Below are 54,329 nucleotides of genomic sequence, written 5' to 3'. Positions count from 1 at the left end.
CGGCGAGGGCGCGGCTCTTGCTCGCCGCCGAAGCGCGAGAGATCGCTGCGCCAGTCGCTTTCGAGGAAGATCGGCTCGGCCGATGGCGGAGGTCCATCGGCCGGATGATGATCGCCCTTGCGGCGCATCGGTGTCGCCGGTGACGACGCGCGTCCCATCCTGTCTCCCCCGCGGTAGAGGGAGACGCTAGCAAGCGATGGATTAAGAAATGTCGAACCGAGCCGCCCGGTACGGGGGCGGCAACGGACGGCCGCCGGCGCGAGGAGGAGGCCCGGCGGCCGCCCGCGGCGGTCACGCCCGCTTGGCGCCCGGCGTGCCGCATCTCACGAACTTGCCGCCCGGCCGACAGCGGGCGGACGCGGCGGCGATCGGGAGCGAACGGGTCATCGACAGTCTCCCGGCCGGGAACGCGGCCGTGCGGCGGACTATCGGACGCGCGACATGGCGCCCGGGTGACGCGGTCATGAAAAAGCCGTCATGGGAAGAAGGCTGCCGTGGAGCGGGTAGCGGGAATCGAACCCGCGTATTCAGCTTGGAAGGCTGCTGCACTACCATTGTGCTATACCCGCCCACCGGCAGACGGCGGGAATTAGCTTGCGCGTCCGCCGGATTCAACCCGCAAGACCTTTGCATCGCACCGGGCGAGCGAATAGAGAGCGCGACCCATGGCGCGCGTCACCACTCCCAACCGCATCCGCGGCACCCAGGACATCTTCGGCGAGGACCAGCGGCGGTTCGCGCATGTGCTGGAGACGTTCGACCGCGTGCGGCGGCTCTATTGCTTCCAGCGTGTCGAGATTCCCATCTTCGAGGACACGCAGGTCTTCGCCCGCTCGATCGGCGAGACCACCGACGTCGTCTCGAAGGAGATGTACACCTTCGCCGACAAGGGCGGCGATTCGATCACGCTCCGCCCCGAGTTCACCGCCGGCATCTGCCGCGCCTACCTGACCGAGGGCTGGCAGCAGTACGCGCCGCTCAAGCTGGCCGCGTCGGGCCCGGTGTTCCGCTACGAGCGCCCGCAGAAGGGCCGCTATCGGCAGTTCCACCAGATCGACGCCGAGGTGATCGGCGCGGCCGAGCCGCAGGCCGACGTCGAGCTGCTCGCCCTCGCCGACCAGCTCCTCCATGACCTCGGCATCGCCGAGGGCGTGACCCTCCAGCTCAACACGCTGGGCGACGCCGAGACCCGCGACGCCTGGCGAGCGGCGCTGGTCGCGCATTTCGAGCAGCATCGCGGCGAGCTTTCCGACGACAGCCTCACCCGGCTCGACAAGAACCCGCTCCGCATCCTCGACTCCAAGGACCCGCGCGACCGCCCGATCGCGGACGCCGCGCCGGGGATCGACGAGTTCCTGACCAGCGAAGCCGGCGCCTTCTTCGAGAGCGTGACCAGGGGCCTCGACGCGGCCAGGGTGAAGTGGACCCGCAATGCCCGCCTGGTCCGCGGCCTCGACTATTACCGCCACACCGCCTTCGAGTTCGTCACCGACCGACTGGGCGCGCAGGGTACGGTGCTGGCGGGCGGGCGCTACGACGGACTGATCGAGAGCCTCGGCGGCCCGGCGACGCCGGGTGTGGGCTGGGCGGCGGGCGTCGAGCGGCTGGCGATGCTGATTGAGGAGCCGGCGGCGGAGCAGATCGATGTCGCGGTGATCCCCCTGGGCGAGGCGGCGGCGGAGCCCGCAGGCGGCGTACTGGCCGCGCTGCGCCGCGCCGGCGTGTCGGCCGACATGGCTTTCCGAGGCAATATGAAGCGCCGGCTTGCCAAGGCCGACGCGCAAGGTGCCCGCTTCGCGGTGATCCTCGGCGACGACGAGATCGCCAAGGGCGTTGCCGCAGTGAAGACGCTTGGCTCGGGCGAGCAGAAAGAAGTGGCGCTCGATCGACTAGCGGAGGCGTTGCGGTGAAACCCCTTCGTGCCCCGGCGAAGGCCGGGGCCCAGTCTCGGCCGGCTCGTAACTGGGCCCCGGCCTTCGCCGGGGCACGGGGAGCGTAATGCGCATCCCCGCCGACCGTATCGCGCAGATCGAGGCGCGGCGCGACGAGTTGCAGGCAATGATGGCGACCGGCGACCTGCCGTCGGACCGGTTCGTCCAGGTCTCGAAGGAATATGCCGAGCTCGAGCCGGTCGCCGCCGCCGCCGCCGCGGTGCGGCGCCTGCGCGCCGAGGCGGACAGCCTCGCCTTCATGGCGCAGGACGGCGACGACGAGCTGCGCGCGATGGCGGTCGAGGAGCTGCACCTCAACAAGGCCGCGCTGGAATCGGCCGAGCGCAACCTCGCCCTCGCCCTCCTCCCTCGCGACGCCGCCGACGAGCGCGCGGCGATGCTCGAGATCCGCGCCGGCACCGGCGGCGACGAGGCGGCGCTGTTCGCCGGCGACCTGCTGCGCATGTACCAGCGCTACGCCGACCGCCAGGGCTGGAAGGTCGAGCTGATCTCCGCCTCTCCCTCCGAAGCCGGCGGCTACAAGGAGGTAATCGCCTCGGTCGAAGGCAAGGGCGTGTTCGCCAAGCTGAAGTTCGAGAGCGGCGTCCACCGCGTCCAGCGCGTGCCGGTCACCGAGAGCGGCGGCCGCATCCACACCTCCGCCGCCACCGTCGCGGTGCTGCCAGAGGCCGAGGACGTCGACGTCCAGATCGACGACAAGGACCTGCGCGTCGACATCTACCGCTCGTCGGGTGCGGGCGGGCAACACGTCAACACCACCGACTCGGCGATCCGCATCACCCATATCCCGACCGGCATCGTCGTCATCCAGCAGGACGAGCGCAGCCAGCACAAGAACCGCGCCAAGGCGATGAAGGTGCTGCGCACCCGCCTCTACGAGGCCGAGCGCGAGCGACTCGCCGCCGAGCGCTCGGGCACGCGCCGGGCGATGGTCGGCTCGGGCGACCGCTCCGAGCGCATCCGCACCTACAACTTCCCCCAGGGCCGCGTCACCGACCACCGCATCAACCTGACGCTCCACCGCCTGCCCGAAATCCTGGAGGGCGAGATGGACGAGCTGATCGACGCCCTCGTCGCCGAGGACGAGGCCGAGCGGCTGGCGAGCCTCGATGCCTGAGACCCCGGATAAGCCCCTCCCCTTCAGGGGAGGGGTGGGGGTGGGGCAGTGCCCCGAGCCGGATCGCCTGCCGCACCGCCCCTCCCCCACCCCCTCCCCTGAAGGGGAGGGGCTTGCACGAGAGGCGATCGCCCGCGCCGCCGCACAGTTCACCTTCTCCGAAACCCCCCGACTCGATGCCGAGCTGCTGATGGCCCACGCCCTCGGCGTCAGCCGCGACGAGATGCTGCTCCGCGGCCTCGCCGACATCCCCACCCCGCTCACTTTCACCGAACTGGCCGCACGTCGCGCAGCCCATGAGCCGATCGCCTACGTCCTCGGCAAACGCGCCTTCCGGACCATCGAGCTCCAGGTCGGGCCCGGCGCCCTCGTCCCCCGCGCCGACAGCGAGACGCTGGTCGAGGCGGCCGTCGATCACTTCACGGGCACACCGGGGCCCGCACGCGTGCTCGATCTCGGCACCGGCCCCGGCACACTGCTGCTGGCGGCTCTCGCCGAATGGCCGCAGGCGACCGGCCTCGGCATCGATTCGTCCGCCCGCGCACTCGCCTGGGCGTGGCGCAACGTCGCCGCGCTCGGAATGAGCGGGCGCGCACGCTTCCTACTCGGCGACTGGGCGACGCGAATCGCGGACCGATTCGATCTGATCCTCGCCAATCCGCCCTATATCGGGACAGTCGAGCCGCTTCCCGCCGAGGTAGGGCAGTACGAGCCGCCATCCGCGCTCTATGCAGGCACCGACGGTCTCGATGCCTACCGCGCTATCATACCCGATATCCCGCGCCTGCTCGCTCCCGGCGGTGTCGCGATCCTCGAAATCGGCTGGACCCAAGCCGAGGCGGTCACCGCGCTCGTCGAGGCGCAAGGCCTCGCCGCAATGCTCCGCCGCGACCTCGCCGGTCATCCGCGGGCGATCCTTGCCGCTTGAATCCGTCGCACCGCGACCCAATATTCCGCTTGGCGATCGGTGTCGCAGCCGCTAAGGCATTTTGCGGGGCAGGCACCTTCGACCAAGCTTTTGAAAGCAGAGGCGCTCGCCCAATCAAGTCATGAAGCCGCTGCAGTCCGGCGGCCAATGGCGGGGCGCTGATCCGCCGGATCGTCCGGCGGCGCCCGGGGGGGTGTGTCATGCGCCCGCAATGCCCGTGGACGGGTCTGGCGGGGCCAGTTGCAAGGACAGGACAGACTAAATTGATCAATAATCGTCAGGCCGGCCGCCGTCGCGGCCGTGGCGGGCAACGCTCAGGCAACAACCCCGGGCGTCCGGACAACGGCAACCGCATCGACAACCGCGCGCGCGGCAACGCGGCGCAGCTGCTCGAGAAATACAAGAACCTCGCGCGCGACGCGCAGATGAGCGGCGACCGCGTCAACACCGAATATTACCTCCAGTTCGCGGACCATTATTTCCGCGTGCTCAACGAGAGCCGCGCGCGCTTCGAGGAGAACCGCCGCCAGCGCGGAGACAATGAGAGCGAGGAGGACGAGGAGTTCGGCTTCGAGGGCGAACCCGTAACGCCGGACGCCTATCAGAGCCAGGAACGCGACAATCGCGAGCGTGACAACCGCGAGCCGCGCGGTGACCGCGAGAACCGCGGACAGCGCGAGTTCAGTCGTGATCGCGACCGTGAGCCGCGCGAGCTACGCGAGCCGCGCAACGGCTATGCCAGCTATGGCAACGGCCACGCCAACGGCTTCGATGCGGCCGCCGACGATCAGGCGCCGGTCGCCGAAGCACGTCCCGCTCCTGACGCTGCTGCGGACGAGCCGCGCGACGAGGCTCTCGCTCCTGCCCCCGAGCGGCCGCGTCGCGGCCGTCCGCGCAAGGTGCCGGTCGAGGCCGAGGCGGTGGAGCCCAGCATGTTCGACGTCGACCGCCTGCCGCCGTCGCTGTCGACCGAGTCCACCGGCGCCGCCGAGGCAGCGGAGGAGCGGCCCCGCCGCACCCGCCGCCGTCGTACCAGCGACGAAGAGGTCACACCGCCGACGACGTGACCGCGACATCGCCAAGTCAAGAAGAAGGGCGGGATTCAGCCGAGTCCCGCCCTTTTCTGTACATCTGCCCGATGAGGCGAACTCGTGCTCCTGCGAAGGCAGGAGTCCTGGATCGTCGGGGTGTCGCTTATGGCCTGAACTCCTGCTTTCGCAGGAGCATCGACAGACATGTTTCATTCGACCGGGGAGCCGACACCAAATCCTCAAGCAGATTCGGCGCGTGACCTACTCCTCCCCGTCCTTCCACGCCTGCGCATCCTCGCCGAGGTCGGTACGCTCGACCTCCTCGTCATGCCCGGTGCCGGAGCTCAGGAACACCAAGCCCATCAGCGCCGCTGCCATCAGGATGGTGAAGCCCACTCCCAGCGCGGTCGCGATCGCGACATGGATCGGCAGCGGCCCGATCCACCACGACAGCACCGCCACCGCGACGCCGGCCGCCATCGCGGCGACCAGCGCCATCCAGCCGAGCAGCCGCCGGTACCGCGCCCAGGCGAACGCGGCATAGTCCGGATCGTCGAGGCCGCCGGAGGGTTTCTCCATCGCTTCCCATTGCGCGTGATTCGTGGGACACTCAAGCAGATAGGCTGATTGGGAGAGAAGGCGATGACGATCGCGGCAATCCTGGGCGGCAAGGGGCATGAGGTGGTATCGGTGACCGGCGACGCGCTGGTCTCCGACGTGGTGGCGCTGCTCGCCGAGCGACGGATCGGCGCCGTGCCGGTGACCGACGGCGGCGAGGTCGCCGGCATCTTCTCCGAACGCGACGTGATCCACGCGCTGGCGAGCGACGGCGCTGCCGCGCTCGACCGGCCGGTGCGCGAGCGGATGACCTCGCCCGCGCTGACGGTGCGGCCGGACGAACCGGTGCTCGGCGCGCTGTCGCTGATGACGCAGCGGCGCATCCGCCATCTGCCGGTGATCGACGGCGGCCGGATGATCGGCTTCGTCTCGATCGGCGATCTGGTCAAATACCGCATCGACCGCATCGAATCCGAAGCCAACGCGATGCGCGAGTATATCCAGACGGCGTGAGGGCATCCGGAAGACAGCCCCCTTCCCCGTTGCCCTGAGCGTGTCGAAGGGCCGTCCTTCTTCTTCGACCGGACAGGGAAAGACAGGACGGCCCTTCGACATGCTCAGGGCGAACGGGAAGATGGATCGGGGAAAAACCCTCACCGATAGTTGAAGCTGATGCTGATCCGGTCGTCCTTCGCCTGGTTCGGCATCACCTCGTGCCGGAGCCAGCTTTCCCACAGGAACACGCTGCCCGGTATGGGCTCGGCATAGACGAAGGTGCCGGGCCGCCCCGGCGCCGCCATCAGCATCGCCAGGCGCGGGTCCTCGAGCTTGAGCGCCCCCGATCCTGGCGGCACTGCGACATAGACGGTGCCCGAGACGACGCTGTGCGGGTGGATATGCCCCGAATGGGTGCCGCCCGGCTTCAGGACGTTGACCCACAGGCTGTCGAGCCTGAGCCGCTTGCTGCCGAGCTCGAACCCGCAATCCTTGGCGAAGGCCGCAACGTGACGGTTGAGCAGCCGCACCAGCTCGTCGAACCGCGGGTCGCGCTGCGGCAGGTCGTCGAGCGAGGCGTAGCTGGTGTAGCCGCGATAGCCGTGCTCCCTCGACCAGGCACGCCCGGCGCGGTCCTCCGCCGCCAGCTCGCGGCAGGCGTCGGCGAGCTCGGCCACCAGCGCATCGTCGCCGAGCGGGGCTTCGTAGAACTGCGTGGCGAAAAGGGCACGGCTCGGCATCGCCCTCGCTAAGCACGACGCACCGCCGAGGGCAATCGGCGCGAGATCGGTAGCATCAGCCGCGCACCTCCGTCACCCCGGCGAAGGCCGGGTCCACGGAGCCGCATACTCTGGGCCTGCCTCTTCTTGCTTCCCCCTTGCCGCCCGGTGGACCCCGGCCTTCGCCGGGGTGACGATCAAAGGCGGGCTGCCGGCGAGCTAATCGCTGCCCAGCCTCAGCGCGACATCGTTCACGAACCGCGCGTCGTCACCCTTCGCCAGCCATTCCGCCTCGGCGGCGATCGCGCCGAGCAGGTCGGAAAGCGGCTCGATCTCGGTCTTGTGATAGTTGCCGAGGACGTGGCCGGTCACCCGGTCCTTGTGCCCGGGATGGCCGATGCCGATGCGCACCCGCCGGAAATCCTCGCCGATATGCTGGATGGTCGAGCGGATGCCGTTATGCCCCGCCGCGCCGCCGCCGCGCTTCACTCTGACCTTCATCGGCGCAAGATCGAGCTCGTCGTAGAAGACGGTCACGTCTGCCGGCGCCAGCTTGTAGAAGTCGAGCGCCGCCCGGATCGACCGGCCGCTCTCGTTCATGAAGGTCGCGGGCTTCAGGAGGATGATCTTCTCCGTCCCGATCCGCCCTTCCTGCACCCAGCCCTGGAACTGCTTCCTCGGGCTGGAGAAGCCATGCACCTCGGCGATCGCGTCGGCCGCCATGAAGCCGATGTTGTGGCGGTGCATCGCATATGCGGGACCGGGATTGCCCAGGCCGGCCCAGAGCTGCATCGCTAAAGCCCTCTCTCCGCTGGGGAGAGGGTTGGGAGAGGGGCGGAGTCTCACCGAGACCGCCGCCTGCGGCACCCCCCTCTCCCAACCCTCTCCCCAGCGGGGAGAGGGCTAATGCGTTTACTCGCCCTCGGCCTCGCCATCGCCCTCTTCGGCGACCTCGGTCTGGGTGTCGCCCTCGCTCGACTTGAGCGCGGACGGCGCCACCACCGTGGCGATGGTGAAGTCGCGGTCGGTGATCGCGCTCTCCACGCCCTTGGGCAGCGTCACCGCCGAGATGTGGATCGAATCGCCGACCTCGACACCCTTCAGCGAGATATGGATCTCGTCAGGGATATGAGCCGCATCGCACACCAGCTCGAGCTCGTGGCGGACGATGTTGAGCACGCCGCCGCGCTTGATGCCGGGCGCCTCTTCCTCGTCGGTGAACACCACCGGCACCGCGACGGTGACCTTGGCGTGCTCGGAGATGCGCAGGAAGTCGACATGGAGCGGACGGTCGGTGACCGGATGGAAGGCAACGTCCTTCGGCAGCGTACGCTCGCCGCCGACCATCACCACCGAGTTCATGAAGTGCCCGGAGTTCAGCGCCTTGATGAGCTCGCGCTCGTTGAGGCTGATGCCGACGGGGTCCTGCTTGTTGCCGTAGATGACGGCGGGCACGCGGCCTTCGCGACGCAGCGCCCGGGAGGCTCCCTTGCCAGCCCGGTCACGCGTCTCGGCCGACAGGGTAAGCGTCTCGCTCATTGTCGTGTTCCGATCTGCGTTGAAAGTCTAAGGGTCTTCACCGGACAGGCCTCCAGGGATGACCCTGCCACGGCAAGCGCGCGCCTTTAGCGGAGACGGGAAGAAAGGGCAACCTCATTAAGCCCCTCCCCTTCAGGGGAGGGGTTGGGGGCTCGCCCCAAGCGACAGAGCCTGCCGCACTCCCCCACCCCCAACCCCTCCCCTGAAGGGGAGGGGCTTAGGAAGCTCAATACTCCACCCGCTCCGCCGTCAGGTGATGCGCCTTCAAGTCCGCGATCACGCTCCTGTCTCCCGCGAGATGCCCCGCCCCGACCGCGACGAACACCGTCCCCGGCTGCTTCATCCGCTCGGCGATCCAGCCGGCCCAGCGCGCGTTGCGGTCGTAGAGGATGGTCTTCGCCACCTCGGGCGAATCCTTGAGGTTGTCGTTGAGCAGCTTGGCGAGCGCATCGGGATCGCCCTTGGCCCAATCGTCGGCCATCTTGCCCATCAGCGGCACCATCTTGGGCAGTTCGTCGAGCGTCGAGGTGAGGAAGGTCATCTGCGCCCCCGGCGACAGCGCGTCGAAATAGCCGATCTGCTGCTCGGCGGTTTCCAGTCCGGTGACGGGTTTGCCCGCCGTCTTCGCCGCCTCCGCCAGCACGCCCTCCGGTCCGTTCTTGGGATCATAGCCCGCCTTCATCAGCGGCGTGAGCGACAGGTTGACCGCCGCGAACCACGGATCGAACCGGTCGAAGGCATTGGCCGGCGCGCCGATGCCGGTCACCGCCTTGATGTAGGCATCGCGCTTGTCCGCCGGAACGCGCTCGGTGAGCGTCGGTTCGCCCGCCGGCGTCATCGCCTTGGCCAGCACGATTCGCTGCATCTCCTCCGGCGCGGGCTGGACCAGCTCCAGCACCAGGCTGTCCGACGTGTCGAACGCCGACTTCACCGCCTCGTCGAACCAGCTAAGGCCCGGCTTCAGCACATGGACCGTGCCGAACAGGTAGATGGTCGTGTCCTCGTCCTTCACCACCCACAGCGCCGGATCGGCGTCGGCCGCGGCCGGTTGAGGGGCCGGAGCGGTCTGGCCGCAGGCGGGAAGCGATAGCAACACGGCCAACGCGGTGGCGCTGGAGGTCAGGAAGTTGAGGCTGCGCATGATCGTGGATGTCTCTCGATTAGGGGGTTCAACGGAATTTGCGGTAGGAATAGGCGAATGCTGCGATAGCGAACAGGCCGAGGAACAGCATCTCGTGCGTCGGTTCGGGCACCCATCCGCCCTTCGCCAGAAGATACCATATCGGATAGACCGTCATCAGCACCTTGGCGCCGACCGCGGCCGCCCAGTCGTTGTCGGCCCGTTCGACCTCGTCCATCCGGCGATGGATCAGCCAGGTGCCGCCGGCAAATGTCGCCGCCACGACCACGGCAGCCCCGAGCGCCGGCCAGGCCGGCAGCGGTTCGTGAAGGTGGCTTCCGGTCAGCGATATCGTGAAACCCACCGCGAACCCCACGAGCGCGATCCCCGTCAGGATCGACCAGAACCCCGCGGCGCGCCGCCGCTCCGCGGCTTCACCGGGTCCCGCCGCCTTCCGACGAAGCACCTCACGCCACATGAGCCCCAGCGCGACGCCGACGACGACGAACGCGGCGCCCCCCGCGACGATCAGGCTGGTTGTCTGCCGGCCACCCGCCGCAGCCCCCGAATAGCCGTCGATCACCCCCGCGACGAAGATCAGGCCGGTCACGACCAGAAGCGCCGTCGCCACCACCCGCCACGTTCGCCGGGATTGCACCGCTTCGCCCCTATCCATCGCGCTCCTCATCGTCGAAGATCTCCTCGATCGGCCTTTCGAACAGGCGGCTGATTCTGAAGGCGAGCGGCAGCGAGGGATCGTGCTTCCCCGTCTCGATCGCATTCACCGCCTGTCGTGATACGCCGAGCCGGCCGCCAAGCTCCGCCTGACTCCAGTCGCGTTCGGCACGCAGCACCTTCAGCCGGTTCTTCAAGTCACCCCTTCCTGACCATATGTCATCATTACCTGACACCGTTTAGCGTCGTCTCGCAACATATGTCAAGAAGATACGACATATTGTCCTGTTAACCTTACCAACGCCTCGCTTGACCCGCTCCGCCCCTTCCGCCACACGCGCCCGCGTGACCAACACACCGCTTTCCTTCCAGCGCATGATCCTGACGCTCCACGACTATTGGGCGGCGCGGGGCTGCGTGATCCTCCAGCCCTATGACATGCGCATGGGGGCCGGCACCTTCCATCCAGCGACGACGCTGCGCGCGCTCGGGCCCGATCCCTGGAACTGCGCCTTCGTCCAGCCCTGCCGCCGCCCGACCGACGGCCGCTACGGCGAGAACCCCAACCGACTCCAGCATTACTATCAGTATCAGGTGATACTGAAGCCGAGCCCGCCCGATCTCCAGGAGATGTACCTGGGCTCGCTCGCCGCGATCGGCATCGACTTCGCCCGCCACGACATCCGCTTCGTCGAGGACGACTGGGAATCGCCGACGCTCGGCGCGTGGGGGCTCGGCTGGGAAGTGTGGTGCGACGGGATGGAGGTGACCCAGTTCACCTATTTCCAGCAGATGGGCGGCTTCGACTGCAAGCCGGTCGCAGGCGAGCTCACCTACGGGCTCGAGCGGCTGGCGATGTACATCCAGGACAAGGATAACGTCTACGACCTCGCCTTCAACGATGCGGGCGTGAGCTACGGCGACGTCTTCCTCGAGAACGAGAAGCAGATGTCGAAGTGGAACTTCGAGATCGCCGACACCGACGCGCTGTTCGACCTGTTCCGCAAGGCCGCGGCCGAGTGCGAGAACTGCTTGGAGGCGAAGCTCCCCATCCCCGCTTACGAGCAGGCGATCGAGGCGAGCCACGTCTTCAACCTGCTGAACGCGCGCGGCGTGATCTCGGTCGCCGAGCGTCAGGCCTACATCGGCCGCGTCCGCGACCTGGCGAAGGGCAGCTGCGCCGCGTGGATGGAGAAGAACGGGTGGTCGGCGTGACCGACTTCCTCCTCGAACTCCGCTCGGAGGAAATCCCGGCGCGTATGCAGGAGAAGGCGCGCGAGGACATCGCTCGTCTGTTCGCCGCCGAGCTCGCGAAATCGGGTCTCGCCGCCGCCGAGACCGTCACCTACGCCACTCCGCGCCGCCTCGCTCTGATCGCACGCGGCCTGCCGGACGAGACCGCCGCCGTCTCCGAAGAAATCAAGGGCCCCCGCGCCAATGCCCCCGAGCAGGCACTCGAAGGCTTCCTGCGCAAGACCGGCCTCCGGCGCGACCAGCTCGTCGAGCGTGACGGCGTGCTCTTCGCCATCATCGACAAGCCCGGCCGCGCCACCGCGGAGGTGCTCGCCGAGGCGATCCCGGCGATCGTCCGCGCCTTCCCCTGGCCCAAGTCGATGCGCTGGGGCATTGCATCCCTCTCCACCGAGAGCCTGCGCTGGGTGCGCCCGCTCCAGGGCATCGTCGCGCTGCTCGGCGGCGAACTGGTGCCCTGCGAGGTCGCTGGCATCGCCAGCGGCGCAGCCACGGTCGGCCACCGCTTCCACCACCCGGGCGAAATCACGATCGGCTCGGCTGCCGATTACGTCGAGAAGCTCCGCACCGCCCATGTCATCGCCGATGGCGCCGAACGCCGCGCGATCATCGCCGAGGGCGCGCGCAAGGCGGCGGCGGCAGCGGGCCTGACGCTGATCGAGGACGAGGGCCTGCTCTACGAGAACGCCGGCCTCACCGAATGGCCGGTCCCCCTGCTCGGCCGCTTCGACGAGGACTTCCTGAGCGTGCCGCCTGAGGTGATCCAGCTCACCGCCCGTGTGAACCAGAAATATTTCGTGTGCCAGGATGCGGCCGGCAAGCTGGCGAACGCCTTCGTCTGCGTCGCCAATATCGACGCGACCGACGGCGGCGCCAAGATCGTCGAGGGCAACCGCAAGGTCCTGGCCGCCCGCCTGTCGGACGCGCGCTTCTTCTATGAGACGGACCTCAAGACCCCGCTCGAGGAGCAGGCGAAGAAGCTCGACAAGATCGTCTTCCACGAGAAGCTCGGCACCGTCGCCGACAAGGTCGACCGTGTGGCGAAGCTGGCAAGGTGGTTGGTGGAAGAGGGCATCGTCCGCGAAAAACCCTCTCCCCTCCGGGGAGAGGGTTTGGGAGAGGGGCGGAGTCTCATCGAGACCGCCGCTCGCGGCACTCCCCCTCTCCCAACCCTCTCCCCAGAGGGGAGAGGGCTAGCCGACATGGCCGAACGCGCTGCCCGCCTCGCGAAGGCGGACCTCGTCACCGGCATGGTCGGTGAGTTTCCCGAACTCCAGGGCCTGATCGGCGGCTACTACGCCGCCGCCCAAGGCGAGCCCCGCGAAGTCGCCGAGGCGATCCGCGACCATTACAAGCCGGTTGGCCAGGGCGACGATGTCCCGACTGCGCCGGTGACGGTGGCGGTATCGCTGGCGGATAAGCTGGATACGATTGCGAGCTTTTTCGCCATCGGGGAAAAACCCACCGGATCAAAAGACCCCTTCGCTTTGCGCCGCGCCGCATTGGGAATTGGCCAGCTTGTCATCGAAAACGGCATCAGATTGCGTCTGATCAAGGCGCTCACAGCGCAAGCCGGTATTACGGACGGGCAGGCTCAAACGCTGATCGAGAATGGGGTTATGCAAGCCATGCGACCTCATCTGCTGAAGACAGCGGATGCGATCGATGCCTTCGTCAGGGAATGGCCAGAGACCATCAAAGCGATCAGCAATTCAGCACAACTGTTTGCTGAAAACTGGACGAAAGCGATAACCGGAATGGCGGAGTCAGTGAACTTCTTCGCCGACCGCCTCAAGGTCCAGCAACGCGAGGCCGGCGTCCGCCACGACCTGATCGACGCCGTCTTCGCCCTAGGCGGCGAGGACGACCTCGTCCGCCTGCTCGCCCGCGTCCGCGCGCTCCAGTCCTTCATCGCCACCGAGGACGGCGCCAATCTCCTGACGGGCTACCGCCGCGCCGCGAACATCCTCAAGAAGGAGAGCTACGCGGGTCATGAGGAGAAACCCCTTTCCTACACCCCCGAACCGGCGGAAAAGGCGCTGATAGAAGCACTCGATTCGGCCGAGCCCAAGGCGAAGGCGGCGGTCGAGGGGGAGGATTTCGAGGGGGCGATGGCGGCACTGGCGACCCTGCGTGCGCCGATCGACGCATTCTTTGATTCGGTCACTGTCAACGATACCGACGAGGACAAGCGCGCCGCGCGCCTGGCTCTGCTCGCCCGGATGCGCGACGCGGTCCACGCTGTCGCCGACTTCTCCAGGATCGAGGGCTGACACGAGCGAAGCTTAAGTCAATTTAGTCAAGATTTTTGCCTCCCCAGGCGAGCCTGCCCGCGGAACATCTCGTCTCCGCAGGGCTTGAGACTCCCGATGGTGCAGCGCACCACGGACAAGAAACAGAGTTCCATCAAGGGGATCAGATGATGGCCACCGCCGCGACCGCCGCCAACGACCAGCGCTACGTCTACCGCTTCGGCGGCGGCGTCTCCGACGGAGGCAAGGGCGACCGCAACCTCCTCGGCGGCAAGGGCGCCAACCTGGCGGAAATGGCCGCGATCGGCCTGCCGGTCCCTCCGGGCTTCACGATCAGCACGGCGATGTGCACCCGCTACTATGACGAGGGCGGCCTCTTCCCCGACAGCCTCAAGGCCGAGGTCGCGCAGGGCCTCGCCCATATCGAGGCGGTGACGGGCAGGAAGTTCGGCAGCGCCAACGACCCGCTGCTGGTGTCGGTCCGCTCGGGCGCCCGCGCATCGATGCCGGGGATGATGGACACCGTTCTCAACCTCGGCCTCAACGATCTCACCGTCGAGGGCCTCGCCGCCGTGTCGGGCGACCAGCGCTTCGCCTGGGACAGCTACCGCCGCTTCATCCAGATGTATTCCGACGTGGTGCTGGAGCTCGACCACGCCCGCTTCGAGGAAGCGCTGGAGATCGCCAAGGAGGACCGCGGCTACACCCTCGACACCGAGATGACCGCCGCCGACTGGCAGGCGCTGGTCGCCGAGTACAAGGCGCTGGTCGAGGAGCTGTGGGAGAGGCCCTTCCCCCAGGACGTCCACGACCAGCTCTGGGGCGCGATCGGCGCGGTGTTCGGTTCCTGGCAGTCGGAGCGCGCCAAGGTCTACCGCCGCCTCAACGACATCCCGGCGAGCTGGGGCACCGCGGTCAACGTCCAGGCGATGGTGTTCGGCAACATGGGCGACACCTCGGCAACCGGCGTCGCCTTCACCCGCGACCCCTCGACCGGCGCCAACGCCTATTACGGCGAGTTCCTGATCAACGCGCAGGGCGAGGACGTCGTCGCCGGCATCCGCACGCCGCAATACCTCACCAAGGCCGCGCGCGAGGCGGCGGGCGCCAAGCCGCTGTCGATGGAAGAAGCGCTGCCCGAGACCTATGCCGAGCTGGCCAAGGTCTTCGACCTGCTCGAACGCCACTATCGCGACATGCAGGACATCGAGTTCACGGTGCAGCAGGGCAAGCTCTGGATGCTCCAGACCCGCTCGGGCAAGCGCACCGCTAAGGCCGCTCTCAAGATCGCGGTCGACATGGCCAACGAGGGGCTGATCACGAAGGAGGAAGCGATCCTCCGCGTCGACCCCGCCGCGCTCGACCAGCTCCTCCACCCCACGCTCGACCCGCAAGCGCCGCGCGACGTGCTGACCAAGGGCCTCCCCGCCTCCCCCGGCGCCGCCTCGGGCAAGGTGGTGTTCGACGCCGATGCGGCCGAGAAGGCCGCCGCCGCCGGCGAGAGCGTGATCCTGGTCCGCGTCGAGACCAGCCCCGAGGACATCCACGGGATGCACGCCGCCAGGGGCATCCTGACCGCGCGCGGCGGCATGACCAGCCACGCCGCGGTGGTGGCGCGCGGCATGGGCCGCCCCTGCGTGTCGGGCGCCGGCACCCTCTCGATCAAGGCGTCGGAAGGCGTGATGCGCGTCGGCACACGCGAGGTGCGCGCGGGCGAGATCGTCACCATCGACGGCTCGACCGGCGAGGTGATGGTCGGCGAGGTGCCGACGATCCAGCCCGAGCTCGCCGGCGACTTCGGCACGCTGATGGAATGGGCGGACGGCGTCCGCCGCCTCAAGGTCCGTGCCAACGCCGAGACCCCGCTCGACTGCCGCACCGCGCGCGAGTTCGGCGCCGAGGGCATCGGCCTGTGCCGCACCGAGCACATGTTCTTCGATGCCGGCCGCATCACCGCCGTCCGCCAGATGATCCTGGCGTCGGACGAGTCCGGCCGCCGCGCCGCGCTCGACAGGCTGCTCCCCGAGCAGCGCGCCGACTTCGCGGAGATCTTCCGGGTGATGGCCGGCCTCCCCTGCACCATCCGCCTGCTCGACCCACCGCTGCACGAGTTCCTCCCGCACGAGGAAAGCGAGTTCGCCGAGGTCGCGGAAAGCTCGGGCGTCGACATCGAGACGCTGAAGCGCCGCGCCGCCGAGCTCCACGAGTTCAACCCGATGCTCGGCCACCGCGGCTGCCGGCTCGGCGTGACCTTCCCCGAGATCTACGAGATGCAGGCCCGCGCGATCTTCGAGGCGGCGGTCAGCCTCGACGAGGCGCCGGTGCCCGAGGTGATGATCCCGCTGGTCGCCACCGCCCGCGAGCTGGAGCTGATGAAGGCGGTCGTGGACAAGGCCGCCGAGGCGGTGTTCGCCGAGACCGGCAAGCGCGTCGACTATCTGGTCGGCACGATGATCGAGCTGCCCCGCGCCGCCTTGAAGGCCGGCGAGATCGCCGAGGTCGGCGAGTTCTTCTCCTTCGGCACCAACGACCTCACCCAGACCACGCTGGGGGTCAGCCGCGACGATGCCGGCCGCTTCCTCACCGCCTATGTCGAGCAGGGCATCTATGCGAAGGACCCGTTCGTCAGCCTCGACGTCGAAGGCGTCGGCGAGCTGGTGCGGATCGCCGCCGAACGCGGCCGCGCGGCGCGCGACGGCCTCAAGCTCGGCATCTGCGGCGAGCATGGCGGCGACCCGGCCAGCATCGCCTTCTGCGAGGCGGTGGGCCTGGATTACGTCTCGGCGTCGCCCTATCGCGTCCCGATCGCCCGCCTTGCGGCTGCGCAAGCGGCGCTCGGGAAAGAGGATTGAACCGCCAAATCGCTGAACTGTGCTCCTGCGAAGGCAGGAGCCCTGGATCATGGCGCCGAGCTTGCGGCCTGGGCTCCTGCCTTCGCAGGAGCACTGAAGACAGTTCCGGACAACCGGCTCACCCCCAGCGCCGCCCGTGCTCCTCGTCCTGGCCCTCGCGCAGCATCGCTGCCTGTGAGCGCCAGTCCTCCCGGGCAATGGTGCCGGCCTCGAGCCCCAGCCGCCGTTCGAGCTCGGCCTCGTCCTCGGCGCTCATCGTCTCGATCTGCTCGTAGGACTTGACGCCCTCGGCGTTGATCGCTTTCTCCCGCGCCTCGTCGATGCCGCGGATGCGCGAGAGATTGTCGCGGCCCCAGCCGAACCAGCCTCGCCGCGCCGGCGCCGCGCGGGTATCGGCACCCTCGACGATCTGGGCGGTGACCGGCGCCGCCTTGGCCAGCCGGTCGCGCTCGGCCTCGGTTGCGGCGATGCGGGCTTCGGCCTCCTTGCGGTAGACCGCGTGGTCGACCTCGGCCTGCCGCAGCCGCTCACGCCACTTGCGCCCGCCCGGATGCGACGCGAGCCCGAACAGCCAGCCCGCGATCAGGCACAGCGCGAGCACCGCATATTGGGTCGGCGTGGTGAAGATCATGTGCGCCTCCTGTTACGGAGGTTCAACGATGTGGAAGGGGGATGCGTTCCGCCGACGAAAGTCCCACTGTCCCTCTCCCGTTGGGAGGGTGAGGGTGCCTACGGCCAGCGGTCGCCCTCACCCTCCCACCCGGCTATGCCGGGCGGGGCCCTCCCTCTCCCAAAAGGGAGAGGGAAATATGTCCGCAGCGGGCATTTGCGATCAGGCAACTTAGTGAGCCATGTCCAAACCGTGCCAGCCCTACGGGTGACAGGTCTGCCCTCTTGCAATATAGGATTTCGCCTGCTTGGCTCACGAAGGTCTGGCGCCCGCTGCGGCACCGCCTGCTCTTTGAGTTCGTCAATCCTGTCCAGACCGCGCCGACGTCGCGCGCAGTGGCATCCTCGCACCGATGTCGCGGCAGCGTCGCGCAAGTGCCGCGCTGATGTCGCGTCGGTGTCGCGTTTCAATCGTCCCCCTCTCGCGACGGCACCGTATCGGCTTGCGCACATGTGCGGCGAGTCAATTTAGTCAACATTTTCGGTCAACCTCACGGCCAAGGCGCGGCGGTCGCCCCGCAAGGCGCAACCTGTTTTTCCATTTACGGATGATGGTGGAAGGGGCTGGATTCGAACCAGCGTACGCTCACGCGGGCAGATTTACAGTCTGCTGCCTTTAACCACTCGGCCACCCTTCCACGGGTGCTCTTGTCGAGGCGAGGGGCGCCCAATGCCGAACGTGCTGCGCCATGTCAACGCACTTGCGGCTTTGGGAGCGAGCGGCCTTGTCAGCGCGAGCGCCGGCCAATAGCACCACGGCCATCCAAACGATCAAAGGGGGGATAACGATGCGCCTAACCCATGCTCTCGCCGCCGTCTCGCTGATCGCGCTCGCCGCGCCCGCGCCGGCCGAGATCGACCGGACCCAGGTCGCCCGCATCGTCGACGAAGGCACCAACCAGTCGGAGGTGATGCGTACCGCCGAATATCTCTCCGACTTCATCGGCCCGCGGCTCACCAACTCGCCGAACATGCGCAAGGCCGAGGAATGGACCCAGGCCAAGTTCCGCGAATGGGGTCTCAGGAACGTCCATAAGGAGGGCTTCGACTTCGGCCGCGGCTGGTGGATCGAAAGCTCCTCGGTGCGCATGGTGAGCCCGCGTCCGATCCAGCTCACCGCGATCCCCATCGCCTGGACGCCGCCGACCAACGGCACCGTCTCCGCCCCGGTCATCGTCGCGCCGATGAGCGCCGAGCGCCATTTCGACGCCTGGCGCGGCAAGCTTCGCGGCAAGATCGTGCTGGTCTCGCTCCCGACCGACGGTTCCGAGCCGACCGATCCCATGTTCAAGCGGTTCGGCAACGACGATTTCGCCAAGCGCGATCAGTTCAAGCAGCCGCGCTTCGATCCGGAGGCGGCCGACCGGCGCATGAAGCGGCTCGACTTCGCCCGGAAGCTCGACGCCTTCCTCAAGGCCGAGGGCGCCCTCGCCTATGCGACCGAGAGCTATCGCGACGGCAAGCTGGTCCATGGCGAAGGCTATCTGTACACGCGGGAGGACACCCCCTCGGTCCCCGGCGTGCAGATCGCCGCGGAGGACTATCGCCGCCTCGCCCGGATTGCCAAGATGGGGCCGGCGCCGGTGCTGGAGATCAACAGCACCGTCCATTTCGACGACAGCGACCCACAGGCCTACAACGTCTTCGCCGAGATTCCCGGCACCGATGCCAAGGCGGGCTACGTCATGGCCGGCGCGCATCTCGATTCCTGGGTGGCGGGCGACGGTGCGGCGGACAATGGCGCGGGCAGCGCGATGATCATGGAGGCGGCGCGCATCCTTTCGGCGATGGGTGTGAAGCCGAAACGCACGATCCGCTTCGCGCTGTGGGCCGGCGAGGAGCAGGGCCTGCTCGGCAGCCTCGCCTATGTCGAGAAGCACCTCGCGACGCGCGGGAGCGGGCCGGACACGTCGACCGGTCTCGCCCGCTATATGGGCTGGGCCAACCGCTGGCCGGTCACCCCGCAGCCAGGCTACGGCGAGCTCGCCGCCTATTTCAACATCGACAACGGCTCGGGCCGCCTGCGCGGCATCTATGCCGAGAACAATCCGGCGGTGGTGCCGATCTTCAAGGAATGGCTCGCCCCTTTCGCCTCGATGGGGGCGACGCAAGTGGTGATCGGCAAGACCACCGGCACCGATCACGAGTTCATGCAGGCGGTCGGCGTGCCAGGGTTCCAGTTCATCCAGGATCCGCTCGACTATGGCAGCCGCATCCATCACTCGTCGATCGACACCTTCGATCATCTGAAGGCCGACGACATGCGCCAGGGCTCGATCGTGCTCGCCGCCTTCCTGCTGAACGCCGCCAACATGGACAAACCGCTGCCCCGCGCGGTGCCCCACCAGCCCAAGGTCACCGATCCCTTCGCCTATCCCGACCCGGACGACGACCGGTGAGCCGGCGCGGACACAGGCCGAGCCAGGCGCCGGCATCGCGGCCCCGCTTCTGGGGCCGCCATCCGGTGACCGCCGCCCTCGCCAACCCGGAGCGGACGGTGCGCCGCATCTGGGGCACGCGCGAGGCGCTGGCGGCGCTGGGGCCGCTGCCGAACGCGATTCCGGTGACCTTCGCCGACGCCGCCGATCTCGGCCGGCTCGTGCCTGCGGACGCGCCGCATCAGGGATTGGTTGCCGAGGTCGATCCGCTCGACGACATCTGGCTCGGCGATCTCCTCGAGCAAGGCGCCGACGACCGCCGCCCACTGCTGGTGCTCGACCAGGTGACCGATCCGCACAATGTCGGCGCGGTGCTGCGCTCGGCCGCGGCGTTCGATGCGCTCGGGATCGTCACGCAGGATCGCCATGCTCCGCCGGAGTCGGGGGCGTTGGCGCGTTCGGCTTCGGGCGCGCTGGAGACGGTGCCTTGGGTGCGCGTGGTCAACCTCGCCCGCGCACTCGAGGAGATCGCCGAGGCGAGCTACTGGCGGATCGGCCTCACCGGCGCCGGATCGGTAACCTTGGCCGAAGCGCTCGGCCCGCCCAAGGTCTGCCTGGTGCTCGGCGCCGAGGGCGAGGGGATGCGCCAGAACACCGAGGCGCATTGCGACCAGCTTGCGCGCCTGCCGATCTCACCTAAGGTCGAAAGCCTGAACGTGTCGAACGCCGCCGCGATCGCCCTCTACGCGGTGGCGACTTCCACGGTCTGAACAGGGGTGCCGACCATGCTTGCCCATCTCAAAAGCCTGTCGCTCGCGCTCGCCGCGCCGCTGATCCTGTGGGGCTGCGTGCTGACGCCGGGCAAGTTCGTGTCGACGCTCGATATCCGCGCCGACCGCAGCTTCGCCTTCACCTACGTCGGCGAGGTCTATGCTGTCGATATGGGCAAGGAGTTCACCAAGGGCCTCAAGGACAGCGACACCGGCAAGACCTCGATCGATTCGGCCGGCGACGAGGCATCACTGGAGGCGCAGGATGCGAAAGGCGAGGACAGCGAGGCCAAGAACAAGGCGATTGCCGAGGCGCTGTCCAAGGAAGCCGGCTTCCGCAAGGTCCGGTATGTCGGAAACAGCAGGTTCGAGATCGACTATGCCGCGTCAGGCAAGCTCACCTACCCGTTCCTCTTCCCGTTCAGCAGCGACGCCGAGGTGATCTTCCCGTTCGTGATGATCGAGCTGCGCGGGCCCGACCGAGTGCGGGTGAGGGCGCCGGCGTTCGGAGCGGATTCGTCGAAGAGCGGCATGTCGGAGGCGGGCAGCGCTGCAAGCAAGGTCGACGGCACCTTCACCTTGACCACCGATGCCGAGATCGTCAGCCAGAACAACGAAGCGGGCGCCGCGGCGGCGGGCGGGAAGAAGACGATCATCTGGCGCGCGACGCCGACGACCAAGGATACGCCGATGGCGGTGCTGAAGGTGGCGCCGCTCCCGTAGGAGGGAAGGGGCGGATCTCAGTCCTCCGCCGCGATCCTGACCCTGAGGCCGTCCAGCGCATCGGTGAACTCGATCTGGCATCCCAGCCGCGAGGTCTCGTCGCGGTCGCTCGACGAATCGAGCAGGTCGTTCTCGTCCTCGCTCATCGGCGGCAGTTTGACGGCAAATTCCGGATCGACATGGACATGACAGGTGGCGCACGAGCAGCAGCCGCCGCACAGCGCGAGGAGCTCGTCGAATCCATTGTCGCGGATCACTTCCATCACCGACAGGCCGGCCTCGCCCTCGACCGCGCGTTCGTGTCCGTCACGGGTGGTGACGATCAATGTCGGCATGGTTATCTCCTCAGCTTCGCGCGTCCCATGCCGCGCGCGCCGAACGAATTCAAGGAACCCCATGGGCTTATCTGCCGAACAGCTCCGCACCTCGATCGACGCACTGGCCACCATCGAACCGGCCTTCGCCGCTGCGCTGGAGCGCGCCGGCTACCCGGAGCCTCGCATCCGCGCCCGGGGCTATGAGACGCTGCTCAGGACCATCGTCGGCCAGCAGGTGAGCGTCGCGGCCGCGCAATCGATCTGGACCAAGCTGGAGACGGAAGTCGGCGACCTCACCGATCCGGCAAACATCGCCAATGCCTCCGACGAGATGCTGCGTGCCGGCGGCCTTTCACGTCAGAAGGCCAGCTATGCCCGCAGCCTTGCCGCGGAGATCACCATCGGCCGGCTCGATCTGGCGAACCTTCCGGAAGACGATGAAGAGGCGATCGCGGCATTGACCCGCATCAACGGCATCGGCCGCTGGTCGGCGGAAATCTACCTGCTGTTCGCCGAAGGGCGGCCGGATATATGGCCCGCCGGCGACCTCGCGGTGCAGGTCGAGATCGGACGGCTGCTCGGCCACGCCGAACGGCCCGGCGAGAAGGCGGTGCGCGCCCTCGCCGAACGCTGGCGGCCGTACCGCGGCGCGGCTGCGATCATGGCCTGGCACCACTACAAGATCGAGGTGCTCTGAACGCGGCTCAGGTGAAGGGCGACGGCGGCATCGCCGGGATCGGATCGCGATCGATGCGCCAGCCATGCTGGTCCTTGATCATCGGCGCGTGGCACCCGCGACAGATCGACCGCAGCGCATCGGGATAATGGACCGCAGCACCGCGGCTGCGACGATGCACGCCGAACAGGCACAGAAATCTCTGGAACAGATGCATTGCCGTCCTCCCCAGCTACGCTCGACACGCAAAAGCCACGAGTACGACCGACCGACCGTATAACACCGATCGTTCGGCGACGCACCTCAGCGCGAGAGTCTTTGTTGCGCGAGGGAATCGCACGCCCCTATAGCTTCGTTCCATGTCCGAAGATCTGTTCGCCGCGCCCATCCCCTCCTCCTCCGACTACGACGCATCGTCGATCGAGGTCCTCGAAGGGCTGGAGCCGGTCCGGCGCCGTCCGGGCATGTACATCGGCGGCACCGACGAACGCGCGCTCCACCACCTCGCGGCCGAGGTCCTCGACAATGCGATGGACGAAGCGGTGGCCGGGCACGCCACGCGGATCGAAGTGACTCTGGAGCCCGGCAACCGCCTCACCATCGTCGACAACGGGAGAGGTATGCCAGTCGATCCTCACCCGAAATTCAAAGACAAGTCCGCTCTGGAGGTGATCCTCTCGATGCTCCATTCCGGCGGCAAGTTCAACGGCAAGGCCTATGCGACCTCGGGCGGCCTGCACGGCGTCGGCGTCAGCGTGGTCAACGCGCTGTCGAAGGACACAGTGGTCGAGGTCGCCCGCGACCGGCAGCTCTACCGCCAGCGCTTCTCGCGCGGCGCGACGCTGGGGCCGCTCGAGCATCTCGGCGGCACGCCCAACCGGCGCGGCACCAGCGTCGCCTTCACGCCCGACGACGAGATCTTCGGGCCGGAGATGCACTTCAAGCCGGCGCGGCTCCACAAGCTCGCCCGGTCCAAGGCCTATCTGTTCGCCGGCGTCGAGATCCGCTGGAAGTGCGACCCCTCGCTCATCGCCGACGACACGCCTCCCGAAGCGGTGTTCCAGTTCCCCGGCGGCCTCGGCGACCATCTGCGCGAGCAGCTCGCCGGCCGGGAGTGCGCCACCGCGGACTTCTTCGCAGGGCGGCAGGATTTCCCCGACGGCCAGGGACGCGTCGAATGGGCGGTGGCGTGGCCCCTGTGGTCCGACGGCAGCTACAGCTGGTACTGCAACACCATCCCGACGCCCGACGGCGGCACGCACGAGCAGGGCCTGCGCCAGGCGCTCACACGCGGCCTGCGCGCGTTCGGCGATCTCGTCGGGCAGAAGAAGGCCAAGGACGTCACCGCCGACGACGTTATGACCGGATCGGAGCTGATGCTCTCCGTCTTCGTCCGCGAGCCGCAGTTCCAGAGCCAGACCAAGGACCGCCTGACCTCGCCCGAGGCGACCGCGCTGGTCGAGCGCGCGGTGCGCGACCATTTCGACCATTTCCTCGCCGACAACATGGAGCGCGGCCGGGCGCTGCTCGGCTATGTCCTCGAGCGGATGGACGAGCGCCTGCGCCGCAAGGCCGAGCGCGAGGTCAAGCGCAAGACCGCGACCTCGGGCCGCAAGCTGCGCCTCCCAGGCAAGCTCACCGACTGCGCCGCCGACAGTCCGGAGGGCACCGAGCTGTTCATCGTCGAGGGCGATTCGGCCGGCGGTTCCGCCAAGCAGGCGCGCGATCGCAAGACCCAGGCGATACTGCCGATCCGGGGCAAGATCCTGAACGTCGCCTCCGCCACCTCGGCCAAGATCCTGGCCAACCAAGAGATCGCGGACCTCATTCAGGCGCTCGGCTGCGGCACGCGCAAGGACTGCCTGCCCGACAACCTGCGCTACGAGCGTATCGTCATCATGACCGACGCCGACGTCGACGGGGCGCATATCGCGACGCTGCTGATGACCTTCTTCTTCCAGGAGATGCCCGAACTGGTGCGGCGCGGGCATCTCCATCTCGCCCAGCCGCCGCTCTACCGGCTGACGGTCGGGTCGAAGTCGATCTACGCCCGCGACGACGCCCATCGCGCCGAGATCGAGGCGAGCGAGTTCAAGGGCAAGAAGGTCGAGGTTTCGCGCTTCAAGGGACTGGGCGAGATGAACCCGCAGCAGCTTCGGGAGACGACGATGGACCCGGCGACGCGCCAGCTCCTCCGCATCACGCTGCCGCAGGAATATGAGGAGCGCGCCGGGGTGAAGGACCTGGTCGACCGGCTGATGGGCAACAACCCGGCGCACCGCTTCGCCTTCATCCAGGAGAACGCCGCGCGGCTGGAGGACGAGGCGATCGACGTCTAGGTTGCATTGACAATCAGCTGAGCCATTCGAGGACGGCCCTATGTCCCGCCGATCCTCGCCGATTGCGGCACGCCGATGATCAACGGACAGGCGCCGGAAACCCGCGGAAATCCGTCGAAGGTCACGAAAGTCATGGGTAGAACGCCGATGTGACTTTCGTGATATAATGTTACATGAAGGTTCGCAAAAAAGTTGACTAAATTGACTCAGGGTCCTGTGTGTGCGGAACCGATGCGCCGGAAGGCTGCACGGACGCGGCAGGATCGCGACCGGACGCGGCGGCGATGCGGCACAGGCGCTACGGTGACGCGACAGCGGCGCGACATGAGCGGGATCTACGGGATCAAAGAGCGGACCGGCGCTTACGCGGCTCGGACCGGGCGAGCCAAGCAAATGAAATCCTACATTGCAAGGACGCCGGATCGTCGACATCCGGCGCCAAGGTCTTCCGACGCTGAATGTCGACACAGCCTGGAGCGGATTGCGGAAAATCTGCCGGCCTCTTCTGTCCTCTTCCTGGAGGGAGAGGATACGGAGACTTGGCGCCCCGGCAAAGCCGGGGTGCTTAGTCGGAGTTGGTGAGGGTGACCCACCCTCGCGAGCGGAGGACCCCTCACCCAGCTCCGACTAAGGCCTTGCCTCGCAAGACCTAAGTCTACGCAGCCCTCTCCCCAAGGAGAGGGGAAGGAATTGAATCCCCCACAGACCTTAGTCCCATCCTACCCAGCTAAGCTTGGGGAGGAATTTGCTACTCCGCCGGACTGTACCGGATCGCCGCCGTCCCCTTCGCCCGCACCGGAAGGAACAGTCCCTGCCCGGTGACCTTGATCTCACCGTTGCTGACGTCCGCCACATTGGCGGACAGCAGGAAATCGCCCTCGCGCCGTCCGGCGATCGCCTTGCGCGCCGCCGTCAGCACCCGCTGGTAATCCGGCGCGAAATCGTGCGTCAGCGCCTCGCGGACCTCGGCGAGCACGCCGGGATCGAGGAACAGCTGGATCAGCATGTCCACCGCTTGCCGATCGGTCTCTCCGGCGATGCTGAGATCGCGCACGCGCACGACCTGCGAATTGGGCTCGTTGTACGGCACGCCCCACAGCCAGACCTCGCCGTGCGTGGTGGTGAGCTCCGGCCGCGACCGCGCCCGTACCTTCGCCTTGACCCCGACCGCCAGCCGGCCGCCTTCGGTCGCATAGACGGTGACCTCGCCGAACTCGGCGTCGACCGGTCCGACGCCCTTGAGCGTGATCCCCTTGGCCGCGCGCTTGACCAGCGCGCGCTGCACCACCGGTTCGAGTTGCGCATAGTCCGCCAGCACCGGCACGAAGAAGCGGAGCCCGCGCGGGCCGAGCCGCGTCGCGGGCGGCGGCAGCGGCGTCGGCGCGGGATCGGGCGGGCGGGCGCCGACGAAGGTCTCGGTCAGCGCCTCGGCCTGGAGCGTCATCTCCAGCCGGCGGCCGGTGACGCGATAGCCGCCGAAGCCGAGCCGCTTCGGGGTCACCCGCATCCAGGCGGGCGGCTTCTCGCGGTTGAGCTCGATCGAGGTGAACGCCTGGCGCCACAGTTGCTCGGTCCAGGCGCGGGCGTGGAGCCTCGCCAGTTCCTGCGGCAGGCTGCGCTCCAGGCCCGCGATCACGCGCTTGAGCTTGGCATCGGCCTTTTCGGCGAACTTGATGCGCTGGCCGAGGAGGTCGATTCCCGGCGGCTCGATCCAGTCATAGGCGATGTCGACCTTGGCGGTCGGCTGCCACGCGCGGTCGACCGCGAGCCGCACCGTCGCGCGCACGTCGGCGGCGCCGGTCGCGGTCTCGCCCTTGAGGACACCGCCGACGTTGCGCGCCGCGATCACCGCCGAGACCGGCAGCGTCGCGATCAGCGATTGGCCCTTGCCGCTCAGCCGGATACGCCCGCGCGTCACCTGTCCGACGATGCGGCAGCCGATGTCGGGTGTCACCCTGGCGCGGACGCCCAGCACCTTGACGCGCTTGGCGGTGACGCATTTCGGCTGGAACCTGTCGATCTGCCAGAGCTGCCGCGGGATGCGTGCGTTGAGGCCCGCCTCCAGCGCGGCGAGGTCGATCGTCAGCGGCACCACGATCGTCGAGGTTTCGGTCGGCAGGTCGGCCGGCGCCTCGACCTTGGGCGGCGCCGGGTTCCCGCCGTGCCTGCGCTCGCGCTCGCATCCGCCGAGCAGCGTCGCCGCGATCGCCGCTGCAATCCACCCTCTCCGCATCGGCGTTCCCCCTCGCCAGCAGCCACGTTGGGGCGGCCTAGGTCAAGTCAAGCAAAGCAAATCCTATTAGGAAAGCGATTTTGTTGGAGGTCGCCTAAGCCCCTCCCCTTCAGGGGAGGGGTTGGGGTGGGGACTGTCCGCGAGCCGGACCGCCTGCCGCACTGCCCCACCCCAAACCCCTCCCCTGAAGGGGAGGGGCTTAGAGGAATTAGTCATTCCCGCCGATGAGGTCTCCCAGGCCGCCCAGAACCGATCCCTCGCCGCGATTCTGCCCGCCACGCGATCCCGCCGCTGCCAGCATCCGGCCGGCGAGGCGCGAGAAGGGCAGCGACTGTACCCACACCTTGCCCGGTCCCCGCAGCCGCGCGAAGAACAGCCCCTCGCCGCCGAAGAACACGCTGCGCACCCCGCCCGCGGTCACCAGGTCGAAATCGACGCTCGGGGTATAGGCGGCCAGGCAGCCGGTATCGACGTGCAGCTCCTGCCCCGGCGCCAGCTCGCGCCCGACGATGGTGCCGCCCATCTGCACGAACACCCAGCCGTCGCCCTCCAGCCGCTGCATGATGAAGCCTTCGCCGCCGAACAGCCCGGTCAGCACCCGGCGCTGGAAGGCGACGCCGATCGACACCCCCTTGGCCGCGGCGAGGAAGCTGTCCTTCTGGCAGATCAGCGTGCCGCCGACGTCGCTGAGCTTCAATGCCATGATCGCGCCGGGCACGGGCGAGGCGAAGGCGACGCGCGCCTTGCCGGAGCCGTTGTGGGTGAAGACGGTGGTGAACAGGCTCTCGCCCGTCACCAGCCGCTTGCCGGCGCCGAGCAGCTTGCCCATGAAGCCGCCGTCCTGGCCGCTGCCGTCGCCGAACACGGTGGTCATGCCGACCGCGGCATCCTTCCACACCAGCGCCCCAGCCTCGGCGACCGCGCTCTCGCCGGGATCGAGCTCGATCTCGAGGAATTGCAGCTCCTGGCCCTTGATCTCGAAATCGATGTCGTCGGCGACGCCGCTGCTGCGTGTGTGCGACCATGGGCTCGACTGGGGCACGACTCGCTCTCCGCTTGAGGATTCGGCGGCCTTTTAGAGTCCGATTCGGCCAGTGTGAATCTGTTCCCCGGCGAAGGCCGGGGCCCAGTTGCAATCTGTTCGACACTGGGCCCCGGCCTTCGCCGGGGAACGGCTGCTTCAAGGCGGACGGATCAAACTCTAGCCCAAGACGGGGCCGGCTTCACCGCCCTCCGTCCTAAAGCTTGCGCATCCGCTGCATGTGATAGCGGGCGCGGCGCACCGTGCCGATCAGCATCAGGCCCAGCGCGGTGACGATCAGCGCGAGCGGCACCAGCTCCGGCAGCGACGGCAGTACGCTGCCGCGCAGGATCGCCGCGACCACCCCGAGCAGCGCGAGGGCGATGCCCGAGAGGCGCGTGCCGCGCGCCACCATCGCGAGCTCCCGGCGATAGCGCGCGAGCTCCGCCGGATCGCCGAGGTCGGGCGGCGGGGGAGCCCCCTCGCCCTCGCTCACGACGCCAGCGCCTCGACCAGCGCCTTGACCTTCTTCTGCCGCCACTGCGGGAGCGGCGCCATCAGCCAATAGCCGCGCGGCACCATCCGGGGCTCGCCGATCATCACCACCCGCCCCGCCGCCAGGTCGGCACGGGCGAGCAGCTCGGGCACGCAGGCACGCCCCAGCCCCGCCGCCGCCGCGTCGAGCGCGAGCCCGGCGTCGGCGACGCGCACCGGCGAGGTCGCGTCCTCGCCCATGCAGCCGGGCCAGGCGATCGCGACATCGGCGCCGCCCGCGGGCGCCGTCACCGTCACCATGCCGTCGGATTCGAGCGCCTCGCCCTCATGCTCGCCCGGTCCCTCGCCCCAGCGGATCGCGAGGTCGAGATTGGCCTGGGCGAAGTCGACCTCCTCGTCGGCGACGATCGCGAAGCGCAGCTCCGGGTCGGCGGCGGCGATCTCGGTCAGCCGCGCCATCAGCCATTTGGCGGTGAGGTCGCGCGGCGCGGCGATGGTGAGCGACTTGGACGACTGCCCCGCCTGCATGGCGCGCACCGCCTCCTCGAACTGGAGGAAGCCCTCGCGCAGCGCCGGCAGGCCCGCCTCGCCCTCCGGCGTCAGTTCCAGCCCCTTGGTGGTGCGGCGGAACAGCACGGTGCCGAGCGTGTCCTCCAGCGCCCGGATCTGCTGGCCGACCGCGGCCGGGGTCACCGCCAGCTCGTCGGCGGCGCGGGTGAAGGACAGGTGCCGCGCGGCGGCATCGAGGACGCGCAGGCCGTTGAGGGGAAGGTGGGTGCGCTTCATCTGTCGTCGCCCCGGCGGAGGCCGGGGCCGCCATGTGGATCGGAATCGCTTCGAAACTGAGCGGCCCCGGCCTTCGCCGGGGCGACGGAGATGGCCATGCTCACGCCCCCACCGCCGGCGCCAGCAGCGCGAATTTGGGGATGGCGACGTCGAAGCCTTCGCCGTCCTCGTCGATCATGTGATAGCTGCCCTGCATCGATCCCGTCGGCGTCGATAGCGGGCAGCCCGAGACATAGTCGTAGCTCGTCCCGGGCGCGATCACCGGCTGTTCGCCGACCACGCCCTCGCCCTCGACCGAATGGCGCGCGCCGCGGCCGTCGGTGATGATCCAATGGCGGGTGAGGAGCTGCACGGTTCGGTCCGACGCGTTCTCGATGCGGATGTGATAGGCCCAGAACCAGCGCCCGCGCGCCGGCTCCGACTGTTCGGCGAGATAGCTCACCTGCACGCGCACCGCGATCCCGCGGGTCTCGGCGGCGTGGGCGAACAGCGCCTCCATCAGAGCCCCACGGCCCTCAGCGCCTGGTCGAGATCGTCGATCAGGTCCTGCGGGTCTTCCAGCCCGACGTTCATGCGCAGCATCCCTTCGGTCACCCCCATCTCGATCCGCTTCGCCTCCTCGACGCCCGAATGGGTGGTGGAGGACGGATGCGTCATCAGCGAGCGCGAATCGCCGATGTTGTTCGAGATGTCGACGAGCCGCAACGCATCGAGCAGGTCGTGCGCCTGCTCGCGCCCCTCGACCTCGAAGGCGAAGATCGACCCGGCCGCCTCCATCTGGCTCATCGCCAGATTGTGCTGCGGGTGGCTGGGGAGGCCCGGGTGGAGGACCTTCGGCACGCGGCCCTCCAGGAATTTGCCGACCTTCAGCGCATTGTCGCTCTGGCGGCGGATGCGCAGGTCGAGCGTCTCCAGCCCCTTCAGCACCACCCAGGCGTTGAACGCGCTCAGCGTCGGGCCGGTGTTGCGGGTGAAGGGTAGCAGCGTGTTGGTGATGAAGTCCTCGGTGCCGCATACCGCGCCGGCGAGCACGCGGCCCTGGCCGTCCATCGCCTTGGTCGCCGAATGGGCGACCACGTCGGCGCCGAACTCGACGGGGCGCTGCAGGACCGGGCTGGCGAAGGCGTTGTCGACCACGGTGACGATACCACGCTCCCTGGCGAGCGCGCACACCGCCCTCAGGTCGACGATGTCCATCGTCGGGTTGGCGGGGGTCTCGAAGAACCAGACCCTGGTGTTGCCCTTGGAGGCATCGACGAACGCCTGCGGGTCGCGCGCATCGACCACCGTCGTCTCGATGCCGAAGCGCGGCAGCAGCGTGTCGGTCAGCCAGCGGCAGGAGCCGAACGCCGCGCGCCCGCCGACCAGGTGATCGCCCGCGGACAGCTGGCAGAGCAGCGCCGCCGTCATCGCCGCCATGCCGCTCGCCATCGTGCGGCACGCCTCGGTCTGCTCGAGCAGCGCGATCCGATGCTCGAGCATCTCGACGGTCGGGTTCTGCAGCCGCGAATAGGTCATGCCGACCTGATCGCCGGCGAAGCGCGCGGCGGCGTCGCCCGCGCAGTCATAGGCATAGCCGGAGGTGAGGAAGATCGCCTCGCTGGTCTCGCCCCATTCCGATCGCGCGGTGCCGCCGCGCACGGCCTGGGTGGCGGGGCGCCAGCTGCGCGTGATCGAGAGGTCCTGACCGGTACGACGCTTCATGGCTGACGCTTTGGCGGAGGGGACCCTGCCGGGTCAACCACTCCCGTCATGCCGGACTTGTTCCGGCATCCACCGTGTCGCAAATACGACGGTGTGGGGCCTGGTGCACGGTGGATGCCGGAACACGTCGGCATGACGGAAAGGACGTGATGACCGCCTATCTCCGCCGCCCGTGGCTCGTCGCCCTTCTCATCGGCCTCGCCGCGCAGATGCTGTTCAGCGTCAACGTCACCCGCCCGCACAAGCTGATGTTCGACGAGATTCATTATGTCCCCGCCGCCCGCGCGATCCTGACGCTCGACCGGCCGATGAACACCGAGCATCCGCTGCTCGGCAAGGAGATCATCGCCGCCGGCATCGCCGTCTTCGGGGACGACTCGCTCGGGTGGCGCGCCTTCTCGACGCTCGCCGGCACCGCGACGGTGCTGGGGGTGTTCGCGATTCTCATCCTGCTGTTCGGCAGCGTCCGCACCGCAGGCTGCGGCGCGCTGTTCGCGGCGCTCAACTTCACGATCTTCATCCAGGCGCGGATCGCGATGCTCGACGGCTTCATGGCGGCGTTCGTGCTGCTGGGCATCGCCAGCCTGCTCTGGGCGATGCGCGCGCCGCCGGAGAAGGTCCTGCGGCGCTGGCTGCTCGGCGCGGTGCTGCTCGGGCTCGCCACCGCGACCAAATGGGCGGCGGCGCCTTATGTCGCCTTCGCGATGGCCGCCTTCCTCTGGGTGCGCGGCATCCGCCCGCGGGCATGGCCGGGGCTCGGCAGAATCCGCGCGATCCTGTCGCTCGGGATCGTCAGCGTCGCCGCCTATTTCCTCACCTTCCTGCCCGCCCTCTTCTACGCGCACGATCCGCTGACGCCTGCCGGCATCGTCTCCTTCCAATGGCGGATGTACGAGAGCCAGACGCAGATCCTTTCTCCCCATCCCTATCAGTCGAGCTGGTGGAGCTGGCCGCTGATGCTCCGGCCGATCTGGTATCTCTACGAGCCGGTCGACGGCGCGGTGCGCGGGGTGCTGCTGATCGGCAATCCGGTGATCATGTGGAGCGGGCTGATCGCGATGCCGCTGCTCGCCTGGCGGTGGTGGAAGGGTTCGGCCGAGGCGGGCGCGGTCGCGCTGCTATGGGCGGCATCGCTCGCGATCTGGGCGATCATCCCCAAGAGCCTCGGCTTCTATTATTATTACCACCTCTCCGGCATCTTCATCTGCATCGTGCTCGCCGCCGCCTGCCACATGTACGGCCGCGGATCGCGCAGCTGGTGGACGGCCGCGACCGCCGTCGCCGCCGTCGCGCTATTCGTGCACTTCTACCCGATCATCGCCGCGGGGGCGCTGCCCAACGATCAGGCGTTCAACCGCTGGATGTGGCTCGACAGCTGGCGGTAGGATGCCCTGTTCAGATTGAGGCCGCGTCAGTGCTCCTGCGAAGGCAGGAGCCCGGACCGCGGGCGAGACGCCCATAATCCAAGGCTCCTGCCTTCGCAGAGCACGATTCAATCTCGTCCGGACTCATCCGGACCAACCCTACAACCGCGCCAGCACCGCGTCGCCCATCGCCGGGGTCGACAGCGAGCCGCCGAGGTCCGTCGTGCGCGCGCCGTCGGCAATCGCCGCGGCCACCGCCGCCTCGACCCGGTCCGCCGCCGCCGGCTGCTCCAGCGAGTGCCGCAGCATCATCGCCGCCGACAGGATCGCCGCGCAGGGATTGGCCTTGCCCTGCCCCGCGATGTCGGGCGCCGAGCCGTGGATCGGCTCATAGAGGCCGCACGCCCCGCTCCATTCGCTGAGCGACGCCGACGCCAGCATCCCGATCGAGCCGGCGCACATGCTTGCCTGGTCGGACAGGATGTCGCCGAACATGTTGCCGGTGACGATCACGTCGAACTGGCCGGGCGCGCGCACCAACTGCATCGCGGCGTTGTCGGCGTACATATGGGTGAGCGCGACCTCGGGATAGCTCGGCGCCAGCTCGTTCACCACGTCGCGCCACAGCTGCGAGGTCTCCAGCACGTTCGCCTTGTCGACCGAGCAGAGCTTGCCCCTGCGCCGCTTCGCCATCTCGAAGCCGACGGTGGCGATCCGCCGCACCTCGGCCTCGTCATAGGCCATCACGTCATAGCCCTGTCGCAGCCCTTCGCCGGTCCGACGCTGCCCCTTCTCGCCGAAATAGACGTCGCCGGTGAGCTCGCGCAGGATGACGAGGTCGAGCGTGCGCACGATCTCCGGCTTCAGCGCCGAGGCATCCTCCAGCCCGGGGAAGCCCTTGGCTGGCCTCAGGTTCGCGAACAGGCCGAGCGCCTTGCGCAGCCCCAGGATCGCCTGCTCGGGCCGCAGCGAGCGCTCGAGATCGTCGAAGCGCGGATCGCCGACCGCACCGAACAGCACCGCATCGGCCTGACTCGCGAGGTCGAGCGTCGACACCGGCAGCGGATGGCCCAGCGCCTCATAGCCGGCACCGCCGACCGGCGCCTCCTCGAAGGTGAGGTCGAGCCCCAGTGCCTCGAGCACGCGTCGCGCCTCCGTCACCACTTCCGGTCCGATCCCGTCGCCGGGCAACAATGCGATCAATGCCATCTATCTTCCCTCGCTTCGGCGCCGCATTGCCGAGCGCGAGGCGATCACGCAACCGCGCGTTTGAGCCGTTCGACCAATCGCCCCCGCGCCGCGAGCGCATCGGCCGCGCGCCCGTGGAGCAGGTCGCGTTCGAGGAAATGGCCGGTGAGGCGGAGGCCGTCGAGGATATCGTCCCACTCTGCCGCTCCGCCGCCCTGCAGGAAGGCGGGATAGCGCAGCAGCCGCGCCTCGTAACCGGCGGCCGCCGACCGGCTCACCGCGGCACCGCTCCTGGGGCTGACATAGGCGAGGTCGTCGTTCGACCCGGTCGCTACACATCTGTCGAGATCGAGTCCGAAGCCGAGCTCGGCCAGCAGCAGCAGCTCATAGCGCACCAGCGCCCCCGCCCAGCCGCGCGCGCCCGGCGCCGCCTCGATCGCGGCGAGCAGGCCGTCGAGCGCCTCGTATAGCCGCGGATAAGGCTGCGCGTCGGGCAGCGTCGCCGCCGTCAGCGCCGTCGCCCATTCGAGCGCGGCGGCGGCGAGCGGCTCGGCATGGAGCGGCGCGCGGCTGTACGCCAGCTCGACGGTGAGGCCGGCCAGCGTCTCCTCGGTCCGCGACCGCCATTCGCCGAGCACGAGGTTGGCGGGCTGGAGGATCGGACGGAGCCTGCGCGAATGGCCGCCGCGCACATAGCCGGGCTGCACCCCGTCAGCCGGGGTCAGGCAGCGCACCACCGCCCCGTGCTCGCCATGCGCGCGGACCGAGAGGACGATGGCCTGGGTGCGGAGGTGCATGGCCGAGGCATACAAGTTCCTCCCCGGCACGGGGAGGGGGACCGCGAGCGAAGCTCGTGGTGGAGGGGGTTCGCCTCGCTCGACTCGCTTGCGGCCAGCCCCCTCCACCATCGCTGCGCGCCCACCGCTTGCTTCGCAAGCCGGCTTCGCGGCTGCGACCTGCCCCGGCAGGTCGCTGATCGCTGCTACGCCCCCTCCCCGTGCCGGGGAGGAATTAGCCTCGCCGCACCTTCTTTGCCCAATCCTGCAGGCCGATCCCCGTCACCCCGGCTTTCACGAGCTCCACCACCCAGTCGAACCCCGCCAGCGCGGCCACCACCGCGCGGTTGGCCATCGTCGGCCGGAGCAGCAGCAGATCGACGCACTCGATGCCGCCCGTCGCCATGCTGCGCTTGTGCTGCCCCTCGCCTTCGGTGAAGTCGAACCGGCTGAATCGGCCTTCCGCGAACAGGTCGCGCATCGCTTCGAGCTGCAGCACCGCGCCGGGCGACAGGTCGTTGCAGGCCGGGTCGTGCCCGACATATTCGTAGATCACCGTCCCCGCCTGCACCGGACAATAGAGATAGGCGATGGGCCGCCCCTCCACGAACAGCAGCCACGCCCGCACCGCGTCGGCCGCGGCGTGCGCCAGCATCCCGGCGACGAACTCGCCATCGTCCGGCAGGCCCATGCCAAGCAGCCGTTCCTGATAGGTTCGTTCGGCGATACCACGCGCGACGGCGTGGAACGCCTCCAGCTGCTCCGGCGTGCGATAGGCACGCACGTGGGGGGTGCCGATCCGCTTGAGCTTGCGCTTGAAGCCGGAACGCGTGTTGCCCGAGAGCCCCGCCCACCACGCATCGAAGCCGATGGCGAGATCGGCATAATAGCGGGTATATCGCTGCCGAACGAAAGCGATCATGCCGCCCGCCACGAGCTCCGGCACCAGCGCCGCCGGCAGCGAGGTCACGAAATAGCCGTCCCCATCCTCCACCGGCGGCAGCGGCGGGACGCGCCCCGACAGCGCATCGTCGAGCGACAGCGGCACGCGCCGGAGCTTGCGCCGCACCGACAGCAGCGTCCGCGCGCCGATCTGGAACCGGAGCGGCAGCGATGCGGCGGCGCTCATGCCGCGCGTTCCTCGATCAGGTTCGACCAGAGCTGCTCGGCCTGTCGCCAGCCGGTGCGCAGCAGGCTGGCGCCGAGCGGCACGTCCCCCCGCCCCAGCGCCAGCGCGGGCCGATCGGCGAAATGGGCGGTCGGCAGCGTGTCGCGCCGGGCCGAGAGCAGCCGGCACAGCCCCTCGAACCGCGCGACATGCACGCGGTTGGGCCGGGTTCCCGCGCGATTGGCGAGCTCGAAGCTGTGGCCGACGACCGTCACCGCTGCGTGACGCTCGCGCAGGGCATGGTCGAGCGCGGCACGCATCTCGCCGGCCGACAGCGCGCAGATCTGGAAATGGCGAAGCCGGCCGGCGCGGTCCTCGATCGCCGTCACCGGCACCTCGATGACCCCCTGATGCACGATCGGCGCGATCTGCGCGCGCGGCAGGCCGATCGCGCTGGGCCAGGGATGCTCGCAGCCGTTGTGGCTGCTGTCATAGACAAACCCCAGCGACGCGAGCGCCGCCAGCGTGTCGTCGTTGGCGGCATAGCTGCCGGCGCGGAAGGCGATCGGCTCCGGCGCGCCCGCCTCGACCAGCAGGCTGCGGGCCCGGTCGATCATGGCACGCTGCTCGATCGCGGAGAGATCGGTGAGTTCGAACCGCCCATGGACCATCCGGTTCTCGGCGGCGGCGCCGGCCCAATTGGGATGGAGATGAAGCTGCACCTCCTGCCGCGCCGCCAGGATCGCCTCCACCACCGGCCGGATCGCGCCGGTCCCGTGGGCCAGCGCCGGCATCGGATCGACGAAGAAGGTCGCCTTCAGCCCATGCGCCGCCAGCCGCTCGAGCTGCCAGCCGATGCCGACGCCCGCCGGCTCCAGCGAACGCGCCGCCATCGCGGCCACGTCGAGCCCCGCGGCGTGATACCCCCATTTGAGCTCGGTATCGATCGTCAGGAAAACCGGCGTCGCCATCGCGCCGCCCTAGCGCGCGGGAGTGAAGGAAGCGGTAACGGCCTCAGTAGCCGGTCAGAAGCATGTCGATACCGCCCATGATCGCATCATGTTCGTGCGACAGCGACCCGAGCACCGGTCCCAACAGGGAACGCCGCACGCTGAAGGCGAATTGCGGATAGAGGATGAGACGACGCCCTTCGAAATCGAGCAGGGGGTTAAGACGGGTGATCGGCGGCGCGATCTGCCCCGGTTCGTAAAGCGGAATTACGAAACGCGTTGCCAGTTCGCCGATGAAATCGGATTGGCAATCGACCAGCAGCCGCTCGTCGTCCTTGCGGCGGTAGACGTCGAATTGCGCCATCAGCTTTCGTGAAGGTCGGCATGTGGGACATCATTGGTTTCGACCCAGGCATTGAACTCGTCGATGGCCGCGCGATTCTCCGTCAGCCAACGTGCGCGAGCCTCCTCGCGAATGGCTGCCTTCAGGCCGGCCTCGCAAGCTCGCGACACGTTGATGCCGAGCGCCTTGGCCTCGGCGACCGCTTCCTGATCGAGTGAAACGTTGGTGGCGCGACGGGTAATGGGCTTTGCCGGAGCATTCATAACTACCTCTCAGTCATGCGCATGATAAATGCGCATGTGACCTGCGTCAACGCGCGTGGTAGAAGTCGTAGACCTGCTGCGCCACCGCCGCCGACACGCCCGGCGCCTTCTGCAGGTCCTCCAGGCTCGCCGCCTTCACCGCCCGCGCGGTGCCGAAGTGCATCAGCAGCGCCTTCTTGCGCGCGGGGCCGATGCCGGGGACCTCGTCGAGCGGGCTGGCGCCGATCGCCTTCGCCCGCTTCTGCCGGTGCGCGCCGATCGCGAAGCGGTGCGCCTCGTCGCGCAGGCGCTGGAGGTAGAACAGCACCGGCGAGTTGACCGGCAGGATCAGCTCGCGGCCGTCCATCAGGTGGAACACCTCACGCCCTTCGCGGCCGTGGTGCGGCCCCTTGGCGACGCCGACCAGGCACACGTCCTCGATGCCGAGGTCCTCCAGCACCGCCTTCACCGCATTGAGCTGCCCGCGCCCGCCGTCGATCAGCACCAGGTCGGGCCAGGTGTCGCCCTGCCGGTCGGGATCCTCCTCCTGCGCGCGGGCGAAGCGGCGGCTGAGCACCTCGCGCATCATCGCGAAGTCGTCGCCCGGCACCGTCTCGGCGCGCTTGATGTTGAACTTGCGGTACTGGTTCTTGCGGAAGCCCTCGGGTCCCGCGACAATCATCGCGCCGAGCGCGTTGGTCCCCTGGATGTGGCTGTTGTCGTAGACCTCGATGCGGTCGGGCGGCTCGGGCAGCTCGAACAGCTCGGCGATGTCGCGCAGCAGCTTCGCCTGCGTCGTCGATTCCGCCAGCCGCCGGTCGAGCGCCTCCTCGGCGTTGCGCCTGGCCTGCTCCATCAGCCGCCGCCGGTCGCCGCGCTGGGGGACGCTCAGGCTCACCTTGAAGCCGGCGCGCGCGCTCAACGCCGTCGCGAACAGCTCGGCCTCACCCAGCAACCGGTCGACCAGCACGTTCCGGGGCGGCGGCACCTCCTCGTAGAACTGCATCAGGAAGGCGGCGAGCACCTCCTCCTCGGGCACGTCGGCGGTGTGGGCGGGGAAGAAGGCACGGTGCCCCCAATTCTGGCCGCCGCGGATGAAGAAGGCCTGGACGCCGTACTGACCCTCCTTGCACGCCATCGCGAACACGTCGGCGTCGCCCACCCCTTCCGCATTGATCGCCTGGCTGCCCTGGATGAAGGTGAGCGCCTTCAGCCGGTCGCGGAAGACCGCGGCCAGCTCGTAATCCATCCGCTCGGCCGCCTCGGTCATCGCGGCACCGAGCTTGGCCTGCACCTTGGTCGACTTGCCCAGGAGGAAGTCCTTGGCGTCGGCGACCAGCTCGGCATAGCCGGCATCGTCGATCCGCCCCACGCACGGCGCCGAGCAGCGGCGGATCTGGTAGAGCAGGCACGGCCGGTCGCGCGTGTTGAAGAAGCCGTCGGTGCAGCTCCTGAGCAGGAACAGCTTCTGCAGCGCGTTGAGCGTCTTCCTGACCTGCCCCGCACCCGCGAACGGCCCGAAATAGTCGCCCTTGAACCGCCGCGCGCCACGGTGGAGCTGGACGCGCGGGAAGGCGTGATCGGCACGCAGCAGGATGAAGGGGAAGCTCTTGTCGTCCCTCAGCAGCACGTTGTACGGCGGACGGAAGCGCTTGATCAGCTGCGCCTCCAGCAGCAGCGCCTCGGCCTCGTTGTTGGTGGTGACGATCGTCATCGACCGCGTCTGCGCCACCATCCGCTGCAGCCGCTTCGAGAGGCGCGCAACCTGGGTATAGTTGGTGACGCGGTTCCTGAGTGCCCTCGCCTTCCCGACATAGAGCACGTCGCCGCGCGCATCCTGCATCCGGTACACGCCCGGCCGCGCCGGCAGCGTCTTCAGCACGTTGCGGATCGCCGCCACGCCCGCCTCGAGATCGGGCGCATCGGCGCCTCGTACGGCGTACGTCGCCTTCTCCTCGTTGAATCGGCTGGGGGAATTGGGCTCGGACATCACCGAGCGATTTAGGCCCGGCGACGGAAGGCGGCAACGTGCCACGCGCCGGAGCCCGAGCCGAGAACACTGCCCGTGCTCCTGCGAACGCAGGAGCGCTGGATCATGGGCGTGCCGCTTGCGGCCTGAGCTCCTGCCTTCGCAGGAGCACGGACCATCTCACCCGGACAGCCCCCAGGGTCAGCGCTCCCCCTCGTCCGGCACATTGCCGGCGGCCTCGCGCGCGGCCGCCTCGCCGGCGGCGCCGGTCGCCGGGTAGCCGTCACCGGCCTGCGGATCGCTGTCGAAGTCCTCACCGGCCGCGCCGCCGCCCGCGCCCGCGCCCGCGCCGTGCACCGCACCCGTCGCCGGGTCGATCCAGGCGCGGCGGCCGTTCTCGGGCGGGATATCCTTGCCGCCCGCGCCGGCCGGCGCGGCGGTACGATCCGCCTCCGCGAGGCCGGGATGGACCTGCCCGCCGGGGGCGCGCCGCCGCTCCTGCTCCTCGCGCTCGCGGTGATAATCCTGGCCCGAATAGCCGCCGGGCACGTCGAACGCATTCTGCTGCCGTCGTTCCGGATCGACGCGCCGTTCGTCTGCGTCGTCCATGATCGCCTCTCCTCGTTGCCCGTCGCACAGGGTCAACGGGCGGCGGGACGGAGCTGTTCCGGAACGACCCTCCCGCCCGCGCTTTCTTAACCGGGGAACCTCGGGAGACCCGCCATGCCGGAAGAACGCCCCAGCAACCGCCGCCTCGGCCGCGCGGCCGTCCTGATCATCGGGATCGTGCTCGCGATCGTCGCGGTGATCTTCGTGTTCTTCAACGCGTCGCATTATAAGGCTATGCAGAACGAGCAGGCGGTGGAGAACCAGGCGGCACAAACCCGCTGAACGAAGCATCCCCCTCCGCCGCACGGGAGAGGAGACGTCCGATGAAGCGCCTGTTCGCTGCCCTGCTGCTTGCCGCCGCCCCCGTCGCGCTTGGTGCGCAGACGGTCACCCCCGCCATCAAGGCCGCGCTCGCCGATGCGGCGCGCCCCGCCGACCAGAAGGCGCGCGACGAGGCGCGCCATGCCGGCGAGCTGCTCGCCTTCGCCGGGATCGAGCCGGGCGACAGGGTCGCCGACTTCATCATGGGCGGCGGCTACTGGACCCGCATCCTTGCGCCGCTGGTCGGGCCCGAGGGCCACGTCTACGCCTATCAGCCCAAGGAGTTCATCGCCTTCCGCCCCGCCTATGGCGAGGAGCAGAAGGCGGCGGTGGCCGGCCGTGCCAACGTCACCGCGAGCAGCGACCCGCTGGCGTCGTTCGCGTTTCCCGAAAAGCTCGACGCGATCATCACGGTGCAGAACTACCACGACCTGCACCTCAAGGTGGCCCCGCCGGGCGCGGCTCTCGCGATCACCAAGCGGCTCTATGATTCGCTGAAACCCGGCGGCGTGCTGCTGGTGGTCGACCATGTCGCCAACGCCGATCCCGGCTTCGCGGCGCCGCAGACGCTCCACCGCATCGACCCGGCGGCGGCGCGCGCGGAGATCGAGAAGACCGGCTTCCGGTTCGACGGCGAGCTGGACCTGCTTCGCAACCCGGCCGACCCGCATACCGCCAGCGTGTTCGACCCGTCGATCCGCGGCAAGACCGACCAGTTCGTCTATCGGTTCAGGAAGCCGGCGTAATCCCGTGTGTCATCCGGCGAAGGCCGGGATCTCGTGCAATCAGCCGCGCGCCTGCGGCCTGAGATTCCGGCTTTTGCCGGGATGACGTCGGGAACAGCTATTTGACCGCTTCGAGCGCAGCCTTCGTCTTGGCCATCGCCTCGTCGGTGATCTTGCCGCCCGCCATCGGCTGGAGCTGGTTGAGGCTCATCGACTTGAACATCTCATAGGCGTCATGGGTGGTCAGGCCAGGCATGGTCTCGTCCAGCGCCTTCTTGCCGGCGGGATCGGCAGCGATCGTCTCGATCGGGGTGTCGAGCGAGAATTTCGACGCAGCGGCGGGTGCGGCGGGCGCCGTCGTCGTCGACGCAGACGCAGGTGCGGTCGAGGCAGGCGCAGTCTGCGCGAGCGCAGGGGCCGCAAGGGTCAGGGCGGCAAGCAGCAGGACGATCTTCATCGGAAACAGTCTCCATGCGCGGACTCGGCCCGACTGCCGCTCCCTCGCGCGAGGCTGCCTAGCCCGTCGGCGATCCGGCGGGAAGCCGCGAGGCTCGTCCGCCCATCGCGAGGTGCAATGAGAAGCCCGCAACGTTGATCGGCGCCATGACGATCGTCACGCGCACAATGCGGCAATGGGTAGGCGAAGGGAAGGCTGCCCGCCCTAACGCCGATTGCCGAGAACCTCCTCGACTGACCGCGTCGTGTCCCAGCGTTCCAACCCGATGCCCGGCCGCTCGTCGGGGAACCAGGCGTCGACCTTGGCGTTGATGCCGGCTGCGCGCAGCGGCATGGCGAAGCTGCGCTCGATCGCGCGGCGGGTGGCGTCGCGGGCGAGCCGCATCGGCACCGGCTCGCGCGCCTGGCGGACGAGCTCCGCCTGCCCAGCGCGGCGATTGGCAGTGTCGAGCCGCGCCTCGGCATCGGTGAATTTGGTGAGCAGCCCGTCGCCGCCATATTCGCGGATCGCGGTGAGATCGACCTGCGGCCCGACCAGTTCGATCGGCGGCAGCTTGACCGAGAGCGTACGGGTGCCGGCGTCCCATTTCACGTCGCCTTGGTCGAGCTTGCCGAGATCGACCTCGTAGCGGACCATGCCGGGCATGATCAGCGTCTTCTGGGCGGTGAGGCCCAGGCGCGACTGGCTCGACGTGACGACCGCGACATAGCGCGCGACGAAGGCGGACAGGCGGTTCTGCTCGCGCAGCCCCTGCAGGCTGGCGCTGGCGACGGTGACCGGATCGGGATCGATCTGCCTGTCCACCCAGCGCGTCGCCAGCCAGAAGGCGCCGCCGGCCGCGAGCGCCATCAGCGCCAGCGCGCCGATCACGACGAGGCAGCCGCGCGCCAGCGAGCCACCCCTGGCTGGCGAAGGCGGCGGAGTCACGCCGCCAGCGTCCACTGCCCGCCCTCGTCGCCTGCGACGAGGCCGCGCCGGCGCAGGTCCAGGAGATGCGCGAGCACCGATCGCGCCGCCGCCGGATGCATCCGCCGGTCGAGGCCGACGTACATCGCCTCGACCATCGCGCCGACATCGCCGGTGCCGCGCCGAAGCAGGTGGAGGATCTGGCCCTCGCGCTGCTTGCGGTGGCCCATCATCCCGCGCACCAGCCGCTGGGGATTGTCCACCGCCGGACCGTGGCCGGGATAGTAGACCCGGTCGTCGCGGGTCAGCAGCGTCTCCAGGCTGCGCATGTAATCGCCCATGTCGCCGTCGGGCGGCGAGACGATGCTGGTCGACCAGCCCATCACATGGTCGCCGCTGAACAGCGCCTTGCTCTCGACGAGCGCGAAGCAGAGATGGTTCGACGTGTGGCCGGGCGTCGCGATCGCCTCCAGCGTCCAGCCGTCGCCGGCGATCGTGTCGCCGTCGGCGAGCACATGGTCGGGCCTATAGTCCGGGTCGAACGACGCGTCGGCGCGCGGGCCGAGATCGTCGAGCGCGAGCGGTGCGCAGCCGATGATCGGGGCGGCGGTCGCGGCTTTGAGGGGCGCGGCGAGCGGGCTGTGGTCGCGGTGCGTATGGGTGCAGAGGATCGCGACGACCGGGCGGCCGCCGATCACATCGAGCAGCGCGGCGAGATGGGCCTCATCGACCGGCCCCGGATCGATCACCGCCACGTCGCGGGTGCCGACGACATAGCTCTGGGTGCCGTCCTGGGTGAACGGCGAGGGATTGTTCGCGGTCAGGCGGACGACGCCGGGCTCGAGCGTCTCGGGCGTGTCGTGCGGCACGTCGGTCATCGCCCTCAGATGGCCGCTCCGCGCGCGGCTCACAAGAGCCGCGCGCGGGTGGAAGGCGGATCGGCCGGCGCACGAGGAGACCGCCGGACCGCGCTGCCCTCCTCCCTCGGCTCAATCCATGTCCGACTCCATCTCGGCGATCGCCTGGTCGATCCCCTGAAGCGCATTGGCACGCGCTTCGCTGCCCATGTCGGCACGCTCGACGCTGGCGCGGGCGCGGCGGAGGCCGGCAAGCGCCTGCACCTTGGCATCGCGCTGGATGCGGACCATGTCGATCCGCGCAATCCGGGCCGAGTCGAGCGCTGCCAACCGTGCCTGATCGGCAGCGATTTTCGCCTGACCGGCGGCAAGCCTGCTTTGAAGCTGAATGCGATCGGTGCAGATGATCATGCGGTGCTTGCCGCCGTCGCGGCTCTGGACCACCGTCGGCGAGGCCTCGCCGTCGGTGCCGCAGGTCCGCGAGCTGATCTCGGGCAGGTTCTTCAACTGCTTGCGCAGCCGGGCCTCGTCCTTCTCGCTCCAGCCGAAGTCCTTGCGGTCCATCCCGCGGAAGTCGAAGTCGCCGTCGGCGAACTCGCGGGTCGTGACCTTGCCATCCTTGTCGTGCGTCGCGACGAGCTTACGCTTGTGCTTGACCGCCTCGGGCGGAGCGGGCGGCAGCGGCGGGGCGGGCGCGGCTGCCGGAGCCGGAGCTGCCGCCGGAGCGGGCGGAGCCGGCGGCGCCGTCTGCGGGAGCGGCGGCAGCTCGAGGCTGGCGATGTCGACCCCGGTGGTGCTTTCGATGCCCGAGCGGACGCGCTCGGCCGCCTGGGTGCCCGACGCGGTGAAGCCGAGCCCCGCCAGCGTCAGCGCCGCCAGTGCGCCGCTCCCCGCGATCAGCCGCCCCCGCGACGTCCTCTCGTGCTTCGTCAGCATCCGCAGCCTCCCCTTCAACTCGTTGACGGTGTGGAGATGGCAGGCGGCCGATACCGCGCCGCCGTGCGCCGACTTGACGATCGCGCGGCCATAGGCGTGGCGCAGCTCCGGCGCGCGGCCGGACAGCACCAGCGCATCGCACGCCATCTCCTGATCGGCGCGGAAGGCGCGGAACGCCCGCCAGGCGATCGGGTTGAACCAATGGATGCCGAGCACCACCAGCGCGACCCAATTGGCGATGAGGTCGCCGCGCGCGTGGTGGCCCAGCTCGTGCGCCAGCGCGAGATCGCGCTCCAGCGGATCGTAACGCTCGGCGAAGTCGCGCGGAAACGCGACATACTTGCGCCAGATGCCGAACGCGAGCGGTCCGGTGGCGGCGGCGGTCTCGATCACCTCGACGTTGCCGGCGGCGACCATCCGCGCGCTGCCGGCCATGTGGCGAATACGCGCGCAGAAACGGCTGTGGGTGACGAGGTGATAGGCAAGGAACAGTGCCGCCCCCAGCGCCCAGGCGAGCAATAGCCAAGTGGGCCAGCCGATGCCGGACGCCGGCTCGACCGGCAGCGTCATCACCGGCTCGCCGAGATAGATGGTGATGTCCTCGGGCGCCGGCAGCGGCGGGAGCGCGCTCAGCGTGCTCTCGCGCCAGCTCTCCGGAAGCGGCGGCAGCAGCATCCGCAGCATCGGCAATGCCCATAGCGCATAGGCGACGTCGGGCCCGAAGACGCGGCGCACCGGCCGGCGGATCGCGAGCACCAGCAGCATCAGCAGCGTGGTGGCGATCAGCGTCTCGATCGCCCAGGCGATCATTGCCTGAGGTCCTTGAGCAGCGCCTCGATCTCGGCGATGTCCTCGGCGGTGAGCTGGTCGTGCTCGGCCATATGAGCGACCAGCGGGGTGAGCTTGCCGCCGAACAGCCGGTCGATCAGCCGGCGCGACTCGCCTGCGACATAGTCGCCGCGCTCGACCAGCGGACGGTAGAGGTAGCGCCGGCCGACCTCCTCATGCCCGACCACCTTCTTGGCGAGCAGGCGACCGAGCAACGTCTTGACCGTGTTGGCGCTCCACCCCCGCAACGGTGCCACCCGCTCCGCCACGTCCTGTGCGGTGAGCGGCGACTCGTCCCAGAGCACCTCCATCACCGCATGTTCGGCATCACTGATCCGCTCGGCCATTCCGCTCACTCCCTCGGTCAGCCCTGTTCGTTGTCGGCGTGATTACGAATGTAGTCAAGTGGGTGAATGGAGGATGAACGGACTGCTCACCTGCCGTCATCCCGGCTTTCGCCGGATGACGGTCAAGTGTCGGCCCGGCTTACACTTCGTCTCGCCACAAGGTTTCGTTAACCAGCAGGCCCCGCAGAAACCGCTGGCTCGCGCCATTTGGCACGCACGCTGCTACGACGACATCGGCCGAGCGGTTCTCCGCTTCAGTCAGCCGGGCGGGTCGCTCAGTCTCCGGAGCGGCCCGCCCGCACCCGGCCTCCTCCTCAGCCCCGATAGGTCCGAGAGCGCGGGTCGCGCCTGGGCGGGAACAGCAGCGCCGCATCCTCCTCGAGTCGCACGGCGGTGTGCGACAGCGCGGCGGGATAGATGGTATCGAACAGCAGCTCGAAGGTGTGGCGCCAGTCATAGGCCGTCGCCACCGCCGCGCGTGCTGCGGCACCCATCGCCGCCGCGCCCTCGCGCCAGATGCGGGCGACGCTGAGCGCCATCGTCGCGGTATCGTCGACCGGCCCGAGATAGCCGGTGCCGGGCGGCACCCGGTCCGGCATGGCCCCGCCGGCGACGCCGACCACCGGCAGTCCGGACGCCTGCGCCTCGATCACCGAGATGCCGAACGTTTCGTCCGCCATCGCCGAGACATAGATGTCCGACGAAGCGAGCGCGCGGGCGAGCTCGGCGCGGTCCTTCTCGAAACCGGGGAAGGCGATCGGCAGCCCGGCCGCCTCGGCGGCGAGGCGGTCGCGCAGCTTGCCGTCGCCGATCATCACCATCGCCGCGCCGAGATCGGGCGGCAGCGCCTTGAACATCGCGAGCAGCCGGTCGGCGCGCTTCTCGTTGTCGATCCGGCCGGCATAGATCAGCAGCGGACCTCCATCCGGCAGGCCGAGCTCGGTGCGATAGCTGGGATCGCGCCTGGCCGGATGGAACAGGTTGGTATCGACGCCGAGCGGCAGCACGCTGGTGCGGGTGATCTTCTTGCGGGCGAGCTGGGTGCGGGCGTCCTCGCTCAGCGTGTAGACGTGGTCGAACTCACGGTAGGTGATCTCGGCATAGCCCCAGCTGAGCAGGCGCAGGAACCGCCCGCCGATCTCGCCGAACTTGTCCCGCCCGACGCGGTAAACATGCGCATTGGGAAAATCGGTACGATAGCCCGCGACCAGCGTCGTCTCGGGAAAGGCGCGGCGGTGGTGGATCGCCGTCCACGGCAGCACCCACGGGCAGAGCGACTCGACGATGTCGGGCCGATATTCCTCCAACACCTCGCGCACCTTCGACGTGCGCAGGATGAAGCGGTAGTTGGGGCTGCCGCGCACCGGGTCGGCGCCGACCTCGACGAAGATATGGCGGCCGTCGATGGTGACCCTGTCCTGCGGCCCCGGCACGATCTGGAGCAGGTGGTGGGGCGTGTGCGTCAGCACATAATCGCGCTTCTCGCGGAGATAGGTGCTGATCCCACCCCCGCCCGACGGCGTATAGCTCTGGGTCAGATCACAGATGAGCAGCGGAGACCGCGGCGCTGCAGTCGTGTCGGCGGCGCGCAGGGCGCCGGTCTGCCTCAGCACCGCTCATCCCCTCTTCGCCGCGGGAGTTACGCCGCGTGCGCAACTCCCTTCTCGGCGAGCAGTTCCTTGAGCTCGCCGGTTTCGTACATCTCCATCATGATGTCCGAACCGCCGATGAACTCGCCCTTGACGTAGAGCTGGGGGATGGTCGGCCAGTCGCTATAGGCCTTGATGCCCTGGCGGACCTCCTGGTCCTGGAGCACGTCGACGCTGTCGAACTCGACGCCGAGATGCTGGAGGATCGCCACCGCGCGGCTGGAGAAGCCGCATTGCGGGAACAGCGGCGTGCCCTTCATGAACAGCAGCACGTCGCTGCCCTTCACGATCCCGTCGATGCGGGTGTTGGTGTCGGTCATTTCGATTACTCCTCGGGCGGGGCCGCGGTGGTGAGCTGGAGCGCGTGGAGCACGCCGCCCATCCGCCCGCCGAGCGCGGCGTAGACCGCCTGGTGCTGGCGGACGCGGGGCAGGCCCCGAAAGCTCGCGCTGGTCACGTGCGCGGCATAATGATCGCCGTCGCCAGCAAGGTCGTCGATCCGCACCACGGCATCGGGGATGCCCTGGCGGATCAGCGTCTCGATCTCGGCGGCGTCCATCGGCATGTTACTTGGATTCCAGGAGCTGCCGGCGCGCGTCGACCAGCGCCTCCTCGAGCGCGCGGCGGACCTCGGCCTCGTCGGTGTCGACGCTCGCGGCGGTGAGATCGCCGACGAGCTTGCGGATCACGTCCTCGTCGCCGGCTTCCTCGAAGTCGGCCTGGACGACCGCCTTGGCATAGGCATCGGTCTCCTCCGGGGTCAGCCCCATCTTGGCGGCCGCCCATTGACCGACCAGCCGGTTGCGCCGCGCGGTGATGCGGAACACCATCTCCTCGTCCCGCGCGAACTTGGTCTCGAACGCGCGCTTGCGGTCCTCGAAATCGGTCATGCCAGGCCCCTGAACTGTTACGGAGCTGAGATAGGGGGGCGGCCCGAGGGGCGCAACCGCCCTGCCGCGTTGTAAGGACGAGACCAATCGACGCTCGGACGCGAACGGTCGGCGCCAAAGTGAAGGGAGTCGCGATTCATTCGTTCACTTTGCTCCACTTATCTCCAGGCGCGCCGCGGCAGCCCATGGCCAAGTCAAGCAAGGGAAATCCTATTAGGAAAGCGATTTCTTGGGGCGAGTTCAGCCCCTCCCTGCAGGGAGGGGCTTATCGGAGTCACTTCCTCACCTGCACCACCAGCTTGCCGATCGCGCCGCGGGCAGCCATCTTGGCGATGGCCTTGCCGCCGTCGGCGAAGGCGAAGGTCTCGGTGACGCGCGGTGCGATCCTGCCCTCGGCCCACAGGCGGAAGAGGTGGTCCACGTGCGCCTGGTTGGCCTCGGGATCGCGCATCGCGAAGGCGCCCCAGAACACGCCGCAGACGTCGCAGCTCTTGAGCAGCGTGAGGTTGAGCGGCAGCTTCGGGATGCCGGCCGGGAAGCCGACGACGAGGTAGCGCCCCTCCCAGCCGATCGCGCGCAGCGCCGGCTCGGCATAGTCGCCGCCGACCGGATCGTAGATGACATCGGCGCCGTCCGGCCCGACCGCCGCCTTGAAGGCATCGGCGAGCGCCTTCGACTGCTCCTTGTCGAACGGGGCACGCGGATAGACCAGTGTCACGTCGGCCCCGGCCTGTTTCGCTGCCGCAGCCTTCTCCTCCGACGAGACGGCGGCGACCACGCGCGCGCCGAACGCCTTGCCGAGCTCGATCGCCGCCAGCCCGACTCCGCCCGCCGCGCCGAGGACGAGCAAAATCTGCCCAGGCTTCAGATGCCCGCGGTCGAGCAGCGCGTGGATCGTGGTGGCATAGGTGAGGAGCAGCGCGGCGCCCTCCTCGAAGCTGCGGCCCTCAGGCAGCCTGTAGAGCCGGGCGGCATCGACCACTGCCTTCTCCGCCAGCCCGCCGCTGCCGACCGTCGCCAGCACGCGGTCGCCGGGGGCGAAGCCGGTGACACCCTCCCCCACTGCCTCGACCACGCCGGAGATCTCGCTGCCAGGCGCGAAGGGGCGCGGCGGCCGGAACTGGTATTTGTCCTCGATGATCAGGACGTCGGGATAGTTGATCGAGCAGGCCTTGACGCCCACCAGCACCTGGCCCGGACCCGCCGCCGGGTCGGGCAGCTCGGCCAGCTTCAGGGTTTCAGGTCCGCCCGGCACCTCCGACAGCAACGCCCGCATCAGCAGCTCTCCTCGCGATCCACGGGCGGCTCTGCACCATGCCCGATTCATATTTCGAAATCGCGGTATCCTGCGCCAGCGTCAAGCCGATCTCGTCGAGTCCCTGCATCAGGCACATGCGGCGGAAGGGATCGAGGTCGAACGAAAAGCGATCCTGGAAGGGCGTGGTGACGGTCATCGTCTCCAGGTCGACGGTGATCGGATGGTCCTTGGCCACCTCGACCAGCCGGTCGATCGCCGCCTGCGGCAGCACGACGGGAACGATGCCGTTCTTGACCGCATTGCCGGAGAAGATGTCCGAATAGCTCGGCGCGATCACCGCCTTCACCCCCATGTCGGCGAGCGCCCAGGCGGCGTGTTCGCGGCTGGAGCCGCAGCCGAAGTTCTCGCCCGCGATCAGGATCGGCGATCCGGCATAGCGTGGATCGTCGAACACGTTGCCGGGCTCGGCGCGTACCGTCTCGAACGCACCCCTGCCCAGGCCCTCGCGCGTGATGGTCTTGAGCCAATGCGCGGGGATGATGACGTCGGTATCGACGTTCTTCGCGCCCCAGGGATAGGCGCTGCCTTCGACATGCGTGACGGGTTGCACCAGATGCCTCCTTCAGTGGAGGCGCTTGTAGCAGGCTATCGGCGCGGCGGAACCCCGAAGCGCGGTCAGGCCGCCCCGCGTAGGTCGAGACTGAGATCGTATAGCTCGCTGCGCAGCGCATCGAACTCGCGATTCTCAGCCGCCAGCGGCTGGCCGTCACGATAGAGCACGACGTCGTTCAGCGAGCCCGAGCCACCATACATGGCAATGATCGTGCGGGCGCCCTCGTCCGAATCCTCGCGCAGGATCGCCGCCGCACGGGACAGCGATCGCGCCGCTTCGGCCGCTCCGCCCTGCATCGCCAGCGCGGCCAGTCGCTCGACTATGACGAGCATATGTTCGCTGCCGCTCATCGGATCGGCCGTGCTCCCACCACCTGGACGCCATCGATCGTCCAAGGCTGGCGTACCAATATCTGATCCGTGCCGCCACCGTAGATCCCGCCCTGGGCAGAAATGCGGCCGACGTACACCTCCGTCCCGGCGGGGATGCGCACCGCAAAGGCCGTATCGAGCGGCGAGCTGCCGCCATCGGGCCATCGCGGCAGCACGGCTTGGTCCATCCGCGTCTGCAGCACGCCCTGCGGCTCGCGTAGGCTGAAGAACTGACCCAGCGGCTTGTCCGCGGTGCCCGCACGATAGAGGATGGTGTCCTGGCTCAGACGCACCACGTCGTAGCGCCCTCCGGCGAAGGTACCGGCGAGGTTGCTCGGCAACGGGCCGGCGGTGCCGGCGCTGACGAGCCCGGTATAGGTGCCCTGGACTTGGCCGAGGCCCGCGGACAGGTTGCTGGCCCGCCCGAGATAGACCGGCACGGTGCCCGGAGGCGCCGGAAGCGGCTCGGTCCGCGGCGCGGTGGACGTCGGGCGGAAGCTCGGGGCCGCCTGCCCGCCCGGCAGGCGGAGGCCGCCGCGCGCCGCGCCGACGCCGACGAAGGCGCCGCCGATACCCAGCAGCGCGTCGCCCGCGGTGCCGGCCGCATAGGCGCGCTGTTGCCCCTCAAGGCTCGCCCCGGTGCCGCGCGCATACATGTAGGCGGTCTGTCCCCAGGTCATGCCGAGCGGGCTCGATTGGCCGAGCACGGCGCGGTCCATCGCCGCCTGCTGGTCGCGGCGGGCCATCTCCGGCGTATAGGCGCTCACGCTCGTGCGCGTCGGGTTGAGGCGCTCCGCCGTCACCGCGCGTGCCAGCGCATCTGCACTGGAGTAGCAGGCGCCGTCGAACGCGTAATGGCCCGGCTGGGTCGTCGCCTCGCGTGCGGCGCCCAGCGACAGCGCGGCGCCGCGATTGCGCAGCTCGGTCGCGAGCGCTGCCGCGTTGGCGCTCGGCACGTCGGGATCGGCGGCGATACGCGCCTCGATTCCCGCCGCCACCTGTCCCATCGCATAGCCGACCTTCACATCGTCGAAGGGGGCGGTGATGGCGTCGAGCAGCGTCGCACCGGCCAACGGGCCGCCCGTCGGAGGCGCGATCTCGGCACGCAGCTGCGTTTCGATCTGGCGCGCGGTCGCTTCCGCCGTGGAGCCGGCCTGCCAGCGGTCGAGCGTGCTGAGGCCCACGTCGTTCCGCGACAGGCCGCCGATCCATTGCGCGACCGGCTGGCTGCCGTTCCGCGCAATCCATTGGTTGCCGACGGGTTCGAAGAACGGATCGGTGCCCGCCGCTGGGCCGCCTGCGTTCCCCGACGGAGGCGGAGGCGGCGGCAACGTTGCGGCGAACGAATTCGATTGCAGTCCTTGGACTTCGGCCATCGCGCATTCCTCGGTCGCTGTGGACCGCAAGAATAAGCGCTCCCGCCCTGCCGCGCCCTAGACGATTCGATTAGGCGCGCGCTTCGTTCAACGTACCATCGCGGGCGGCTTGGACGCGGCCTGGCTCGACGCCCACACCGCGCCCACCGCGCTCACCAGCGTGCCCGCGACCAGCAGGACGATCACCCTCTTCATGCCGTTTCTCCCCCCATCAACTCACGGACATCGGCCAGCCGCCCCGTCACCGCCGCCGCCGCCGCCATCGCTGGCGAGACGAGGTGGGTGCGCGCGCCCGGCCCCTGGCGGCCGACGAAATTGCGGTTCGACGTCGAGGCGCAGCGCTCGCCCGCCGGCACCTTGTCCGGGTTCATCGCCAGGCACATCGAGCAGCCCGGCTCGCGCCACTGGAAGCCCGCCTCGACGAAGATGCGGTCGAGCCCTTCCGCCTCGGCCTGACGCTTGACCAGCCCCGAGCCGGGGACGACCAGCGCCTGGCGGATACGGTCGGCGACGTGGCGGCCCTTCACCACCGCGGCGGCGGCGCGCAGGTCCTCGATGCGGCTGTTGGTGCAGCTGCCGATGAAGATGTGTTCGACCGGCACGTCCTGCATCCGTGTGCCGGGCCTGAGGCCCATGTAATCGAGCGACTTGGCCGCGGCGGCGCGCTTCGCCGGATCGGCGAAGCTCTCGGGATCGGGGACGACGCCGGTGATCGGCACCACGTCCTCGGGGCTGGTGCCCCAGGTCAGCGACGGCGCGATGTCGGTGGCGTCGAGCAGCACCGTCTTGTCGTAGACCGCATTAGCGTCCGTCGGGAGTCGCCGCCACGCCTCGACCGCGCGCTCCCAATCCTCGCCCTTGGGCGCCATCGCGCGGCCCCGGACGTAGGCGAAGGTGGTTTCGTCCGGCGCGATCAGGCCGGCGCGGGCGCCGCCCTCGATCGACATGTTGGAAACGGTCAGACGCCCCTCGACCGACATCGCGCGGATCACGCTGCCGGTATATTCGATGACATGGCCGGTGCCGCCCGCGGCGCCGATCCTGCCGATGATCGCCAGCACCACGTCCTTGGGGCTCACGCCGAAGCCGAGCGTGCCGTCGACGCGCACTTCCATCGTCTTCGACTGCTGGAGCAGCAGCGTCTGCGTCGCCAGGACGTGCTCGACCTCACTGGTGCCGATGCCGAACGCCAGCGCCCCCAGCGCGCCGTGCGCCGAGGTGTGGCTGTCGCCGCATACCAGGGTGGTACCGGGCAGCGTGAAGCCCTGTTCCGGGCCGACGACGTGGACGATGCCCTGCGCGGGGTCGGTGGCGCCGATATAGTCGATGCCGAACTCCCGTGTGTTCGCCTCCAGTGCGGCGAGCTGGTTGGCGCTCTCCGGATCGGCGATCGGCAGCATATACCCGTCCGCGTCGACGCGCGGCGTGGTCGGGAGGTTGTGGTCGGGAACGGCGAGCGTCAACTCGGGGCGGCGCACCCGGCGCCTGGCCGCGCGAAGGCCGGCAAAGGCCTGCGGGCTGGTCACCTCGTGGACGAGGTGGCGGTCGATATAGATCAGGCAGGTGCCATCGTCCCGGCGCTCGATCACGTGATCGGCCCAGATCTTCTCGTACAAAGTCAGTGGTCGGCTGGCCATTTGCGCGCTTTAACGCTTTCGTGCGCGGGCACAACCCGTCGCGACATTGTATTGCGCGGCCTAGGTACGACGGAAATCCTCCGGCGGGATCGGCGGGCCGATCCATTCCATCCCGTAAGCGCGCAGCACCGCGGCGTCCTCGCGTGTCCGGGCATATTGGCCGGGTCTGATCCCCCGCGCCTCGCGTTCGCGGAAGAAGGCCTCCATCTTGTTCGCCGGGGCGAAGGAGATCAGCAACCGGCCGGTAGTGTCCCCGACGAACGCCCATGCATGGGGGATGCCGCGCGGGCCGAGCACGCAATCGCCGGGGCCGAGCCATGCCTTGGTGTCGCCGACCTCGACCAGATACTCGCCTTCCAGCACGTAGAAGAGTTCGTCCTCGTCATGGTGGAGGTGGCGCGAGGGGCCGCCCTTGCGGTTGTTGCTCTGCTCCATGACGAACAGGTCGCCGCCGGTCTCGTTGGAGAGCACCTTGAAGCTGGTCGCGCTGATGCCGACTGCACGTTTCACACCCTCGCGATCGGCGCCCGAAGGGACACGGTCGACCGGCAGGGCACCGGGCGGTCGCGTCTGCGCGAGCAGCGAGGTCGACCAGGCAAGCAAGGGCAGCTGAAGGATCGAGCGGCGCAGCATCGAAAGTCCCCCTTCCGGCGTCGTCTCAAATCTACCCGATCGGCCTTCGCCTCACAATGCGGTGACCGACTCCTTGGGTGAGATATAGTCCGGGTCGTGCGCGAAAGGCAGCGGCCTGCCATCACGCAACGCCGCCAGCACCGCGGCGAAATCGGTCTCGCAGCGGAAGCCGAGGTCGCGCCCGATCGCCGAGGCGTCGTAGACGCGGCCGATGCTTCTCGGCAGCGACCAGCCGCGGCGGGCGTAGAGCTCGGCGGCATCGGGAAAATGGCGCGCGATCACCGCAGGCGCGTCGGCCTTGAGGGCGGCAACCTCGCCGCGGTCGAACGGCGTCGGCGCGGAGACGACGTAGAAGCCGAAACCGATCTCCGGCGCCTTCTCCAGCGCGACGAGGTGGGCGCGGGCGCAGTCCTCGACCGTAAGGCGGCGGTTGAGGAACTCGTTGGCCTTCATGTTCTCGCCCGAGAGCGCGCGATGGGTGTCGTCCTCCTCGGGGAAGAAGCGTGCGGTGCGGAGCACCACCAACGGCAGGCCGTGGTCGGCGTGGATCAGGCGGCACAGCTCCTCGGCGGCGCGCTTGGTGGCGCCGTAGACGTTGCGCGGACTGAGCGGCCCGCTCGTCTCGTCGAGCCACACCGCAGCCTCCGCCTTCTCGTCGCGGATCGCCTGGGTGATCATCAGCGAAGTGGTCGAGGTGAAGACGAACCGCGACGCGCGATGCGCCACCGCCGCCTCCAGCAGGCCCAGCGTGCCGGTGACGTTGACGTCGACAAACGCCTGACGTGGGTAGCGCGCGATGTCGGGCTTGTGCAGCGCGCCGGCGTGGATCACGCCCTCGAAGCCGTGCTCGCCGAACAGCCGGTCGATCAGGGCACGGTCGGCGACGGTGCCGACGACGTCGGTGTCGGCGCCCGGCGCGATGTCCAGCCCGAGCAGCTCATGCCCCTGCTTCCGGAGCAGCGGCGCCAGGAAACGGCCGAGCCAGCCGGAGGAACCCGTCAGAAGTATCCGCATGTGGCGTGGCTATGCCAAGTCCGTCATTGCTTTGAAAGCACACACCGAAGCCGTCATCATGCCAGCGCCGGTACCGCCGAGGCCTTTGCCTCCGCCGGATCATGCGCATCGGCCCATTCGGTCCGGCGACGCAGGCGCAGATTGAGGAACAGCAGCGGCAGCTTGACGAGCAGCAGCTCGGAATGGATGAAGCTGTCGATCGCGCGCTCCCACCAGCGCGGATCGCGCTTGCCGTGCGCCTTGAGCCAGCCTTCGTAGGGCGCCCAATGGCTCGGCTCGTCCCTTTCGATCACCTGGAAGATCCGGACGAGCGCTCTGTCCTTCGTCACGATCGGGTGCCGGAGCAGGACCTCGACCTGCTT

The 54,329-nt window shown here is 68.8% G+C and carries 58 protein-coding genes and 2 tRNA genes (2 of these 60 running past the window's edge); 16 read left to right on the top strand and 44 right to left on the bottom strand.

Going from position 1 to position 54,329, the window contains the following annotated elements; all coding sequences use genetic code 11:
• On the bottom strand, positions 1-158 hold the 5' end (the start) of the coding sequence (locus ACMGER_RS16505; RefSeq protein ID WP_436813250.1) for an HD-GYP domain-containing protein. Its footprint begins 1,000 nt before the window's first position; 158 of the gene's 1,158 nt are visible here — the first part of the coding sequence; its start codon is at positions 156-158; the stop codon falls past the left edge of the window.
• A 337-nt stretch (positions 159-495) separates the two neighbouring features.
• Positions 496-569, bottom strand: a tRNA-Gly gene (locus ACMGER_RS16500).
• A gap of 96 nt (positions 570-665) precedes the next feature.
• Here ACMGER_RS16500 and hisS point away from each other — a divergent pair.
• From hisS to ACMGER_RS16480, 4 genes are all read left to right on the top strand, one after another.
• Positions 666-1,910 carry a histidine--tRNA ligase gene (hisS, locus tag ACMGER_RS16495; RefSeq protein ID WP_436813249.1) on the top strand — a complete coding sequence of 415 codons (1,245 nt, stop codon included), beginning with the start codon at positions 666-668 and terminating at the stop codon, positions 1,908-1,910.
• An 88-nt stretch (positions 1,911-1,998) separates the two neighbouring features.
• Positions 1,999-3,069: a peptide chain release factor 1 gene (gene prfA, locus ACMGER_RS16490; protein WP_436813248.1), complete on the top strand. Its 1,071-nt coding sequence runs from the start codon at positions 1,999-2,001 to the stop codon at positions 3,067-3,069.
• 127 nt (positions 3,070-3,196) lie between these two features.
• Positions 3,197-3,997: a peptide chain release factor N(5)-glutamine methyltransferase gene (gene prmC, locus ACMGER_RS16485; protein ID WP_436813559.1), complete on the top strand. Its 801-nt coding sequence runs from the start codon at positions 3,197-3,199 to the stop codon at positions 3,995-3,997.
• Between the two features lie 263 nt (positions 3,998-4,260).
• Positions 4,261-5,064 (top strand): DUF4167 domain-containing protein, encoded by an 804-nt coding sequence (locus ACMGER_RS16480; RefSeq protein WP_436813247.1) that lies wholly within the window; start codon positions 4,261-4,263, stop codon positions 5,062-5,064.
• Positions 5,065-5,289: 225 nt separating this feature from the next.
• Here the strand turns inward: ACMGER_RS16480 and ACMGER_RS16475 are convergent, their stop codons facing one another.
• Entirely contained in the window at positions 5,290-5,607 is a 318-nt protein-coding gene (locus ACMGER_RS16475) for a hypothetical protein (protein WP_436813246.1), read from the bottom strand.
• Between the two features lie 63 nt (positions 5,608-5,670).
• Between ACMGER_RS16475 and ACMGER_RS16470 the strand changes: the two genes are divergently transcribed.
• Positions 5,671-6,099 carry a CBS domain-containing protein gene (locus ACMGER_RS16470; protein ID WP_436813245.1) on the top strand — a complete coding sequence of 143 codons (429 nt, stop codon included), beginning with the start codon at positions 5,671-5,673 and terminating at the stop codon, positions 6,097-6,099.
• A gap of 140 nt (positions 6,100-6,239) precedes the next feature.
• Here the strand turns inward: ACMGER_RS16470 and ACMGER_RS16465 are convergent, their stop codons facing one another.
• The 6 genes from ACMGER_RS16465 to ACMGER_RS16440 all read right to left on the bottom strand — a co-directional run bounded on the left by ACMGER_RS16465 (position 6,240) and on the right by ACMGER_RS16440 (position 10,331).
• Positions 6,240-6,821 (bottom strand): TIGR02466 family protein, encoded by a 582-nt coding sequence (locus tag ACMGER_RS16465; RefSeq protein ID WP_436813244.1) that lies wholly within the window; start codon positions 6,819-6,821, stop codon positions 6,240-6,242.
• Positions 6,822-7,019: 198 nt separating this feature from the next.
• Positions 7,020-7,592 (bottom strand): aminoacyl-tRNA hydrolase, encoded by a 573-nt coding sequence (gene pth, locus ACMGER_RS16460; protein ID WP_436813243.1) that lies wholly within the window; start codon positions 7,590-7,592, stop codon positions 7,020-7,022.
• A 120-nt stretch (positions 7,593-7,712) separates the two neighbouring features.
• Positions 7,713-8,339, bottom strand: a complete 627-nt coding sequence (locus ACMGER_RS16455) for a 50S ribosomal protein L25/general stress protein Ctc (RefSeq protein ID WP_436813242.1) — start codon at positions 8,337-8,339, stop codon at positions 7,713-7,715.
• A gap of 226 nt (positions 8,340-8,565) precedes the next feature.
• Positions 8,566-9,480: a TraB/GumN family protein gene (locus ACMGER_RS16450; RefSeq protein WP_436813241.1), complete on the bottom strand. Its 915-nt coding sequence runs from the start codon at positions 9,478-9,480 to the stop codon at positions 8,566-8,568.
• A gap of 28 nt (positions 9,481-9,508) precedes the next feature.
• Positions 9,509-10,117 carry a hypothetical protein gene (locus ACMGER_RS16445; protein ID WP_436813240.1) on the bottom strand — a complete coding sequence of 203 codons (609 nt, stop codon included), beginning with the start codon at positions 10,115-10,117 and terminating at the stop codon, positions 9,509-9,511.
• A gap of 10 nt (positions 10,118-10,127) precedes the next feature.
• Positions 10,128-10,331 (bottom strand): helix-turn-helix transcriptional regulator, encoded by a 204-nt coding sequence (locus tag ACMGER_RS16440; RefSeq protein WP_436813239.1) that lies wholly within the window; start codon positions 10,329-10,331, stop codon positions 10,128-10,130.
• Between the two features lie 178 nt (positions 10,332-10,509).
• Here ACMGER_RS16440 and ACMGER_RS16435 point away from each other — a divergent pair, with 178 nt between their 5' ends.
• The 3 genes from ACMGER_RS16435 to ppdK all read left to right on the top strand — a co-directional run bounded on the left by ACMGER_RS16435 (position 10,510) and on the right by ppdK (position 16,489).
• A complete protein-coding gene (locus ACMGER_RS16435) occupies positions 10,510-11,349 on the top strand; it encodes a glycine--tRNA ligase subunit alpha (RefSeq protein ID WP_436813558.1) in 840 nt (279 codons plus the stop codon).
• The gene (glyS, locus tag ACMGER_RS16430; RefSeq protein WP_436813557.1) at positions 11,346-13,658 is read left to right on the top strand and encodes a glycine--tRNA ligase subunit beta; all 2,313 of its coding nucleotides are present in this window, start codon (positions 11,346-11,348) and stop codon (positions 13,656-13,658) included. Before ACMGER_RS16435 ends, glyS begins: the two co-directional genes overlap by 4 nt.
• A 146-nt stretch (positions 13,659-13,804) precedes the next feature.
• Entirely contained in the window at positions 13,805-16,489 is a 2,685-nt protein-coding gene (ppdK, locus tag ACMGER_RS16425) for a pyruvate, phosphate dikinase (RefSeq protein WP_436813238.1), read from the top strand.
• Positions 16,490-16,607: 118 nt separating this feature from the next.
• On the opposite strand, the gene ACMGER_RS16420 is transcribed toward ppdK, so the two are convergent.
• Together ACMGER_RS16420 and ACMGER_RS16415 are read right to left on the bottom strand one after the other, a co-directional pair.
• A complete protein-coding gene (locus ACMGER_RS16420) occupies positions 16,608-17,120 on the bottom strand; it encodes a helix-hairpin-helix domain-containing protein (protein ID WP_436813237.1) in 513 nt (170 codons plus the stop codon).
• A gap of 590 nt (positions 17,121-17,710) precedes the next feature.
• Positions 17,711-17,796, bottom strand: a tRNA-Tyr gene (locus ACMGER_RS16415).
• 150 nt (positions 17,797-17,946) lie between these two features.
• On the opposite strand from ACMGER_RS16415, the gene ACMGER_RS16410 reads away from it, so the two are divergent.
• The 3 genes from ACMGER_RS16410 to ACMGER_RS16400 are packed head-to-tail and all read left to right on the top strand — an operon-like array spanning position 17,947 to position 21,029.
• Positions 17,947-19,557: a M20/M25/M40 family metallo-hydrolase gene (locus ACMGER_RS16410; protein WP_436813236.1), complete on the top strand. Its 1,611-nt coding sequence runs from the start codon at positions 17,947-17,949 to the stop codon at positions 19,555-19,557.
• Positions 19,554-20,306, top strand: a complete 753-nt coding sequence (locus tag ACMGER_RS16405) for a TrmH family RNA methyltransferase (RefSeq protein WP_436813235.1) — start codon at positions 19,554-19,556, stop codon at positions 20,304-20,306. The genes ACMGER_RS16410 and ACMGER_RS16405 overlap by 4 nt, the downstream gene beginning before the upstream one ends.
• 15 nt (positions 20,307-20,321) lie before the next feature.
• Positions 20,322-21,029, top strand: a complete 708-nt coding sequence (locus ACMGER_RS16400) for a hypothetical protein (protein ID WP_436813234.1) — start codon at positions 20,322-20,324, stop codon at positions 21,027-21,029.
• Between the two features lie 17 nt (positions 21,030-21,046).
• Here ACMGER_RS16400 and ACMGER_RS16395 read toward each other — a convergent pair whose 3' ends face one another.
• Positions 21,047-21,364 (bottom strand): 2Fe-2S iron-sulfur cluster-binding protein, encoded by a 318-nt coding sequence (locus tag ACMGER_RS16395; protein WP_436813233.1) that lies wholly within the window; start codon positions 21,362-21,364, stop codon positions 21,047-21,049.
• 61 nt (positions 21,365-21,425) lie between these two features.
• Here ACMGER_RS16395 and ACMGER_RS16390 point away from each other — a divergent pair, with 61 nt between their 5' ends.
• Complete coding sequence (locus ACMGER_RS16390) at positions 21,426-22,043, top strand: DNA-3-methyladenine glycosylase family protein (protein WP_436813232.1); 618 nt, start codon at positions 21,426-21,428, stop codon at positions 22,041-22,043.
• Between the two features lie 7 nt (positions 22,044-22,050).
• On the opposite strand, the gene ACMGER_RS16385 is transcribed toward ACMGER_RS16390, so the two are convergent.
• Positions 22,051-22,239, bottom strand: a complete 189-nt coding sequence (locus tag ACMGER_RS16385; RefSeq protein WP_436813231.1) for a hypothetical protein — start codon at positions 22,237-22,239, stop codon at positions 22,051-22,053.
• A 142-nt stretch (positions 22,240-22,381) separates the two neighbouring features.
• Here ACMGER_RS16385 and parE point away from each other — a divergent pair, with 142 nt between their 5' ends.
• Positions 22,382-24,361 (top strand): DNA topoisomerase IV subunit B, encoded by a 1,980-nt coding sequence (gene parE, locus ACMGER_RS16380; RefSeq protein WP_436813230.1) that lies wholly within the window; start codon positions 22,382-22,384, stop codon positions 24,359-24,361.
• A 748-nt stretch (positions 24,362-25,109) separates the two neighbouring features.
• Here parE and ACMGER_RS16375 read toward each other — a convergent pair.
• From ACMGER_RS16375 to ACMGER_RS16350, 6 genes are all read right to left on the bottom strand, one after another.
• Positions 25,110-26,594 carry a DUF4403 family protein gene (locus ACMGER_RS16375; protein WP_436813229.1) on the bottom strand — a complete coding sequence of 495 codons (1,485 nt, stop codon included), beginning with the start codon at positions 26,592-26,594 and terminating at the stop codon, positions 25,110-25,112.
• A gap of 208 nt (positions 26,595-26,802) precedes the next feature.
• Complete coding sequence (locus tag ACMGER_RS16370; protein WP_436813228.1) at positions 26,803-27,636, bottom strand: TIGR00266 family protein; 834 nt, start codon at positions 27,634-27,636, stop codon at positions 26,803-26,805.
• 196 nt (positions 27,637-27,832) lie between these two features.
• Positions 27,833-28,111, bottom strand: a complete 279-nt coding sequence (locus ACMGER_RS16365; protein WP_436813227.1) for a hypothetical protein — start codon at positions 28,109-28,111, stop codon at positions 27,833-27,835.
• On the bottom strand, positions 28,108-28,896 hold the full coding sequence (locus ACMGER_RS16360; protein ID WP_436813226.1) for a LysR family transcriptional regulator: 789 nt from the start codon (positions 28,894-28,896) through the stop codon (positions 28,108-28,110). Before ACMGER_RS16360 ends, ACMGER_RS16365 begins: the two co-directional genes overlap by 4 nt.
• A 100-nt stretch (positions 28,897-28,996) precedes the next feature.
• Positions 28,997-29,395 (bottom strand): Co2+/Mg2+ efflux facilitator ApaG/CorD, encoded by a 399-nt coding sequence (gene apaG, locus ACMGER_RS16355; RefSeq protein WP_436813225.1) that lies wholly within the window; start codon positions 29,393-29,395, stop codon positions 28,997-28,999.
• On the bottom strand, positions 29,395-30,600 hold the full coding sequence (locus ACMGER_RS16350) for a trans-sulfuration enzyme family protein (protein WP_436813224.1): 1,206 nt from the start codon (positions 30,598-30,600) through the stop codon (positions 29,395-29,397). Before ACMGER_RS16350 ends, apaG begins: the two co-directional genes overlap by 1 nt.
• 149 nt (positions 30,601-30,749) lie before the next feature.
• On the opposite strand from ACMGER_RS16350, the gene ACMGER_RS16345 reads away from it, so the two are divergent.
• Positions 30,750-31,985 (top strand): glycosyltransferase family 39 protein, encoded by a 1,236-nt coding sequence (locus tag ACMGER_RS16345; RefSeq protein WP_436813223.1) that lies wholly within the window; start codon positions 30,750-30,752, stop codon positions 31,983-31,985.
• Between the two features lie 138 nt (positions 31,986-32,123).
• On the opposite strand, the gene leuB is transcribed toward ACMGER_RS16345, so the two are convergent.
• From leuB to ACMGER_RS16305, 8 genes are all read right to left on the bottom strand, one after another.
• Positions 32,124-33,173, bottom strand: coding sequence for a 3-isopropylmalate dehydrogenase (gene leuB, locus ACMGER_RS16340; RefSeq protein WP_436813222.1), 1,050 nt, complete (start codon positions 33,171-33,173; stop codon positions 32,124-32,126).
• A 44-nt stretch (positions 33,174-33,217) separates the two neighbouring features.
• Positions 33,218-33,949, bottom strand: coding sequence for a DNA repair protein RecO (recO, locus tag ACMGER_RS16335; RefSeq protein WP_436813221.1), 732 nt, complete (start codon positions 33,947-33,949; stop codon positions 33,218-33,220).
• A gap of 214 nt (positions 33,950-34,163) precedes the next feature.
• A complete protein-coding gene (locus tag ACMGER_RS16330) occupies positions 34,164-35,057 on the bottom strand; it encodes a GNAT family N-acetyltransferase (protein ID WP_436813220.1) in 894 nt (297 codons plus the stop codon).
• Positions 35,054-36,007 (bottom strand): polysaccharide deacetylase family protein, encoded by a 954-nt coding sequence (locus ACMGER_RS16325; protein ID WP_436813219.1) that lies wholly within the window; start codon positions 36,005-36,007, stop codon positions 35,054-35,056. Before ACMGER_RS16325 ends, ACMGER_RS16330 begins: the two co-directional genes overlap by 4 nt.
• A 43-nt stretch (positions 36,008-36,050) precedes the next feature.
• On the bottom strand, positions 36,051-36,350 hold the full coding sequence (locus ACMGER_RS16320) for a CcdB family protein (protein ID WP_436813218.1): 300 nt from the start codon (positions 36,348-36,350) through the stop codon (positions 36,051-36,053).
• On the bottom strand, positions 36,350-36,592 hold the full coding sequence (locus tag ACMGER_RS16315; RefSeq protein WP_436813217.1) for a type II toxin-antitoxin system CcdA family antitoxin: 243 nt from the start codon (positions 36,590-36,592) through the stop codon (positions 36,350-36,352). The genes ACMGER_RS16320 and ACMGER_RS16315 overlap by 1 nt, the downstream gene beginning before the upstream one ends.
• 46 nt (positions 36,593-36,638) lie before the next feature.
• The gene (uvrC, locus tag ACMGER_RS16310) at positions 36,639-38,561 is read right to left on the bottom strand and encodes an excinuclease ABC subunit UvrC (protein ID WP_436813216.1); all 1,923 of its coding nucleotides are present in this window, start codon (positions 38,559-38,561) and stop codon (positions 36,639-36,641) included.
• Between the two features lie 180 nt (positions 38,562-38,741).
• A complete protein-coding gene (locus tag ACMGER_RS16305) occupies positions 38,742-39,149 on the bottom strand; it encodes a hypothetical protein (protein ID WP_436813215.1) in 408 nt (135 codons plus the stop codon).
• Between the two features lie 114 nt (positions 39,150-39,263).
• Between ACMGER_RS16305 and ACMGER_RS16300 the strand changes: the two genes are divergently transcribed.
• Positions 39,264-39,431 (top strand): hypothetical protein, encoded by a 168-nt coding sequence (locus ACMGER_RS16300; protein WP_436813214.1) that lies wholly within the window; start codon positions 39,264-39,266, stop codon positions 39,429-39,431.
• Positions 39,432-39,472: 41 nt separating this feature from the next.
• On the top strand, positions 39,473-40,216 hold the full coding sequence (locus tag ACMGER_RS16295; RefSeq protein ID WP_436813213.1) for a class I SAM-dependent methyltransferase: 744 nt from the start codon (positions 39,473-39,475) through the stop codon (positions 40,214-40,216).
• A 97-nt stretch (positions 40,217-40,313) separates the two neighbouring features.
• On the opposite strand, the gene ACMGER_RS16290 is transcribed toward ACMGER_RS16295, so the two are convergent.
• The 17 genes from ACMGER_RS16290 to ACMGER_RS16210 all read right to left on the bottom strand — a co-directional run.
• The gene (locus tag ACMGER_RS16290) at positions 40,314-40,652 is read right to left on the bottom strand and encodes a hypothetical protein (RefSeq protein WP_436813212.1); all 339 of its coding nucleotides are present in this window, start codon (positions 40,650-40,652) and stop codon (positions 40,314-40,316) included.
• Between the two features lie 204 nt (positions 40,653-40,856).
• Entirely contained in the window at positions 40,857-41,579 is a 723-nt protein-coding gene (locus ACMGER_RS16285) for a DUF4230 domain-containing protein (RefSeq protein WP_436813211.1), read from the bottom strand.
• On the bottom strand, positions 41,576-42,436 hold the full coding sequence (locus ACMGER_RS16280) for an MBL fold metallo-hydrolase (RefSeq protein ID WP_436813210.1): 861 nt from the start codon (positions 42,434-42,436) through the stop codon (positions 41,576-41,578). The genes ACMGER_RS16285 and ACMGER_RS16280 overlap by 4 nt, the downstream gene beginning before the upstream one ends.
• A 111-nt stretch (positions 42,437-42,547) precedes the next feature.
• Positions 42,548-44,161, bottom strand: coding sequence for a M56 family metallopeptidase (locus ACMGER_RS16275; protein ID WP_436813209.1), 1,614 nt, complete (start codon positions 44,159-44,161; stop codon positions 42,548-42,550).
• Positions 44,158-44,526, bottom strand: a complete 369-nt coding sequence (locus ACMGER_RS16270; protein ID WP_436813208.1) for a BlaI/MecI/CopY family transcriptional regulator — start codon at positions 44,524-44,526, stop codon at positions 44,158-44,160. Before ACMGER_RS16270 ends, ACMGER_RS16275 begins: the two co-directional genes overlap by 4 nt.
• A gap of 314 nt (positions 44,527-44,840) precedes the next feature.
• Complete coding sequence (locus ACMGER_RS16265; protein WP_436813207.1) at positions 44,841-46,139, bottom strand: glycosyltransferase; 1,299 nt, start codon at positions 46,137-46,139, stop codon at positions 44,841-44,843.
• A 26-nt stretch (positions 46,140-46,165) separates the two neighbouring features.
• The gene (gene grxD / locus ACMGER_RS16260) at positions 46,166-46,495 is read right to left on the bottom strand and encodes a Grx4 family monothiol glutaredoxin (protein ID WP_436813206.1); all 330 of its coding nucleotides are present in this window, start codon (positions 46,493-46,495) and stop codon (positions 46,166-46,168) included.
• Between the two features lie 5 nt (positions 46,496-46,500).
• On the bottom strand, positions 46,501-46,740 hold the full coding sequence (locus ACMGER_RS16255; RefSeq protein WP_436813205.1) for a BolA/IbaG family iron-sulfur metabolism protein: 240 nt from the start codon (positions 46,738-46,740) through the stop codon (positions 46,501-46,503).
• Between the two features lies 1 nt (position 46,741).
• Positions 46,742-47,065, bottom strand: a complete 324-nt coding sequence (locus ACMGER_RS16250; protein WP_436813204.1) for a DUF1476 domain-containing protein — start codon at positions 47,063-47,065, stop codon at positions 46,742-46,744.
• A gap of 274 nt (positions 47,066-47,339) precedes the next feature.
• Entirely contained in the window at positions 47,340-48,341 is a 1,002-nt protein-coding gene (locus ACMGER_RS16245; protein ID WP_436813203.1) for an NADPH:quinone oxidoreductase family protein, read from the bottom strand.
• Positions 48,304-48,933: a 3-isopropylmalate dehydratase small subunit gene (gene leuD, locus ACMGER_RS16240; protein WP_436813202.1), complete on the bottom strand. Its 630-nt coding sequence runs from the start codon at positions 48,931-48,933 to the stop codon at positions 48,304-48,306. Before leuD ends, ACMGER_RS16245 begins: the two co-directional genes overlap by 38 nt.
• Before the next feature lie 65 nt (positions 48,934-48,998).
• Positions 48,999-49,286, bottom strand: coding sequence for a DUF6966 domain-containing protein (locus ACMGER_RS16235; RefSeq protein ID WP_436813201.1), 288 nt, complete (start codon positions 49,284-49,286; stop codon positions 48,999-49,001).
• Positions 49,283-50,683, bottom strand: coding sequence for a hypothetical protein (locus ACMGER_RS16230; protein ID WP_436813200.1), 1,401 nt, complete (start codon positions 50,681-50,683; stop codon positions 49,283-49,285). The genes ACMGER_RS16235 and ACMGER_RS16230 overlap by 4 nt, the downstream gene beginning before the upstream one ends.
• 191 nt (positions 50,684-50,874) lie before the next feature.
• Positions 50,875-52,320 carry a 3-isopropylmalate dehydratase large subunit gene (leuC, locus tag ACMGER_RS16225; RefSeq protein ID WP_436813199.1) on the bottom strand — a complete coding sequence of 482 codons (1,446 nt, stop codon included), beginning with the start codon at positions 52,318-52,320 and terminating at the stop codon, positions 50,875-50,877.
• Positions 52,321-52,380: 60 nt separating this feature from the next.
• On the bottom strand, positions 52,381-52,953 hold the full coding sequence (locus ACMGER_RS16220; RefSeq protein WP_436813198.1) for a cupin domain-containing protein: 573 nt from the start codon (positions 52,951-52,953) through the stop codon (positions 52,381-52,383).
• Between the two features lie 51 nt (positions 52,954-53,004).
• Positions 53,005-53,967 carry an NAD-dependent epimerase/dehydratase family protein gene (locus tag ACMGER_RS16215; protein WP_436813197.1) on the bottom strand — a complete coding sequence of 321 codons (963 nt, stop codon included), beginning with the start codon at positions 53,965-53,967 and terminating at the stop codon, positions 53,005-53,007.
• 56 nt (positions 53,968-54,023) lie between these two features.
• On the bottom strand, positions 54,024-54,329 hold the final stretch of the coding sequence (locus ACMGER_RS16210; RefSeq protein WP_436813196.1) for a ferritin-like domain-containing protein. The gene runs 378 nt beyond the window's last position; 306 of the gene's 684 nt are visible here — the last part of the coding sequence; its start codon lies off the right edge, out of view; it ends in the stop codon at positions 54,024-54,026.

It is taken from the genome of Sphingomonas astragali, assembly GCF_051400615.1.
In the GTDB taxonomy this organism is placed as follows: Bacteria; Pseudomonadota; Alphaproteobacteria; order Sphingomonadales; family Sphingomonadaceae; genus Sphingomonas.
Note: the sequence above shows the minus strand (reverse complement) of the source record. Positions and strands in the feature narration are given on the sequence as shown.

What these genes read in the sequence shown, in the direction of transcription:
- parE (WP_436813230.1), top strand. Translation starts at nt 22,382, where the DNA reads ATGTCCGAAGATCTGTTCGCCGCGCCCATCCCCTCCTCCTCCGACTAC.
- ACMGER_RS16250 (WP_436813204.1), bottom strand. Translation starts at nt 47,065, where the DNA reads ATGACCGATTTCGAGGACCGCAAGCGCGCGTTCGAGACCAAGTTCGCG.
- ACMGER_RS16395 (WP_436813233.1), bottom strand. Translation starts at nt 21,364, where the DNA reads ATGCCGACATTGATCGTCACCACCCGTGACGGACACGAACGCGCGGTC.
- ACMGER_RS16255 (WP_436813205.1), bottom strand. Translation starts at nt 46,740, where the DNA reads ATGCCGATGGACGCCGCCGAGATCGAGACGCTGATCCGCCAGGGCATC.
- ACMGER_RS16470 (WP_436813245.1), top strand. Translation starts at nt 5,671, where the DNA reads ATGACGATCGCGGCAATCCTGGGCGGCAAGGGGCATGAGGTGGTATCG.
- ACMGER_RS16390 (WP_436813232.1), top strand. Translation starts at nt 21,426, where the DNA reads ATGGGCTTATCTGCCGAACAGCTCCGCACCTCGATCGACGCACTGGCC.
- ACMGER_RS16320 (WP_436813218.1), bottom strand. Translation starts at nt 36,350, where the DNA reads ATGGCGCAATTCGACGTCTACCGCCGCAAGGACGACGAGCGGCTGCTG.
- prfA (WP_436813248.1), top strand. Translation starts at nt 1,999, where the DNA reads ATGCGCATCCCCGCCGACCGTATCGCGCAGATCGAGGCGCGGCGCGAC.
- leuC (WP_436813199.1), bottom strand. Translation starts at nt 52,320, where the DNA reads ATGGCCAGCCGACCACTGACTTTGTACGAGAAGATCTGGGCCGATCAC.
- ACMGER_RS16245 (WP_436813203.1), bottom strand. Translation starts at nt 48,341, where the DNA reads ATGCGGGCGTTGCTGTCGGAGGTGCCGGGCGGACCTGAAACCCTGAAG.
- leuB (WP_436813222.1), bottom strand. Translation starts at nt 33,173, where the DNA reads ATGGCATTGATCGCATTGTTGCCCGGCGACGGGATCGGACCGGAAGTG.
- ACMGER_RS16435 (WP_436813558.1), top strand. Translation starts at nt 10,510, where the DNA reads ATGATCCTGACGCTCCACGACTATTGGGCGGCGCGGGGCTGCGTGATC.
- uvrC (WP_436813216.1), bottom strand. Translation starts at nt 38,561, where the DNA reads ATGTCCGAGCCCAATTCCCCCAGCCGATTCAACGAGGAGAAGGCGACG.
- ACMGER_RS16230 (WP_436813200.1), bottom strand. Translation starts at nt 50,683, where the DNA reads ATGGCCGAAGTCCAAGGACTGCAATCGAATTCGTTCGCCGCAACGTTG.
- ACMGER_RS16465 (WP_436813244.1), bottom strand. Translation starts at nt 6,821, where the DNA reads ATGCCGAGCCGTGCCCTTTTCGCCACGCAGTTCTACGAAGCCCCGCTC.
- ACMGER_RS16325 (WP_436813219.1), bottom strand. Translation starts at nt 36,007, where the DNA reads ATGGCGACGCCGGTTTTCCTGACGATCGATACCGAGCTCAAATGGGGG.
- ACMGER_RS16410 (WP_436813236.1), top strand. Translation starts at nt 17,947, where the DNA reads ATGCGCCTAACCCATGCTCTCGCCGCCGTCTCGCTGATCGCGCTCGCC.
- ACMGER_RS16375 (WP_436813229.1), bottom strand. Translation starts at nt 26,594, where the DNA reads ATGCGGAGAGGGTGGATTGCAGCGGCGATCGCGGCGACGCTGCTCGGC.
- ACMGER_RS16350 (WP_436813224.1), bottom strand. Translation starts at nt 30,600, where the DNA reads ATGAAGCGTCGTACCGGTCAGGACCTCTCGATCACGCGCAGCTGGCGC.
- ACMGER_RS16345 (WP_436813223.1), top strand. Translation starts at nt 30,750, where the DNA reads ATGACCGCCTATCTCCGCCGCCCGTGGCTCGTCGCCCTTCTCATCGGC.
- recO (WP_436813221.1), bottom strand. Translation starts at nt 33,949, where the DNA reads ATGCACCTCCGCACCCAGGCCATCGTCCTCTCGGTCCGCGCGCATGGC.
- ACMGER_RS16420 (WP_436813237.1), bottom strand. Translation starts at nt 17,120, where the DNA reads ATGATCTTCACCACGCCGACCCAATATGCGGTGCTCGCGCTGTGCCTG.
- ACMGER_RS16280 (WP_436813210.1), bottom strand. Translation starts at nt 42,436, where the DNA reads ATGACCGACGTGCCGCACGACACGCCCGAGACGCTCGAGCCCGGCGTC.
- ACMGER_RS16235 (WP_436813201.1), bottom strand. Translation starts at nt 49,286, where the DNA reads ATGAGCGGCAGCGAACATATGCTCGTCATAGTCGAGCGACTGGCCGCG.
- ACMGER_RS16300 (WP_436813214.1), top strand. Translation starts at nt 39,264, where the DNA reads ATGCCGGAAGAACGCCCCAGCAACCGCCGCCTCGGCCGCGCGGCCGTC.
- pth (WP_436813243.1), bottom strand. Translation starts at nt 7,592, where the DNA reads ATGCAGCTCTGGGCCGGCCTGGGCAATCCCGGTCCCGCATATGCGATG.
- ACMGER_RS16220 (WP_436813198.1), bottom strand. Translation starts at nt 52,953, where the DNA reads ATGCTGCGCCGCTCGATCCTTCAGCTGCCCTTGCTTGCCTGGTCGACC.
- ppdK (WP_436813238.1), top strand. Translation starts at nt 13,805, where the DNA reads ATGATGGCCACCGCCGCGACCGCCGCCAACGACCAGCGCTACGTCTAC.
- ACMGER_RS16455 (WP_436813242.1), bottom strand. Translation starts at nt 8,339, where the DNA reads ATGAGCGAGACGCTTACCCTGTCGGCCGAGACGCGTGACCGGGCTGGC.
- hisS (WP_436813249.1), top strand. Translation starts at nt 666, where the DNA reads ATGGCGCGCGTCACCACTCCCAACCGCATCCGCGGCACCCAGGACATC.
- grxD (WP_436813206.1), bottom strand. Translation starts at nt 46,495, where the DNA reads ATGACCGACACCAACACCCGCATCGACGGGATCGTGAAGGGCAGCGAC.
- ACMGER_RS16295 (WP_436813213.1), top strand. Translation starts at nt 39,473, where the DNA reads ATGAAGCGCCTGTTCGCTGCCCTGCTGCTTGCCGCCGCCCCCGTCGCG.
- apaG (WP_436813225.1), bottom strand. Translation starts at nt 29,395, where the DNA reads ATGGAGGCGCTGTTCGCCCACGCCGCCGAGACCCGCGGGATCGCGGTG.
- ACMGER_RS16330 (WP_436813220.1), bottom strand. Translation starts at nt 35,057, where the DNA reads ATGAGCGCCGCCGCATCGCTGCCGCTCCGGTTCCAGATCGGCGCGCGG.
- ACMGER_RS16360 (WP_436813226.1), bottom strand. Translation starts at nt 28,896, where the DNA reads ATGAAGCGCACCCACCTTCCCCTCAACGGCCTGCGCGTCCTCGATGCC.
- ACMGER_RS16385 (WP_436813231.1), bottom strand. Translation starts at nt 22,239, where the DNA reads ATGCATCTGTTCCAGAGATTTCTGTGCCTGTTCGGCGTGCATCGTCGC.
- ACMGER_RS16270 (WP_436813208.1), bottom strand. Translation starts at nt 44,526, where the DNA reads ATGGCCGAGCGGATCAGTGATGCCGAACATGCGGTGATGGAGGTGCTC.
- ACMGER_RS16275 (WP_436813209.1), bottom strand. Translation starts at nt 44,161, where the DNA reads ATGATCGCCTGGGCGATCGAGACGCTGATCGCCACCACGCTGCTGATG.
- ACMGER_RS16450 (WP_436813241.1), bottom strand. Translation starts at nt 9,480, where the DNA reads ATGCGCAGCCTCAACTTCCTGACCTCCAGCGCCACCGCGTTGGCCGTG.
- ACMGER_RS16475 (WP_436813246.1), bottom strand. Translation starts at nt 5,607, where the DNA reads ATGGAGAAACCCTCCGGCGGCCTCGACGATCCGGACTATGCCGCGTTC.
- ACMGER_RS16315 (WP_436813217.1), bottom strand. Translation starts at nt 36,592, where the DNA reads ATGAATGCTCCGGCAAAGCCCATTACCCGTCGCGCCACCAACGTTTCA.
- ACMGER_RS16290 (WP_436813212.1), bottom strand. Translation starts at nt 40,652, where the DNA reads ATGAAGATCGTCCTGCTGCTTGCCGCCCTGACCCTTGCGGCCCCTGCG.
- ACMGER_RS16400 (WP_436813234.1), top strand. Translation starts at nt 20,322, where the DNA reads ATGCTTGCCCATCTCAAAAGCCTGTCGCTCGCGCTCGCCGCGCCGCTG.
- ACMGER_RS16305 (WP_436813215.1), bottom strand. Translation starts at nt 39,149, where the DNA reads ATGGACGACGCAGACGAACGGCGCGTCGATCCGGAACGACGGCAGCAG.
- ACMGER_RS16215 (WP_436813197.1), bottom strand. Translation starts at nt 53,967, where the DNA reads ATGCGGATACTTCTGACGGGTTCCTCCGGCTGGCTCGGCCGTTTCCTG.